This window comes from Pseudomonas sp. TE3911 (genome assembly GCF_054062775.1).
Map to the genome: position 1 here is coordinate 570,496 of NZ_JBSSFP010000001.1, position 56,805 is coordinate 627,300.

A 56,805-nucleotide genomic window follows, 5' to 3' on the forward strand; every position below is an offset into this window, starting at 1 on the left:
GAAAACGTCGCTCCACTGGTTGCAGAGCTGGGCGCTGGCTACAGCCATATCCTGGCTGCCGCTACCTCCAACGGCAAAAACATCCTGCCACGCGTTGCCGCGCAGTTGGACGTTGACCAGATCTCCGAGATCATCTCGGTTGAAAGCGCCGATACCTTCAAGCGCCCGATCTACGCCGGTAACGCCATTGCCACCGTGCAATCGACTGCTGCCGTCAAAGTCATCACCGTGCGTGCCACCGGTTTCGATCCGGTTGCTGCTGATGGTGGTTCGGCTGCCGTTGAAGCCGTCTCCGCTGCCCACGACGCTGGCACTTCCAGCTTTGTTGGCGAAGAGCTGGCCAAGTCGGACCGTCCTGAGCTGACCGCTGCCAAGATCGTCGTATCCGGCGGTCGTGGCATGCAGAACGGTGACAACTTCAAGCACCTGTACGCCCTGGCCGACAAGCTGGGCGCTGCGGTTGGCGCTTCCCGCGCCGCCGTCGACGCAGGTTTCGTACCCAACGACATGCAGGTCGGCCAGACCGGCAAGATCGTGGCGCCACAGCTGTACATCGCCGTCGGTATCTCCGGCGCGATCCAGCATCTGGCCGGTATGAAAGACTCCAAAGTGATCGTTGCGATCAATAAGGACGAAGAAGCACCGATCTTCCAGGTGGCTGATTACGGCCTGGTAGCGGACTTGTTCGAAGCCGTACCTGAGTTGGAGAAGCTGGTCTAATCCAGCCGCTTCACTTATAAAGAGCCCGGTCTTGCGACCGGGTTTTTTTTTGTCCGGCCTTTTTGAATATCGGAGAAACCGCCATGGAACTGCGTCCCTGGGCACTATTGCTGGGCCTGTCGCTGCTGCCGAGCCTGACCTTGGCCGCTGGCAAATGTGAGCGCCTGGTGATCACCGGCAGCCCTGACGCACCGCCCTTGTTATGGCGCGACCCCCAAGACCCCACGCACCTGATCGGCGCCACCGCCGACGTGCTCCAGCAAGTGGCAAAGGACCTAGGGTTGAAAATCGACCTGCTTTACGGCGGCAAGCGTTCCCAGGCCTTGGATGAGGTGCGCAGCGGCCGTATGGATATATTCGCCGATACGCCGCTAAACCTCGGCGAGCTGGAAAATCTTGATTACATCCACCCGGCGTTGGTGCAGACCGATTATCTCGTCTGGACGCGCAAAGACTCGGCACTGGTCTACACCACAGCTGCCGACTTGCACGGGCACAAGGGTGCAGTATCGGAGCGTTCCCGTTTTAGTGCCGGATTCGAAACGTTCGCCGGTGAGCAACTGACCTTACAGCGCCTGCCGACGTTGACTCCGGCATTCCAGAAACTGCTGCTGGGGGAGGTGGAGTACGTGCTGGCGGGACGTTATTCCGCAATGGCCATGGCTCAGACACTGGGCATGAGCAACGACCTGATCGCCCGCGATGTTCCGATCGATCAGCCGGGGCTGTACCTGGCGATTTCCCACAACTCGGCCTGCAATGATCCGTGGTTGCGCGGACAGCTCACCAAAAAGATGACAGAATTGCCCGGGTCTGGTGTGACGGAAGCCGCGCTGCAGCGCAATCTGGAGCGTTGGAAAGCGCAATTGCAACAACCCGTCGGCACCCCAACAAAGTAGGGATTTTCAGTGACTCTTCGACCTTTTTTCGCGGCCCTCGCCGTTGTCGCTCTGGCGGGATGTGCGGCCGATCCTGCGCCGAATGAACAAATTCGCCTCACCCAGCAAGCCCTGGAGCAAGCCAACGCGGTGGGCGCCAGCGCCGATGAATCCCCTGAACTGAAGCTGGCCGAGGACAAATTCGCCCAGGCCAAGGCCGAAATGGCCGACCAATCCTACAAAGACGCGCGCATGCAGGCCGAACAGGCCGAGTTGGACGCGCGTCTGGCCGAAGCCCAGGTGCTGACTCGCAAGAGCCAGGAACAACTGAACGTGCTTAACACCCGCATCACGCGCTTGCGCAAGCAATTGCAGTTAGGGGAAGCCCAATGAGTCGGATGATCCGTGGAGTGGGTTTTACCGTGCTGCTGGGCAGTTCGGTGCTGGGCGGTTGCGCCAGTCACCCGAATGGCGAGCAAGCCTTGCAACAGGCCGGCAGCGACTTCCAGAAGGTCAAGGAAGACGCCAACGTGCTGCGCATCGCGCCTAAAGACGTGATTCGCGCCGGTGAATCCCTGGCGCGGGCTGACCGCTTGTCCAGCTACTGGGGCAGCGGCGCCGACGTGGTGCATTACGCTTACCTGAGCCAGCGCTACAGTGCCATCGCCCGTGAACACACCGAACAGGCACTCAACGAGGAACGCGCCGCCAAGCTCGAACTGGAACGCCAACGCCTGCAACTGGCCCTGCGTGAAAGCAAGCTGATCAGCGTGCAGCAACAGGGCAAATGGCTGGAAGAACAGATAGCCAGCCTGACCACCACCCAGACCGATCGTGGCCTGGTGATGACCTTGGGCGATGTGCTGTTCGATACCGGTGAAGCGGAGTTGAAGAACTCGGCCAACCGCACCGTGCTGAAAATCGTGCAGTTCCTGCAATTGAACCCCAAGCGCGTAGTGCGCATTGAGGGTTACGCCGACAACACCGGCGGCCAGCAGGAAAACCTCAAACTGTCCCGTGACCGCGCGCAATCGGTGGCCGATGTGTTGGTGGATCTGGGAATCGATGAAAAGCGTATCCAGGTTGAAGGCTATGGTGACCAATACCCGGTGGAAGCCAACGCCTCCGAACGAGGTCGCGCGCAGAACCGTCGGGTCGAGATTGTGTTTTCCGACGAGAAAGGCCAACTGGGCGCCGCTCGCTAAAGGCTTGCCCCGATCAAAACTGTGGGAGGGGACTTGCCCCGATGACGGAATATCAGTCACCGAAAAAGCTGACTGAACTACCGCTATCGGGAGCCAGACCCTCCCACAGCTGTTTCGTATACACCTGAAAATTCTATCCGCCACCCTTACAGTTTTTACTGTCACTCCCGCGCGCGCTCGACTATTGTGGCAACTGTCCCCGTACACTTTCAAACTGTGCCGGTATGTTTCACACAAAAATAAAATACCCGTGAAATCGAGTGCTGCGTCATGACCAATCTGTTGCTCTACCAACGTATCGCCCAGCAACTGGCTGAGGACATCCGACGCGGTGTCTATCAACCGGGTGAGCGCGTGCCCTCGGTGCGCAAGATGAGCTCCCAGCTCAATGTGAGCCACGCCACGGTATTGCAGGCTTACGCCAACCTGGAAGACCAGGGGCTGATCCGGGCGCGGCCGCAGTCCGGCTACTACGTGCACCAGACGCCAGCGCTCACGGCGCCGACACCGGACATCGCACGGGTCGAGCGCCCGGGGTTGGTTACGCGCAGCAGCATCATTCAGCAGGTTTTGGGCGAATCGCGCCGCGAAGGCGTGTTCCCGCTGGGCGCCGCCGTGCCGAGTGTCGACTACCTGCCGGTGCGGGCGCTGCACCAGCAGTTGGCCAAGGTCACGCGGTTCCAGAGCCCGCGCGCGTTCAGTTATATGTTCAGCCCTGGTTTCGAGCCGCTGCGCCGCCAAGTGGCGATCCGCATGCGCGATGCGGGCGTTGTGGTGGACCCGTCCGAAGTAGTCATCACCCACGGTTGTGTCGATGCATTGCAGATGTCTTTGCGCGTGCTGACGCGCCCCGGCGACTTGATCGCGGCTGAATCACCGACGTATTACGGCTTGCTGCAACTGGCCGACTTGCTGGGCCTTAAAGTCATTGAGATCCCCAGTGATCCGTCCACCGGCATGAGCCTGGAGGCCCTGCAACTGGCAGCCAACCAATGGTCGATCAAGGCCCTGGTGCTGACCACGCGCCTGAGCAACCCCTTGGGCGGCACCATGCCCGAGGAGCGGCAGAAACAGTTGCTGCGCCTGGCGTCGGATTTCGATATCCAGATTGTCGAGGACGATATCTACGGCGAGTTGATGTTCGAAATCGGTCGCACCAAGGCCCTCAAGGCCTACGACCGCCTGGACCGGGTGATCTATTGCTCAAGCTTCTCCAAGACGTTGTCGCCGGGTGTGCGTATCGGCTGGATGATCGCCGGTAAGTACCAGCAGGAAATTCAGCGCCTGCAAATGTTCAGCACCCACTCGGCGTGCAGCGTCACTCAAATGGGCGTGGCGGCGTACCTGGAGAACGGCGGCTACGACCGGCATCTGCGCTACATCCGCCAGGAGTACCGCAAGAATCTCAGCGCCTTCCAACTGGCAGTGCAGCAGTATTTCCCCGAAGGCACCCAGATGACCCGTCCGACCGGCGGTTTTATCCTGTGGGTCAGTTTGCCCGGACGCGTCAATACCCAGGAACTGCACGTGCGCGCCCTGCAACAGGGCATCAGCATCGCGCCGGGGTTGATCTTCAGTAACACCGAGCAGTTCAACCACTGTATTCGCCTTAACTGCGGCACCCCTTGGAACCGCGAGGCAGAGCGGGCGCTGATGACGTTGGGGATGCTGGCCAGCCAGTTGTGTCAGGAAACCGCGGCAGGATTTTGAGGCGCTGAAAGGGGACAACTCCGATAGCTGGCTAATCACCGCCCTTGTCATGGCGCGCACAACAAGCGAGCATATGGCCCTCTGCCGTTAATGCTGTAGGCGATATGACCTCGATTGTTCGTGCTGTTTTGGTGATTGGCCTGTTAAGCCTGTGCAACGTCAGCACACTGCTGGCGGCGGCACCTGTGACTGAAAATAAGCCTGCTGCCACTACCGAGCAGAACGCTCCGGCAAAGAAACCAAGCCCCGCCAAGCAAGCCTCCGTTACGAAGAAACAAGCCGCCACGGCGAAAAAGCGTGCAGCGAAGGCGAAAAAGTCCAAGTCAGCCCAGGAAGTGGCACAGACCAAGCTGCCACCGGCACAGTTGGATCTTTCGCTGCCGTCGGACATGGTCAGGCACCTGCAGCCCCTCGGCACCATGCCCAAGCCCCAGAGCGTGCCGTTGCTGCCGCCAATGTTTGGCGAAAAGCCCACCGACAACAGTGCCTTCCAGATCAATGGCCGTCTGCTCAGCAATGAGATGAAGCTACAACTGCGGAACGAAGAGCGCCGTGACGTGGAAGGTGCCGCGCTGGAATTCGAGTTCAAGCAATAAACGTTTCCCATCGACGTGACGCAGGCCAATGACCATCTGTCGCAGACTGGTCAGTCATGTTTTTTTTATGCGAAAAACCCCTGTTAGACCATTTTAAAACGGCTGTTTAAGGGCGTACTCTAGCCCGGCCATCCCTATTGAGTCGTCGAGGACCTGCTGGTCATGAATTGCCGTGAAGGCTGTGGCGCTTGCTGCATCGCTCCCTCCATCAGTTCGCCATTACCCGGAATGCCCCATGGCAAACCGGCGGGCGAACGCTGCCTGCACCTGTCGGTCGAACAGCTGTGCCAACTGTTCGGCCAACCGGAGCGCCCGGCGGTGTGCAGTGATTTCAAGGCGGATATCGATGTCTGCGGCACCGACCAAGCCGACGCGATCCGGTTGATCGGCTGGTGGGAGCAGATGACGGCGGCTTGATGGGCTTTACTATCGGAACTTCAACAATAAGGAATACAACAATGGGTTCGCTGAAACGAATGGCTGTGCTGTGCGGGTTTACGGTGTTGTTCGCTGCCACTGCCCAGGCTGAGGATTGGCAAGTCGCGAAGGATGAGGACGGTATCAAGATTTCCCTGAGCGAAATTGCCGGCTCCAAGTACAAGGCGTATCGCGGTGTGACCGTGATCAAGGCCCCCGTGGCCAAGATCCAGGCCCTGCAGGAAGATGTGGCAGGCGCCTGTTCATGGATTCATGAGTGTAAATCCCAGAAGTTGGTGGACAGGAAAGGCGATGAGGCCTGGACCTACACCCAGTTCAAGGCGCCGTTCCCGGTGACCGATCGCGATTCGTATATCCATGTCACCACCACCAAGGACGCCGATGGCAGCGTGACCCGCAAGTTGCAGGGCGTGCCTACCTACAAGCCTGAAGAGAAAGGTTACGTGCGTGTTGCCCAGGTTGAGGGTTTCTGGAAGCTGGTGCCTAAAGGCGCCAATGAAACCGAAGTCACTTATCAGGTTCACACCGAGCCGGGCGGCAGCGTGCCTTCGTGGTTGGCGAACAAGTTTGTGGTGGACGCGCCGTTCAACACTTTGAAAGCCTTGAAAGAACACGCTGAAAAATAAGTGCAGTTGATCAGGTGTCTCCGGACTTGAGCGGAACGTTTTCCGAGCCCTCAAGGTCCAGATAGTTGTAAGCCCAAACACGGGTTTTATCGAGGAGGCACCGATGCAAAAGTGGCAGATTACCTTCGTTGATGATCACGGCGTCCAGTCCGTGGAGCAGTTCACCTGCGACCAAAAGCCCAGCCTCGAAGATGCGGCACACATGATTCGCAACAAGTTGGTCCCCGTCGCAGCAGAACTCGACCTCAATGACCTGGAGGGCCGCAAGCCCGAGCCTACGGTCAAGATCCTGAAAGACCAGAACAGTATCCAGATCCTCGATATCTCGCCCGCCGTCTGAACATTCCCGCTATGCCATCCATGCGCCTCTGGTGGAGGTGATAGCTTCGCGCTACTCTGCAAGTGAGATCAGCGAATGAATCGCTAAGGTCTGGTCTTGTCAGCTACATGCTTGTTTTCCTGCGGTGATGTTATTGCCGTGGTGCCCGCGCCAGCAGCGCGCGGGGCTTTGGGAAGCACGGAAAGTCTATCCATCAGTTTGAGGAGGACGTTTCATGAGCACAGCCTATCAAGAAGACATCAGCACCAACGTTCTGCGCCGCATGAAAGAGGGCGGCTTCGACTTTTCACGCTTCCACCCCATCGAGTTCTACGCCATTTTCCCGGATGAGGAACGGGCGCGCAGGGCTGCGGGTGAGTTTCGTGGAGAATCACTGAATGCCCAGGTCAGCGCGCGCGACGATGGCGCCTGGTACCTGGAACTGAGCAAAATCATGTTCGCCACCTACGACGGCATAGGAGACTTCGAGCAGGACTTTGAGGCGGTGGTCGAGCCGCTGGGCGGGATCATCGAAGGATGGGGCGTCAAGCAGGAGGTGCGTGGGTTACCCATGTAGCGCAATTGTATGAGTAACGCAGCGTATCGGCTGACCTTCGGGTCGGCCGATTTTGTATGGGTTGCGAGAAAATTCCTGGAACTTGCGCTGCCTTTTCGTGCACCAAAAAAAAAGCCATCCTAAAAGGATGGCTGAAAGGGAAGACCTTAGGAGTCAGTCAGTACACGAGCTGTCACGGTACCGAGTGTGCAAGGGGTAAAGCTGTAGGAAAGATCCTGTTCAGCTGATGGAGGCGATTATCCGCACCCTTCGTCGGGCAGTGAAATCAACTCTGGCTATGCTGTTGATAGTCAAAGCCTGCATTGCGATGAAGCGTGCAGCAATACGACGGGCGTTCTGCGCACCAGGACGGTGCGATCAGCGCTTCGATTTTATTTAACTCACTGATTTTTAAGTGTTTATGCCGCTGGCACGGGCCTTGCGATGGTTCTTGCGTCCGGGTGACAAGGAGTACGGCATGATCCGCACTTATTACGACGAAATGTACGATGGAGCGGGGCAGGTCCGCCCCCATTACCGCGAGTTCGCCCGCTGGTTAGCCGAGACCCCTGCAGAACTGCTGGCCCAGCGCCGGCGTGAAGCCGATTTGCTGTTTCATCGCGCCGGTATCACCTTCACGCTTTATGGCGACGAGCAGGGCACCGAACGCCTCATTCCTTTCGACACCATCCCTCGCAGTATCCCCGCCAGTGAGTGGCGAATTGTGGAGCGCGGCTGTATCCAAAGGGTCAAGGCGCTGAACATGTTCCTTGCCGACCTGTACCACGAGCAACGCATCATCAAGGCTGGGATCATCCCCGCCGAACAGGTGCTGGCTAACGAGCAATACCAGTTGGCGATGCAGGGTCTGGACCTGCATCGCGACCTGTATTCCCACGTCTCCGGGGTCGACCTCGTACGCGATGGCGACGGCACTTACTACGTGCTTGAAGACAACCTGCGCACACCGAGCGGCGTGAGCTACATGCTCGAAGACCGCAAGATGATGATGCGCCTGTTCCCCGAACTGTTCGCCGCCCAGCGCATCGCGCCCATCGACCACTATCCCAACCTGTTGCTCGACACCCTTAAAAGCTCCAGTCCTTTGGATAACCCCAGCGTGGTGGTGCTGACGCCGGGGCGCTTCAACAGCGCGTTCTTTGAACATGCGTTCCTTGCCCGGGAAATGGGTGTGGAACTGGTGGAGGGCGCCGATCTGTTCGTACGTGATGACCGCGTCTTCATGCGCACCACTGACGGACCTAAGGCGGTGGACGTGATCTACCGCCGTCTCGATGACGCGTTCCTCGACCCGCTGGCCTTCAACCCGGATTCCATGCTCGGTGTGCCGGGCCTACTGGCGGCCTATCGCTCCGGCAACGTGGTGCTGGCCAACGCCATCGGCACCGGGGTGGCGGATGACAAGTCGGTGTACCCCTTCGTTACCGAGATGATCCGTTTCTATCTGGATGAAGAACCGATCCTAAAGAACGTTCCTACCTTTCAATGCCGCAAGCCTGACGAATTGTCCCACGTACTGGCCAACCTGCCGGACCTGGTGGTCAAGGAAACCCAAGGCTCCGGCGGCTACGGGATGTTGGTGGGGCCGGCGTCCACGGCGGCTGAAATCGAAGCGTTCCGGGCGCGAATCAAAGCCAAGCCTCATGCCTATATCGCACAGCCGACGCTCTGTTTATCCACCTGCCCGACCTTTGTCGAAAACGGTATCGCCCCGCGCCACATTGACCTGCGCCCGTTTGTGCTGTCCGGCAAGGAAACCCGTGTGGTGCCGGGCGGCTTGACCCGCGTGGCGCTGCGCGAAGGTTCGTTGGTGGTCAACTCGTCCCAGGGCGGCGGCACCAAAGACACCTGGGTGGTTGAGGACTGAATGCCATGTTGAGTAGAACTGCCTCGGATTTGTATTGGATGTCGCGCTATCTGGAGCGTGCGGAAAACCTCGCGCGCATGCTCGATGTCAGTTATTCGCTGTCGCTGATGCCTCAGGATGGGCGCGGCGATGGCCTGCATGAATTAGCCATGCCGCTGCTGATCACCGGCACCCTGGATGATTACCGCGAGCGCCACGGTGAATTGCATGCCGAACGCCTGCTGCACTTCTTTGCCCTGGACGCGGCCAACCCGGCGAGCATCTACAGTTGCCTCGGCTCGGCGCGGGCCAGCGCCCATGCGGTGCGTGGGCGAATTACCGCCGACATGTGGGAAAACATCAACGCCACTTGGTTGGATATTCGCGATATCGCTCAGCAAGGTCTCAGCCGCTACGGTATGAGTCGCTTCTGTGAGTGGGTTAAGGAACGCTCCCATCTGTTTCGAGGGGCGACCTACGGCACCATCATGCGCAACGATGCATTCCGTTTCATTCGTTTGGGCACCTTTATCGAACGCGCTGACAACACCCTGCGTTTGCTTGATGCGCGCTATGAAATGGCCGGCGACCGTGCTGAAGCCGTCACCGATGGCACGGCCCACGCCTACTATCAATGGAGTGCCTTGCTGCGGGCGTTGTCGTCGTTCGAGGCCTACACCGAGATCTATCGCGACGCCCCTGGCGCCCGGCAAGTCGCCGAATTATTGCTGTTACGCGCCGATGTGCCGCGCTCGCTGCGCGCCTGCAGTGAAGAAATCGACCAGATCCTTGCCAGCCTGCCCGGCCTCAACGGTCGACCGGCCCAGCGCTTGGCCGCCGAAATGGACGCGCGCCTGCGCTTTACCGCGATCGATGAAATCCTTGAGGAAGGCCTGCACGCCTGGCTGACCGACTTTATCCCCCTGGTCCGCCAATTGGGCGACGCCATCTACAGTTCCTACCTGGAGGCGGCATGAGACTCTCCATCAGCCACGAAACCACCTACCACTACGAGGACCAGGTTCGCGCCAGCATCCAATACCTGCGCCTGACGCCCCATGACAGCGAGCGTCAGCACGTGCTCAGTTGGCAACTGGACCTGCCGCGCCCGGTGCGCGCCCAAGTGGACCCTTTCGGCAATATCCTGCACGTGTTGACTCTGGACGAACCCCATGACGCCATCATCATCGGCGCCCGTGGCCAAGTGGATATCGACGAATTACGCGAAGCCGAGCATGAGAGCCAGTCGGCGTTTCCGTTCCTGCGTTGCACGCGCCTGACTGAACCGGATGACGCCTTGCGTGGCTTTGCCGCACAGCATTGTCGTCAGCGTCGCGATCGCACCGCGCTAATCGATCTGATGCACGCGCTCAACCAAGCGATGGTCTACACGCCAGGCGCTACTGAGGTCGACACCTGCGCCGCCGAGGCCTTCGCTGGGGCTGCGGGCGTGTGTCAGGACCACACCCACGCGTTCCTGGCCTGCGCACGCAGCCTGGGCATTCCTGCGCGGTATGTGTCGGGGTATTTGTACACCGAAGACAGTACGCATCTGGCCAGCCACGCCTGGGCCGAAGCCTGGTTGGATGACGCCTGGTACAGTTTTGACGTGACCAACCAATTGGCGCGCCCGGAGCGGCATCTCAAGCTGGCTGTGGGACTGGATTACCTGGATGCCTGCCCCGTACGCGGCATGCGTCGTGGCGGCGGGCATGAGCAAATGCACGCCAAGGTGTTTGTGGCGCCGACGCCGGTGGTTTCTGTGCAGCAGCAATAAATGATGAGTGGGTCGTGGCTTGTTGGGGGGAGAGAGCTTTCTTTGGTGAGCGGGCTTGCCCCGCGCTGGGCTGCGAAGCAGCCCCAAGACCATCCGCCGCGTAATGCCTGCCCGACAAAATTCTGCTGTATTGGGGCTGCTGCGCAGCCCAGCGCGGGGCAAGCCCGCTCACTACACGAAACTGTCTTTCGAAGGAGGCTGGCTCAGGGCTGCTGCTTACGCCCCGCCATATGCTTCAAATACCCCACCAATAAATCCAGCTCGCTGTCAGGCAATACACTGGCAGCGAACGCCGGCATCTTCGCCTGGGGCCAATGCCTCAAACTCTGCGGATCACGGATATAGCGCTTTAGGAAATCCCCACCGAAATATTCGGTAGGGCTGTAGGGGATATTCAGATCCGGACCCACCTGCGCATCGCCTGCGCCATTGAGGCGATGGCAGGCCAGGCAGTTTTTCTGGAACAGTGCAAAGCCCTGGTTGATGGGATCATTCGCCGCCAGTTCCGGATCGGGTAGCAGCGCGGGGAAGCGCTCGGCTACGGTCTTCAATTGCTTGATTGTCGAGACTTGAAACGGCCACTGCTCGGGGCTGATGTGCCCCGCCTGCGGGTCGGTCCACACCAGATAAAACGGGCCGGCACTGTGTTTGCCATCGGCCAGGGCGGGCCACGGTTTGGCCGGATCTTCCACGGCCAACCACGCGCGCGCGCCGTTTTGTTCCAGCAGCGGTGCGGCGGTCAGTTCTGCAGCGAAGCCATCCAGGGCAACCGCTTGCACATGGCTCTGTGGCGTTAGGCCTGGTAAGAGCACCGCCAGCGGCACCGCGCGATAGGTCATATTGCGCTTGTAGGAAACGTCATCGACGATCTGCACCGTCTGCGCATCCGGATGCTTGAGCAGGTCGGCGGTCTGCCAGGTCTTGCGGGTGTGGTCCAGTTCGATAGTCAATTGCGCCGCGTCTGCGGGCAGAGCAAGCAACAAGGCTAAGAGTGCGAAGATCGGTTTCAAGACAGAGGCCCCGGGTTAAGTGGCGATGGGGCTCACGATACCGGAAAAACGCGCGTAAAAAGGCAGCCCCTGCAACGGGGTCGCTATGCACGAAGTCCCGGCAGGTGCTGCCAAAAAGCTGCAATCCTGATGCACAAAGCGCGGAGGATAGAGGGTCACCCAATGACCTTGGTCAAATTGGGCAGGATCAGAATCAGTGTGGTGGCGAACAGAATAAGTCCCGCCTGACGTACTTTCGAATGCTTGAACATGGCTGACTGCCTTTTGTTGTTATTCCTGAGCGTCAAATACGTGCCGTTTTATTTCAGTATGGCGCTATGACGTGTCACTTTTCTTACAGTTGCTCCAGCAAAACCCGGCAGCAACATCTTACTGATTGAACCTTAGAGCCCTCGTTCTTCGCGGCTTAGATCCATTTCATATCAGCTAATCAGGATTTCAGCTTAAAAAGGCATGAGGCAGAACGCCATCTTGGCGCCAATGCCTTGGCTAGACAGCTAAAACGATTAATCAGCCTATGCGCTTAGGGGCCTACCGTTCGTCCGAGCGTGGGGGTCAAAAGCAATGAGCGCATCCGTCATTGAAACCGTGTCAATCGGGCCTAAGGTAAGGGCACTACTGCGCAATGGTTCGAGGATGTCATGACCCAAGCTTTGATCTTTGATGCGATACGCACGCCCCGGGGCAAAGGCAAGGCAGACGGCGCCTTGCACAGCGTGAAACCGGTAAATCTGGTGGCAGGTCTGCTCACGGCGCTGGCGCAACGCAGCGACCTCGACACCCACCAAGTGGATGACATCGTGCTCGGCTGCGTCACCCCAGTGGGCGACCAAGGCGCCGACATCGCCAAGACCGCCGCCTTGGTAGCGAACTGGGCGATCAGCGTGGCTGGCGTACAGGTCAACCGCTTCTGCGCCTCGGGCCTTGAAGCAGTGAACCTGGGGGCGATGAAAGTGCGCTCCGGCTTTGAAAACCTGGTGGTGGTCGGCGGAGTCGAGTCTATGTCCCGTGTGCCCATGGGCAGCGATGGCGGTGCCTGGGTGCTGGACCCGCAGACCAACCTGCACAGCCACTTCACACCCCAAGGCATCGGCGCGGATCTGATCGCCACCCTGGAGGGTTTCAGTCGCCAGGATGTCGATAGCTTTGCCCTGCAGTCCCAGCAGAAAGCGGCCAGGGCCAGTGCCGATGGTTCCTTCAGCAAGTCGTTGATCGCGGTGCAGGACCAGAACGGTATTGTCCTGCTGGACCATGACGAATTTATCCGTGGCGACTCGACCCTTGAAGGCCTGGGCAATCTCAAACCGAGCTTTGAGATGATGGGGCAAATGGGCTTCGATGCTACGGCTCTGCGGGTCTACAGCCATGTGGAACGCATCAACCACGTACATACCCCGGGTAATAGCTCCGGCATTGTCGACGGCGCCGCACTGATGTTGATCGGCTCTGAAGCGAAGGGTCGCGAACTGGGTTTGCAACCGCGGGCGCGCATCGTCGCCACGGCGGTTACCAGCACTGATCCCACCATCATGCTCACGGGGCCCGCGCCAGCCACACGAAAAGCCTTGGCCAAGGCCGGTTTGCGCGTGGAAGACATCGATCTGTTCGAGGTCAACGAGGCCTTTGCCTCAGTGGTGCTCAAATTCATCAAGGACATGGGCATCGATGCCGCACGCGTCAACGTCAACGGCGGTTCCATCGCAATGGGCCACCCGTTGGGCGCCACTGGTTGCGCGATCCTTGGCACTCTGCTTGACGAGCTTGAAGTGCGCCGGCAGCGCTACGGCCTGGCCACCCTGTGTGTCGGCGGTGGCATGGGCATCGCCACTATTATCGAACGTCTCTGAGCCTAAGGAATTTCTAATGACCGATGCCATTCGTTACGAAAAAGGCCAGGACCAAATTGTGGTGCTGACTCTCGACATGCCCGGCCAGAGCGCCAACACCATGAACGGTGTTTACCGCGATGCCATGGCCGCTGCGGTTCTGCGCCTTGAGTCGGAAAAGGACCACATTGCCGGCGTGATTATCACTTCTGCAAAGAAGACTTTTTTCGCGGGCGGTGACCTCAATGAATTGATCAAGGTCGAGAAGTCCCACGCCAAGGATTTCTATGAGAGCGTGTTGGTGCTTAAAGCGCAGTTGCGTCGCTTGGAAACCCTCGGCAAGCCGGTCGTGGCCGCGATCAACGGCGCGGCGCTGGGCGGCGGCTGGGAGATTTGCCTGGCCTGTCATTACCGTGTCGCGCTGGATGACAAATCGGTGCAGCTTGGATTGCCGGAAGTCACCCTCGGCTTGCTGCCGGGCGGCGGTGGCGTGGTGCGTATGGTGCGCATGCTCGGCTTGGAAAAAGCCCTGCCGTATTTGCTGGAAGGTAAAAAAGTACGGCCGCAACAGGCACTCCAGGCGGGGTTGATCAACGAGTTGGCGGTGGACCGCGATGGGCTGCTGGCCAAGTCCCGCGCTTGGATTCTCAGCAATCCCGAGGCTAAACAACCCTGGGACAGCAAGTCGTACCAGATTCCCGGCGGCACTCCATCGAACCCAAAAGTCGCGCAGATGCTGGCGATTGCACCGTCGATCCTGCGCAGCAAAACCAATGGCTGTTTTCCGGCTCCAGAGAAAATCCTCTGTGCTGCCGTTGAAGGCGCTCAGGTGGACTTCGACACCGCGCACCTGATCGAAACCCGTTACTTCACCGAGCTAGTCACCGGGCAAGTGGCGAAAAACATGATTGGCACCTTCTGGTTCCAACTCAATGAAATCAACGCCGGCAGCTCGCGACCCAAGGGTTTTTCACCTTACGTGACACGCAAAGTGGGTGTGCTTGGTGCCGGGATGATGGGGGCTGGAATTGCGTATGTCAGCGCCTGTGCGGGGATCGAGGTGGTGCTCAAGGACGTCACCCAGGCCGCCGCCGAGAAGGGCAAGGCACATTCGGCCGCGCTGCTGGACAAGAAGGTCAGCCGTGGGCAATTGACCGCCGAGCAGCGGGAAGCCACCTTGGCGCGGATTTACCCTACTACCTCGGATGCTGATTTGGTCGGCTGCGATTTGATCATTGAGGCCGTTTTCGAAGACCGTGAACTTAAGGCCAAGGTTTCGGCCGCCGCGCAACATGTGGTCGGAGCCGACGCGGTGATCGCCTCCAATACCTCAACGTTGCCCATCACCGGCCTTGCTAGAGCTGTGGCGGATCAAGGCAAATTTATCGGCCTGCATTTTTTCAGCCCGGTGGACAAGATGCCTCTGGTTGAAATCATCAAGGGCGCCCAGACCTCGGACGAAACCCTGGCCCGAGGTTTCGATTTCGTCCTGCAAATCAAGAAAACTCCGATTGTGGTCAACGACAGCCGCGGCTTCTTCACCTCGCGGGTGTTCGGCACGTTCACCAATGAAGGCATCGCCATGCTCGGTGAAGGTGTGGCCGCGCCGATGATCGAGACCGAGGCGCGCAAGGCCGGTATGCCGGTGGGGCCGCTGGCGGTGTCCGATGAAGTGTCCCTCAGCCTGATGAGCCATATCCGACAGCAGACGGCCAAGGATTTGCAGGCCGAAGGTAAGACGGTGCCAGGGCATCCGGCAACGGCGGTCATCGATCTGTTGGTGAATGAATACAAACGCGCGGGCAAGGCGGCGGGTGGCGGTTTTTACGAGTATCCCGCTGGAGGGCAGAAGTACCTGTGGCCGGAGTTGAAAGCCCGCTTTGAACGGCCGGGCCAGCAGATTTCGCCACAGGATGTGCGCGACCGTTTGCTGTTTATCCAAGCCATCGAAACTGTGCGCTGTGTGGAGGAGGGCGTGTTGATGTCCACCGCTGATGCCAATGTGGGATCGATCTTCGGCATTGGTTTTGCGGCGTGGAGCGGTGGGGCGTTGCAGTTTATCAATCAGTACGGCTTGAACGACTTCATCGCCCGTGCGCGTTATCTGGCTGAGCAATATGGGGAGCGCTTTGCGCCGCCAGTGTTGTTGCTGGAGAAAGCGGCGAGGAGTGAAGTGTTTCGGTGATTAATGGAGGGGCTTGCCTTGAAGGGGTGTTTCAAGGCAGGCTCTGGGTGTTCAATATTCCCATCGCCGTGTCAGGTATTTTTTATGTCGCTACGCGTCTGCATCCTGGAAACCGATATCCTGCGTCCAGGCTTGATCGATCAGTACCAAGGTTACGGGCAGATGTTCAAGCGCCTGTTCTCCAAGCAGCCGATTGCTGCCGAGTTTGTGGTTTACAACGTGGTGCAGGGCGAATATCCGTCAGACGCTGAAGTGTTTGATGCCTACCTCGTTACCGGCAGCAAGGCCGATTCCTTCGGTACCGACCCTTGGATCCAGACCCTCAAGACCTACTTGCTGCAGCGCTATGAGCGTGGCGACAAATTGCTCGGTATCTGCTTCGGTCACCAGTTGTTGGCATTGCTGCTCGGCGGCAAGACTGAGCGCGCCAGCAAAGGCTGGGGGATGGGCATTCATGACTACAAACTCGATGCCAAGGCCCCGTGGATGAGCCCTGAGGTGCCTGAGTTGACGCTGTTGATCAGTCACCAGGACCAAGTCACTAGCTTGCCGGACAATGCCACGGTCATCGCCTCCAGCGATTTTTGCCCGTTCGCGGCGTATCACATTGGCGACCAGGTGCTGTGCTTCCAAGGCCACCCGGAATTTATCCACGACTATTCGCGCGAGTTGCTGGAGATTCTTCAGACAACCCTCGGGGAAACGGTTTACACGAATGGTGTCGCCAGCCTGGAGCGCGACCACCACGGCGCCACCGTGGCGGAATGGATGATGCGGTTTGTGGCGCACAAAGCTTAAAGCCAGCCCGAGCGTTTGAAACTGGCCCACAGGCTGGTGCATCCCACCGCAATAAACCCGAGCACCGCAAAATAGCCATAGTGCCATTGCAGCTCGGGCATGTTCTGGAAGTTCATCCCATAAATCCCTGCCACCGCGGTGGGGAATGCCAGGATCGCCGCCCACGCGGCAAACTTGCGCTGCACCACGCTCTGGCGTGACGCCTCCAGCAACACACCGATTTCGATCGTCTGGCTGGCGATGTCGCGCAGGGTGGTGAGGTCCTCCATCTGGCGTGTCACGTGGATCTGCACATCACGAAAATACGGGCGCATGTTCTTGTCGATAAACGGGAAGCTCAGCTTCTGCAACTCCTGGCTGATCTCCACCATCGGCGCGACATATCGCTTGAGCCGCAGCACATCGCGGCGCAGACCGTGGATCTTCTGAATATCGCGTTCGCTCAGTGAACTGCACAGTACGTTGCGCTCCAGTTCATCGATCTCGGCGTGGATCGCCTCGCTGACCGGCTGGTAGTTTTCGGTGACGAAATCCAGCAATGCATAGAGTACGAAATCTTCCCCATGCTCCAGCAACAGCGGGCGCGCCTCACAGCGTTGGCGCACAAAGCCGTAGGACGCTGAGTGACCGTTGCGGGCGGTGATGATATAGCCGGTGCCGGCAAAGATGTGGGTCTCGATAAACTCCAGCTTGCCGTTCTCGCGCACTGGCGAATAGGTGACGATAAAAAGCGCATCGCCGAAGGTTTCGAGCTTGGGGCGGCTGTGTTTTTCCAGGGCGTCTTCGATGGCCAGTTCATGCAGGTTGAACTGGCGCTGCAGGTTGGCTAGCTCCTGGGCATCGGGCTCTTCCAGGCCGATCCACACAAAATGCCCGGGCTTGGCGGCCCAGGCGGCGCCTTCATCAAGGGTGATATCAGAGACTTTCTTACCGGCGCTGTAGACGGCTGCCGCAACAACTCTACCCATGGTGCTGATCACTTCTTGTTTGGAGGACAGATGTTGGGCAGCTTAGCTTGAATGGCGTTCCGTTGTAGACGTCGTTGCGGCGAGCTTTGTGTGGTGAGCGAGGTTGCTCGCGATGGGGAAGGAGCGCCCAAATAACGTGTTCAGGCGGACTGCACTTCGCGGTCCAGTTCTGCAATGCATGCATCCATCTGCGCCTGACACGCCTGCATCAATGCAGGGACGTCATTCGCTGTCAGCCCGGCTGTAGGAACGGGTGGCAAAGAACGTATGAGCACATCACCACTGTTCCAGCGATTAAGCTTCATATGAACGACGTAATTGCTGACGCACACCTGCACGATAGGTACACCCGCCGCAATCGCCATATGAAACGCGCCTTTTTTGAACGGCAGCAGGCCCTTGCCCAGATTGCGCGTGCCTTCCGGGAACACCCAGATCGACGTGTCTTTGTGTTGCAGCGTATGGGTGGTGGTCAGCATCGCACGGCGCGCCTTGTGCGCATTGCCGCGGTCGATCAACACATTGCCTGCCAGCCAGAACAACTGGCCGAACAACGGCACCCATTTCAGGCTCTTTTTGGCAATACACACTGTGCGATGGGGCACTACAGTGCCCACCACGAACAGGTCATAGTTGGACTGGTGGTTGGCGATGACCACGCAGGTGCCGGGCTTGTTGCGCAGCGAGTCGACATCGGCCTTCACGTTCAATCGCAAGATGCGCATCGCGGGCAGCGCATACAGGCGCGCGCACAGGCGGCTGTTGTCCGGGTTGAACGGCCGGCAGATACCTAGAAAAACCCCGAGCACACCCGCCACCATAAAGTGCAGGCCCATCAACAACATACGCAGCAGAAAAAGCATCGACACGGCCTATCGGGACAAAAGGTGGCGCAGTGTACGGATGTGCACTGACTTCGGCAATTACCCAGGTAGAGGTCGGAGATAGGCGATGTTTAAGCGTATGTTTCAACATGTGCCGACACTGGCTGGCTAGAGCGGCTAGGGGCGTTTCGGATTTACGTGTAAGAAAAAGCCCGACACAAGGTCGGGCTCTGGCACAGCAGGTGTAGGGACTTAGCTCAGGTTGTGGCCCTGATCCTGGATAATTGCATCGTCCAAGGCTTCCAGGAGCGCTTTACGCACTTTCAACTTGGTGTGCTTGTGGGCATTCATATTGATCTTCTTCAACTGGCGCGCCGCTTCCAGTGCCGCTGCGTGCAGTTCTTCAGGCGCCACCACCTTGTCGAGGAAACCGGCCTGCAACGCGCCCTGCGGGTCAAACATCTCGGCATTGATCACCGAGCGGTGGAACGCCGACTTGCGCAGACGATCCCGCGCCAGCTCGATCCCTGCGTGGTGCATGGTCATGCCGATTGCCACTTCATTCAGGCCGATGCTGAACGGGCCTTCCACCCCAATCCGATAATCGGCCGACAGCAACAGAAACGCGCCCTTGGCCACGGCATGCCCAGGGCACGCCACAATTACCGGGAATGGGTGCGACAACAGACGACGCGCCAACGTCGAGCCCGACGTGACCAGGCCGATGGCCTCTTTAGGGCCTGCCGTCATCACTTTCAAATCATAACCACCCGACAAAATCCCCGGCGTGCCGGTGATCACCACCACCGCCCGATCTTTCTCGGCTTGGTCCAGCGCTGTATTGAACGCACTGACAACATCCGGAGAAATGGCATTCACCTTGCCGTTGCTCAAGGTCAGGGTCGCGATACCGTCTTCGAGGTGGTAGGCAATCAACTCACTCATGACGCGGTTCCTTGTAGGACTTGTTATAGAAGAATGCAGCAGACGTTACCCACCACGCCCGTTCCGGTAAAGCGCAATGACTGACTGGCCAGTCAGCCTTTTCCCGTATCCCTGGTCGAAAATGGCCTGCAGCCGGGCACAGTACCCAGCGAAGACCCTCTGAACCCTCCCCGAGATTGGCATAATCACCGTCCTCCCGCGGACCCATTCCGGTATAACCGTCTAACCGCATGAAAATTCTGAAAAAAACCTTTGCCATCAGAAAGGCTTTCGACTACATTAGCGCGCCTCGACAGACTGAACTGGTTTGACGAGATACGGTGAAGTGTCCGAGTGGCTTAAGGAGCACGCCTGGAAAGTGTGTATACAAGAAATTGTATCGAGAGTTCGAATCTCTCCTTCACCGCCACATTAAGTAAACACAAACCCCTGATTTTCCTAGAGAAAGTCGGGGGTTTGTGGTTTTTGGCATTCAAAAAAAGCCCCATTAGCGGGTTTGCGACAGGGTCATCTCGTATGGGCGCTCACGAAGGTCCTGCGTACGGTTACCATCGCCCCAAAGAAACCCACCCGATCGATAGCTTGCTTTAAATATGTGTGTATCCGTATATTCGGTTATTCACATATAGCAAGTGGCCCACATGATTACGCCTCCAGAAGTGTTTAAGAGCCTTGCTGAGGAAACTCGCGCACGCGCTACTTTGCTGATTGCCTCCCAAGGAGAACTCTGCGTCTGCGAACTGATGTGCGCTCTCGGCGACAGCCAATCGAAGATCAGCCGTCACCTCGCACAGTTACGCAGCATTGGTCTCCTGCTGGATCGTCGGCAGGGACTCTGGGTTTACTACCGCTTAAATCCGGACCTTCCCAGCTGGGTGCACGAGATCCTGCAAGTGACGTTACGAGCCAACGTTCACTGGCTGCAGGGCGACACTTCCCGTCTACAGAATATGGATGGACGCCCTGTCCGCGATGTTGCCTGCTGCTAATCCCAACTGTTAACCCTATCGAAGCTGGCGCTGCGCCTAAGTGTTTAATGCCTGCGAAGAGTGGAAGGAGTAATTAATGCGAGTCTTGTTCATGTGCACGGCCAACAGCTGCCGAAGCATTCTTTCAGAAGCCATGTTCAACCACCTGGCGCCGGAGGGTCTCAAAGCGGTGAGCTCCGGAAGCTTTCCCAGGGGGCAGGTGCTACCTCGCAGTTTGACTACTTTGACCCAGTCGGGCATTTCCATCGAAGGCTTGAGCAGCAAGGGCAACGAAGCGTTCGAAGATAACCCTCCGGATATCGTCATTACCGTATGCGACAAGGCAGCAGGTGAGTCTTGCCCGGTGTATTTCGGCCCAGCCGTGAAAGCTCATTGGGGCCTGGAAGATCCTTCCGATGTGATGGGGGACGAAGAAGAAGTTGATGCCGCTTTCCGAGCCACGCTCGCTTGCATCGAAAAACGCTGTAAAGCGTTCTTTGCGCTTCCCTTCAACAGCCTCAGCCGCGATGAACTCAAACGCGAGCTGGATCAAATCAGCAAACACTGAGAAGGAGGACATATGTCAGAGCAACTGCCCAACCTAGACCTCTCTCTGTTCGACCCCCTGCCAATTGCATCTCGCCCGAAAGATCAAAAGCCTCGAATTCTCTTGCTGTATGGGTCGACCCGCGAGCGCTCTTTCAGCCGTCTCCTCGTCGAAGAAGCTGCGCGTTTACTGGAGCACTTTGGTGCGCAAACCCGTGTGTTCAATCCTAGTGGGTTGCCACTGCCCGACGACGCATCGGTGAATCATCCTAAGGTGCAGGAACTGCGGGATCTGATGTTGTGGTCGGAAGGTCAGGTCTGGTGTTCACCAGAACGGCATGGCGCGATGTCAGCGGTGTTCAAGGCGCAGATCGATTGGGTGCCTCTTGAACTCGGCGCTGTTCGCCCCACCCAGGGAAAGACCCTGGCCGTGATGCAGGTCTGCGGTGGTTCACAGTCCTTCAATGTGGTTAATCAGTTGAGGGTACTGGGTCGCTGGATGCGCATGTTCACGATACCCAATCAATCCTCTGTACCGAAAGCCTATATGGAGTTCGACGAGGCAGGCCGAATGAAGCCTTCTGCTTTTTACGATCGCGTGGTCGATGTGATGGAGGAACTGGTGAAGTTCACCCTGTTGCTGCGTGACCAAAAGGCGTTTTTGGTGGATCGTTACTCGGAACGCAAGGAAAGCGCGGAACAGCTCATGGCGCGCGTGAACCAGCGTTCAATCTGAGTTCAATAATGGCCATTGAAATCAGAGCGGCACGGCTTGGAGATGCTGTTGCTATCTAGGCTATCTATGCCTCGGTAGTGACCGGCTCGGCTATTTCCTTTGAAGAGGTGCCGCCTAGTATTGAAGAGATACAGCAGCGCATTGAGCTAACGCTGCGGATCTATCCATATCTGGTGGCGGTTCGAGAAGGCAAGGTGGTCGGCATATGCTTATGCAAGTCAGCACCGAGCTTCTGGTTCGGCAGGGCTATCGTCCGGCCTATGCTGGCATTTCTCAGCCCAATTCAGGCAGCGTCAAGTTGCATGAGCGGTTTGGCTTCCAACACATCGGTACCTATCCTCAAGTCGGTTATAAGCTCGGTCAGTGGCACGATGTGGGCTATTGGCACCTTGAGTTAGCGGATAAAAGCCAGCCGATCGGGCGTCTGTTGGTCTCAGAGCCATGCCCATCGCCCCTCAATGCCTGTGCCGATGATGCACATCCGGAAAATGCGCATGGCTGTGCCTCAGCGGACTGTGCACATGCACATGGCTATGGGGCTCAGCCGGATCCCACTCAAACCCATGCTCATGTTGGTGATGTTCATCATGCACATGCCGATGTCCGTGCTCCATGGCCTCATGCTGATGATTATGGGCATGCCGTTCCGTCAGGTGCAGCCAAACGCCCATGGCCATCAACGCCGATGCAATCCAGAAAGCCAATGTCACTGACTCACCCAACATCAGCACCGCAATCGCGGCACCCAGAAACGGCGCGGTGGAAAAATAGGCTCCCGTGCGTGCACTGCCCAGTCCGCGCAGCGCCAGCACGAACATCACCAGGCTGATGCCATAGCCCAGAAAACCAAACAGCAAGATAGGCGTCAGCTGCGCCATACCCGGGATTTGCGCTCCGAAATAGAGCGCCAACCCGCCATTCACCAGCCCCGCAATCAACCCCTTGGTCCCGGCGATAAACAGCGCGTCCGACGCAGACACTTTGCGCGTCAGGTTGTTATCAATCCCCCAGCACAGGCACGCCACGGCAACCGCCAGCGGCCCCGTCCAGTCATGGCTCGTGCCACCGCCGTCGGCCCATGACAACACCACGCCGCCCAGCACGATGGCGATCATCCCCAGGACGATGCGACGGTCAGCGTTTTCCTTGAACACGACCCAGGCGATGACGGCGGTCAGCACTGATTCCAGGTTGAGCATCAGGGCGGCGGTTGCGCCGGCCGTGCGGGTCAGGCCGAACATCAGCGCGACAGGCCCGAGGATGCCGCCGAATGCGATGGCGCCGAGCAGCCAGGGCCATTCCGATGAGGTCAGTCCGCTGGGTTTCCAGCCACGATCACGGATCAGGCGCACGCAGGCGAGACCGACGCCGCTGCCGAGGTAGAGCAGGCCGGCGAGCAGCACGGGCGAGAGGCCCAGGCCGAGATTTTTGGCGAGCGGGGTGCTGGCGCCGAACAGGGCGGCGGCGGCGAGTGCGCAGAGGATACTGAGGTTCATGGGGCATCCTCGAAAGGGTGGCCCATGATACGTCGCGGGCTCAGGTGAAAGCCCGAGCGGATTTACTGCGCGGTTTTCAGCTTGATCACATCACCGGAAATCTTGGTGGTGTAACCGCTGAGGACCCAGGCCCAGAACCAGTTTTCCTGCACTTGGGTGTTGATCAGCGCATCGCCGCCTTTTGCTTTGATGGCGGCATCCTGTGCGCGCACGAAACGGCTGTTCTGGCCGATCGGGATCACGCCGAACAGCATAATGCCGGTGGCGCTGGCTTCACTGTGGCCCAGGACGGTGTATTGGCTGCTGTCGTATTGCGGGGATTTGATGGCGGTGCCGGTGCAGCCTGCAAGCGTGAAACCGAGAACGGCTGCTGCAACCACTTTACTGATGTACTTCACTGGGAAACTCCATGGACTAAAGCCCGAGATTCAATTCTCGGGGGGCGTACTTTAATCGCCCCGGCAGGGGATTGAAATCAATCTTCCCGTCGTCAGATGTGCAACCACGCCAGGCTACCTAACACCACCGCCACCCCCGCCGCCGTATACGCCATGCGCTTCAACCACTCCTTCCTTGTGAGCAACGTAATTGCCGCCAGCGAAATCGCGATCTGAATCGCGGTCATCGCCTGGGCCCAGCGGTGGTGCTGGTGCAACGCCTGTTCTGATTTTTCATCCCATTCCCGCGAGGTGGCCTCAAGCTTTTCTGCCTGCTGGCGCACGTCTTCCTTCTGGCTTTTGTAGCGCTCGATCTCGCCCTTGTAATGCGCAGCGTCTACGCCGGGAATATGGGTGGCCAGCTCCGCCAGGTTTTGGCGGCTGGATTTGGCCTGGTAGTAGTTCCACTGGTTGGCGGCTTCGGTCTTGATGATGGCCGCGTTGTTTTTGTCCATCGCCGCTTCGCTTTCGGTGGAACCGGCCTGGTAGCTGAGCATGGCGCCGAGAGTGGCCATCAGCGCGGTCATGACGGCGATTCGGCTGGCGAAACGGTCTCCTCTTGCGTGGGCATGTTCGGTGGTGTGTTCGATGTGTTTTTCGTGGGGGCTGGGGACTTCGAAGGCTTCGGACATGGCGGCGGCTATGAAGGGACTGAGGGAGTCTGATTCTTCACCCGTGCGGCTGTCTCAAGGCTGTACGTAACGCCGAATCAGCCGCGTATACACCGCGATATTGATCACTAACACCAATGCACCCAGCGCCAGTTGAATCTGCGGAGTCAGGCCAGCCGGATAGATGAGCGTAAGAATGTAGTGTTCGATGAATCCGCCGCCGTAGCCGTCTTGACCGGCGAGATGGCGAAGCAAGTTTTCCCAGCGCGTGAGTGGGCACGGCAGGTGAAAGACCTCGACGGCCACGCCCCACGCGGCAGCGGGCAAGTGCAGCCAGATAACCGGCCGCCACTTAAGGGCCAGCAGCCCGCCGAATAATACGAACAGGATAAAACACAGGTGAAACAGCACGAGGCTGTCGGCAGCTAGACGGTAGAGCATTGTGCGCGCTTCAAAAAGGGGAGGGCGTAGTCTAAGGGTTGCCCGCAGGTAAGCGGGACCGTTATTGTGCTGAATCCTTTTAGTCCTTCCTCCCAAGGATCTGTTGTGATGAATTCGCCACGTACCGTTGCCCCGATCAAGGCTGTGATTTTCGATATGGACGGGTTGTTGCTCGATACAGAAGGCATCTACACCGAAGTCACGCAGATCATCGCCGAGCGCTACGGTCGTACTTATGATTGGGGGATCAAGCAGCATATTATTGGCCGTGGCGCCCAGGACCTGGCCGATTACGTGGTCAAGGCACTGGACTTGCCGATCACACCGGCGCAGTTTCTGGAAATTCGCGAACCGTTGATGAGCGAGCGCTTTCCAAAGGCCCTGGGCATGCCCGGTGCCGAGGCGCTGGTTCGGCACTTGAAGGCACACAACATTCCGATTGCCGTGGGCACCAGTTCGTCGCGCAATTCGTTTGGCCACAAAACCACGTTGCACCGCGAGTGGTTTAGCCTGTTTGGGACCATCGTTACCGCAGATGACCCCGAAGTTGGCGCCGCGAAACCCGCGCCGGATATTTTCCTCACCGCTGCACGCCGCCTGGGCGTTGCCCCTGAGGATTGCCTGGTGTTCGAGGATTCGCCCTTTGGTGTAACGGCTGCGAAGGCCGCCCATATGACCGCCATCGCCGTGCCCGACGAAGCCATGGCCGACAGCAAGTACCAGCATGCCGACCAGATCATCCGCAAGCTTGCGGACTTTGACCTGGCGGCCTATGGCTTGCCGCCAATCTCCTGACCTTACTCGGTAAAAAATGTGGGAGGGGGCTTGCTCCCGATGGCGGAGTGTCAGTCACCATTGAGCTGGCTGACACTCCGCCATCGGGAGCAAGCCCCCTCCCACATTTGTTTTTGCTGGGATTCAGAAAATTTGGTTTTGCAGGTATTCAGAAAATCAGGCGCTGAACCCACCATCAATGGTCAGGCTGGCACCGGTGATATACCCCGCTTCCGGTCCGGCCAGATAGGCCACGAAACTGGCAATCTCTTCCACATGTCCGTAACGCCCCACCGCCATTAACCCGATCAGGCTCTCGGCAAAATCACTGTTTGCCGGGTTCATATCGGTGTCCACCGGCCCAGGCTGCACATTATTGATGGTGATGCCCCTCGGCCCCAGATCCCGCGCCAACCCCTTGGTCAGGCCCACCAGCGCCGCTTTGCTCATCGCGTACGGGCCACCTCCGCCAAAGGGCATGCGTTCGGCATTGGTGCTGCCGATGTTGATCACCCGACCACCTTCACCCATATGCTTGGCGGCTTCCTGGGTAGCGATAAACACGCTGCGCACGTTGATCGCCAAGGTCTGGTCGAAGTCTTCCAGCTTGAAGTCTTCCAGCGGTGCGATGGCCAGCACGCCAGCGTTGTTCACCAGGATGTCCAGGCGGCCAAAGGCTTCCACGGTGGCATTGACCGCGTTGCGGATCGCAGTGGCATCGGCGCTGTCGGCGTGAATCGCCAGGGCTTTGCCGCCGGCGCTGATTACGCTGTTCTGCAACTCTTCTGCCTTGGCGGCCGAGCTGACATAGGTAAAGGCGACCGCTGCGCCTTGGGCGGCGAGGCGCTTGACGATGGCGGCGCCGATACCGCGGGAACCGCCTTGAATCAAGGCGACTTTGCCGCTGAGGTTGAGTGTGGTCATGTCGATCTCCTGGCTGTTCAAGGCAGGCTGCCTTGTTGTTGGAGCCGAGTATCGACTTCACCCAGCCCTACCGGTAGACCGTGATTGCTATAGTCTGTGTAAACCAAAAGTTTAGAGTGGGGCGTGATGGAAAGCTTTGGAAGTATCGAATGCTTCGTGCGCAGTGCCGAAGGTGGCAGCTTTGCCGAAGCGGCGCGGCACTTGAGCCTGACCCCGGCGGCGGTCGGTAAAAGCGTCGCCAAGCTGGAAGCGCGCCTCGGTGTGCGGCTCTTCCAGCGCAGCACCCGGCGCCTCACGCTGACTGAAGCCGGCAAGCTGTTTCTAGAAGAGGTCAGCGCCAGCCTTACCACTATCCAGAACGCCGTCGCCAACCTGGCCAGCGCCGAAGGGCGACCGGTGGGTACGCTCAAGGTCAGCATGGGCACGGTATTCGGCAATCGCTATGTGGTCCCGCTGCTGGGGGAGTTTATGCGGCGTTTCCCGGATATCAGCCCGGACTGGCATTTTGATAACCGCCAGGTGGACCTGATCGGCCAAGGCTTTGATGCCGCGATTGGCGGCGGTTTTGAACTGCCCCAAGGCGTGGTGGCGCGCAAGTTGACGCCCGCGCACCGGGTGCTGGTGGCTTCACCGGGTTACCTGGCGCAACGCCCACCGGTGCGCGAGCCCGAAGACCTGTCGCGGTGCAAAGGTATCCTGATCCGCTCACCGCAAACCGGGCGTATCCGTTCCTGGCAGTTGACCAGTGTCGAACGTGAATGCCGCCCGCTGGTGCTCAAACCCGGCATGACCATGAGCGACTCCGAAGCCGCCTGCCGCGCCAGCGCTCAAGGCTTGGGAATTGCGCTGGTGAGCATGCCCATGGCCGTGCCGTTCCTCGACAGCGGCGAGGTGGTAAGGGTATTGCCCGACTGGTACGTCGACGACGGCAATATTTCCATCTACTACGCCGAGCACAAACTGCTGCCCGGCAAGACCCGGGCGTTTGTGGACTTCATCATTGAGCAGTTTGCCGAAAAAAAACTGGGGCAAAGGTTCAGCGCAATCTAAAACCAGACGCAGCTCGAAATGTGGGAGGTGGCTTGCTCCCACATTTGATTTTCAGCGGCCGAACCGGGTCGGCCAGCCAATGACCTTCTTCGGCCGAGGCGTCGCGTAAGTCCGGATCTTCGACGTCGACAACCCCAGCCGCACCAAGGATTCGGCGATGGTCACCGCCGCCGTCACGCCATCCACCACCGGCACCCCGGTGCGCTGGCGAATCTGCTCATCCAGCCCGGCCATGCCGCCGCAACCCAGGCAAATCACTTCGGCCTTGTCCTCGCGGATGGCCAGTTCCGCTTGGCGCACGATGGCTTCCATCGCGGCCAACGGGTCTTCTTCCAGCTCCAAAACCGCCATGCCACTGGCCCGAACTGAAGCGCAGCGCTGGTACAGGCCGGCAAGTTTCAGGCGGTCTTCGATCAGCGGCACGGTGCGGTCCAGGGTGGTCACCACCGAATAGGCATGGCCCAGGAACATCGCCGTGCTGGCCGCCGCTTCGGTGATATCCACCACCGGCACATTCAATAACTCTTGCAAACCTTCCCGGCCGTGTTCGCCGTAGCCGGCCTGGATCACCGCATCGAACGGTTGGTCGTAAGCCATTACCCGGTCCATCACGGCGATGGCGGCCAGGTAGCTCTCAAAATTGCCTTCAACCGATTCCGCGCCGAAGTACGGGGTAAGTCCGACAATCTCAGTGCCCGGCGAGGCCACGGCCCGCGCTTGCTGGGCGATGGTTTCAGTGATGGATTCGGTGGTGTTGACGTTGACCACGAGGATACGCATGGAAGGTCCTTACTCAGTGACTGACGTTATCGACGGCAATGCTTTCGCCGCTGACATCGGCGTAGAACGGCTGGCGCTTGGCGATCAGCAGGTACAGCAACCCTGCAATACCGGCGCCAAACAACCAGGAAAACGGTGAGACGCTGGCAAATCCCGGCAACAGCGCCAGCAGGATGGCGATGATGGCCGCAGGAATAAACGCGGCCACTGCACGCATATTCACCCCACGGCTGTAGTAATAAACGCCATTCGGGTTTTCGCTATACAACTGCGGTACGTCCACCTGGCTTTTACGGATCAGCCAGTAGTCGACCATGATCACCCCGTACAACGGGCCTAGCAGTGCGCCGAGGCCAGAGAGGAAATACACGATCACCAGCGGGCTGTTGTAGAGGTTCCACGGCAGGATCAATACAGCCACGGTGGCGCTGATCAGACCCGCACGGCGGAAGTTCAGGTACTTGGGCGCCAGGTTGCTCAGCACAAAGGCTGGCGCAACGAAGTTGGCCATGATGTTCACCGCCACGGTGACGATCAGGAACGCCAGGCAGCCCAGCACGAGAAAGAAGGTATTGGGGATGGCCGCGATGATTTCAGTCGGGCTTTCGATCACCCGGCCATTGAGTTGGAATTGTCCGCCGCAGAGCAGCACGGTGATTGCGGCAAACACCAGGATGTTCACGGGCAAGCCCCAGAAGTTGCCGACCAGAATGGTCTTGCGGCACGGCGAAGAGCGTGCAAAGTCGCAGAAGTTGAGGATCAGCGTGCCGTAGATCGCCAGCCATAGCGCGCCGCCGGCAAAGATATTGCGCCACATCTCGCCACCGCTCAGCGGTTCGCGGATCGACCAGGCAATGTTGCCGCCGGCCTGGAAGTACATCCAACCGGCCAGCGACGCCACAGTCAGCAAAATCACCGGCCCGGCGAAGCCTTCATAGCGCCGTACCATCTCCATGCCGTAGGCCAGGATCACCAGTTGTACGAACCATATCGCCACAAAACACGCCCAGCCAAGGGATGACAGGCCGAGGATTGAGTTGTGGTCATAGTCGGCAAACCCTGGATGAATTGCCGTCAGCAGCACGCGGAAAACCACTGAGGCCAGGTAGGTTTGGATACCAAACCAGGCAATCGCAATGACCGCACGGATCAACGCGGGAATCTGTGCGCCGTGAATGCCAAAACTGATACGGCTGATGACCGGAAACGGTACGCCGGTCTTTTGCCCCATATACCCCGACAAGTTCATGAAGAAGTACACCAGCGCCGCACCGATCCCCAGGGATAACAGGATCTGCCAGCCGCCGAGGCCCAGTGCATATAAGCCAATGGCGAACGAATAGTTGGCGATGTTGTGCACGTCATTGGTCCACAACGCAAAGATGCTGTAGCGCCCCCATCGACGGCCTTCGATCTTGGTCGGCGCCAGGTCTTTATTGTGCAGGCGTGGGCTGAGCACTAACGGGCCGGGGCATGCGGCGTCCGGGTTCAGGGCGGAGGAGGGCAGATCCAGTGCGATATTGTTCGAGAGGCTTGTACGCATTCCGGCAGGCTCCAGCATATCTGCCGGGAAGAGGCAGATGGCAAAGTGTATGTAGGTTTTGTATTTATTGTATACAAAGCGCAATTCACCTTAAGCCACATGCGTGCCAGTTTTGGATCTATGAAAGTCCTGGGTAATTTCGTTTTTATAGGTTGGTTAAATAAATAGCTGAATTTAAAGAGATATAAATTGACCGACTGAACAGCTATTTATTTTTGGGTTGCCAGTATGCGATTCGCCAGGCCAATCGAGGGGAGGGGAGAGGTGTTACGTTATGGTGCGGCCGAATAAGAATTGCACACATAAATGGCACCGATGGTTACATGTATGTGTACATCTCCAACACTCAACACAAGACAAATGTGGGAGGGGGCTTGCCCCCCGATAGCGGTTTTCCAGTCAAACATAGGTTGACTGACAGGCCGCTATCGGGGGCGAGCCCCCTCCCACATTTTCTAACCGCGTCAGCCCTTAGGCCTTGCTGATGATGTTCCCGGCATGCAGCCCGCATTCTTTCTGCGTGGCTTCTTCCCACCACCAACGACCCTCTCGCTCATGCTGGTTCGGCAGCACAGGCCGGGTGCACGGCTCACACCCGATGCTGATAAAACCGCGCTCATGCAAGCTGTTGTATGGCAGCTCCAGCATGCGGATATAGCCCCAGATCTCTTCGCTGCTCATCTGCGCCAGCGGGTTGAATTTGTATAGGGTGCGTTCCGGGGTAGAGAAGGCGGTGTCGATCTCCAGCGCCGCCACTTGGCTGCGGGTGCCAGGGCTCTGGTCACGGCGTTGGCCGGTGGCCCAGGCACTCACGCCCGAAAGCTTGCGGCGCAGCGGCTCGATCTTGCGCACGCCGCAGCATTCGCCATGACCATCCTTATAGAAGCTGAACAGACCTTTCTCCTTGACGAAGGGCTCCAGCTTGCTCTGGTCCGGCGAAATCAGTTCGATGTCGATCTTGTAGAAGTCGCGCACCTGCTCGATAAACCGGTAGGTCTCCGGGTGCAGACGGCCGGTGTCGAGGCTGAACACCTTGATGTTCTTGTTCAGCTTCCAGGCCATGTCCACCAGCACCACGTCCTCGGCGCCGCTGAAGGAGATCCACAGGTCATCGCCGAACTGGCTGAACGCCAGCTTGAGAATGTCCTGGGCGGATTTGTTGGCGTAAGTCGCGGCGAGTTCAGCGACGTCGAAGGCTTGGTTCATCAGGACGGTTCCTACAGGTCAGTGGCGCTGAGCGCTCTATAGGGGAGCGATGGTATCAAAATCCGCTCCGCGTTGCGGCGGCGAGCTTGAATCGCTAGAGTTCGGCAGTCCTTTTGCTCGCTCAACTAACAACATCCAATAGGAGTGTCTTGTGGAAATTGCCTGTCTCGACCTGGAAGGGGTACTGGTACCGGAAATCTGGATCGCCTTCGCCGAAAAAACCGGTATTGAATCGCTACGGGCCACCACCCGGGACATTCCTGACTACGACGTGCTGATGCAGCAGCGCCTGCGCATTCTCGACGAGCACGGGCTTAAGCTCGCCGATATCCAGGCAGTGATCGCCACGCTCAAGCCTTTGGACGGCGCCATCGAGTTCGTCAACTGGCTGCGCGAGCGTTTTCAGGTGGTGATCCTGTCCGACACCTTCTACGAATTTTCCCAGCCGCTTATGCGCCAACTGGGTTTCCCGACTCTGCTGTGCCACCGCCTCATCACCGATGAATCCGACAGGGTGGTGAGCTACCAACTGCGCCAGAAAGACCCCAAGCGCCAGTCGGTATTAGCGTTCAAGACTCTTTACTACCGCGTGATCGCCGCTGGTGACTCCTACAACGACACCACCATGTTGGGCGAGGCCGACCGTGGGATTCTGTTCCATGCGCCGGAGAATGTGATTCGCGAGTTCCCGCAATTCCCGGCGGTGCATACGTTTGAGGATTTGAAGAAAGAGTTCATCAAGGCGTCGAATCGGTCGCTGAGCCTCTAAAGCGGATTGTGGCGAGCGGGCTTGCCCCCGGAATGGGACTGCTGCGCAGTCCAACGCGAGCAAGCCCGCTCGCCACAAGAGGTCTACCTGCTACAACCCTTCCAGCGTTTGCAGCAAAACCCGCACCTTCGTCAGCGACTCCTGATACTCGGCCTCCCACTGCGAATCCGCGACAATCCCGCCGCCGCCCCAGCAGCACACTTGCCCATCCTTGACCAATAAGCTGCGAATGGCGATGGAGCTGTCCATCTCGCCGCGTACGTCCAGGTACACCAGCGAACCGCAGTACAAGCCGCGTCGGGTGGGTTCCAGTTCGTCGATGATCTGCATGGCGCGAATCTTCGGCGCGCCGGTGATGGAGCCACCAGGGAAGCTGCCGGCGATCAGGTCGAGGGCGTCTTTGTCGTCGGCCAGTGTGCCGATGACGCTGCTCACCAGGTGGTGCACGTTGGGGTAGCTTTCCAGGCTGAACAACTCCGGCACGCTCACCGAGCCGGTGCGGCAACTGCGCCCCAGGTCGTTGCGCAGCAGGTCGACGATCATCAGGTTTTCGGCGCGATCCTTGGGGCTGGCCAGCAGTTCCGTGGCGTGGGCGGCGTCTTCTTCAGGCGTGACACCGCGTGGGCGGGTGCCTTTGATCGGGCGGGTTTCGACCTGGCGCTCGCTGACGCGCACGAAACGCTCCGGTGACAGGCTCAATACCGCGCCGTCATTGGGCAGGCTCTGGAATCCGGAGAAGGGCGTCGGGCAGGCTTCGCGCAAGGCGCAATAGGCGACCCAAGGATCACCGCTGCACGGCGCACGAAAACGTTGGGCGAAGTTGACCTGGTAGCAGTCGCCGGCCTGGATGTAATCCTGGATGCGCTCAATGGCCTGCTGGTAAGCCTCGACGCTGAGATCCGGTGCCATGGGGCCCTGCAATTTGAAGGTTGCAGGGGCGGTGGCGGCGTCACCGCTGAACAGCGTGATCAGTCGCTGCCGTTCGCTATCGGCCAGCGCCGGGTGAAATACCAGTTGGCTGGTCTGTGCCAAGTGGTCGCTGATCAGCGCCCAGGCATACAGTCCAAAACGCGCATCCGGCAGGTGCAAATCATCCACCGCCAAGTGCGGCAGCTGTTCCAAATGCCGGCCAAAGTCGTAGCTCAGGTAGCCGATCAAGCCACCGGCAAACGGCAACTCATAGCCGTCGGGCAATTTCGCTTCACCCAACTGTGAAAGGTTTTTCCGTAATCGCCGCAGGAAGTTGCTGCCGCTTTCGTCAGGATCCACTGCCAGGGTCGCCTCGGGCCAGGCGCTGAGCAGGTCATAACGACCGCGTTCGGCAGCAGGTCGGCCGCTGTCGAGCAGGACCGCGCCGGGTGCATGGCGAATCGCCGCAAAATACTCGGCGGGGTTGGCCCGATAGGGCAGCGGGTGTACTGAACAGGTCGACATGCGAGGGTGGATCAGCCAAGGCGCGGGAGAGGGGATTGTAGTCCCCTGTAGGATTTGCTCCTAGAGGGGATGTCGGCGATAGACAGTTCGAAGACCGGATCAGCCTTCTACGGGGGGAATATGCCCAAACATTTCCTGCACAAACTTCACCCGCTCTTCCGGGGTTTCCGTCACGCCGGCGGCTTTGAGTGCTTCCAGTCGTGCTTCTACCGCGTGGGTGCGCAAGGTCAGGCCGCAATCGTTGGCGATCTGGATGTTCAGCCCTGGCCGCGCATTGAGCTCCAGGATCAGCGGGCCTTTTTCCTGGTCCAGCACCATGTCCACACCGATGTAGCCCAGCCCGCATAGCTCATAGCAGCCGGCGGCCAGCTTCATGAAACCGTCCCAGTTGGGCAGTTGCACGCCATCCACCGCGTTAGTGGTGTCGGGGTGTTTGGTGATGATGTTGTTCAGCCAGGTACCGCGCAGGGTCAGGCCGGTGGCAAGGTCCACACCGACGCCAATCGCGCCCTGGTGCAGGTTGGCCTTGCCGCCGGACTGGCGGGTCGGCAACCGCAGCATGGCCATCACCGGGTAGCCCATCAGCACGATGATGCGGATATCCGGAACGCCTTCGTAGCTGATGCTCTTGAAGATCTGGTCGGGCACCACGCGGTACTCGATCAGCGCGCGGTCACGGTGGCCGCCCAGGGAATACAGGCCGGTGAGGATGCTGGAAATCTGATGCTCGATCTCTTCATGGCTGATGATCTTGCCAGACACCGTGCGGTAACGCCCTTCAAAACGGTCGGCCACCACGAGAATGCCGTCACCGCCGGCGCCCTGGGCCGGCTTGATCACGAAGTCGCTGCGCCCACCGATAATTTCATCGAGCTTGTCGATTTCCTTCTCGGTGGAGATCACTCCATACATTTCCGGCACGTGGATACCCGCCGCGATTGCCCGTTCCTTGGTGATGATCTTGTCATCCACGATCGGGTACAGGCTGCGCTTGTTGTACTTGAGCACGTAATCGGCGTTACGCCGGTTGATGCCCATGATTCCCCGCGCTTCCAGGGCTTTCCAGGTCTTCCAGAAACCGAACATTACTTATCAGCCTTCAAGAACGCCTTGAAACGCACCAGCTCGGTCAGGCGGTAGCCGCGATAACGACCCATGGCCAGCATGAAGCCCACCAGGATCAGGAGGATCGCAGGGAAGGTGAACACGAAGTACACCAACTCCGGCACGCTCATAATCAAGTGCGCCAGGGAGGCAGCGAACAACGTACCAATCGCCACTTTCAACGCATGGTTGACACCGCGCTCTTCCCAGGTGATCGACAGGCGTTCGATGGTCATGGTCAGGATCACCATCGGGAACAGTGCCACCGACAGCCCGCGCTCCAGCCCCAGTTTATGGCTGAACAGACTGATGGCCGCGATCAGCACCACCACGAAGGTCAGCACCACCGACAGCCTCGGCAGCATTTGCAGCTTCAAGTGTTCCAGGTACGACCTGAGTGACAGCCCCAGTGCCGTAATAATGGTGAAAAGCACGATTCCGAAGCCCAATTGCGTCTCGCGGAACGCGAGGGCAATCAGCACTGGCGTGAACGTGCCCAGGGTCTGCAGGCCGATCAGGTTGCGCAGGATCAGAATCACCAGCACGCCAATCGGGATCATCACCATGATCATGAACGTCTGCTGGGTTTGCAGTGGCAGGCCGTACAGCGAGTATTCGAGGAAGTTGGCGTCGGTGTTTTCATCCGTCAGCTTGGCCAGGCGAATCGCGTTCATTTCGCTGTTGTTCAGGCTGAACGTCACCATGGCTTTCTTGCCGCCGTCGACCGTGATCAGGTTTTCATCGCCGGTCCACCACAGCAAGCGGTCGCTGGGCAGGCCCTGTTCGCCGGTTTCCGGGTTGAAGTAGAGCCAGTCATTGCCATTAAAGCTGCGCAGCCAGAGTTCGGGCGTTTGCGGCTGGTCGGCGACCAGGCGGATGGTGTGGACCTTTTCCACCGGCACGTGGGCGATGGACAGCAGCAACTCGACGATCTTGGCCTTGTGCGGCGTGGACGGGTCGCCGGCCAGCAACAACTTCACATTGTCGTCGTTGAGGTTGTTGGTGCGCTTGATGGCTTCGGTAATGAAGGTTTCGACGTCGGCCGAATGCTGGCGGATCGGCGCCAGCAGGGCTTCGGCGGCGATTTTTTCCGGGCCTTCCACCGCGATGCTGTCGCGGAACGTTGGGCCTTTGATCTTGGTTTTTTCACCGCTGTAACGCTTGGTCAGCACCAGGCGGTAATACAGGGTCTGGTTGCCGTTGGCGCGGCGTGCCGACCAGGTGACCTTACGGTTGCCATCAATACGATTGACGCTCACCCCATAGTTGTTCGAGATAAAGCTCTCATTAAGGCTGACGAAGTCGCGGCTCAGGGGCGGCACGAACATCTGGATCTTCACCGGGTCCTTCGGATTGGCGACGAACTCGACCTTGGCGTCGATGTTCCACAAATCGTCGGTCGCGTCCTCGGTGACAGGAATGCCCAGCACGAAGATCTGGTAGGCGGTGACCGAAATACCCAGCACCACCAGGATGGCGATCAGGATTTTCAGGTGCAGGGTAAGAGAGCGCATTCGGTTTACTCGGCGGTATGAGCGTCGGCGGCGCAGGCGGGTTTGCCTGCTGCGTATTTAAGACTGGGGTCGACCAGCGCATCAAAGCGTTTCAACGCTTCGGAGCCGATCAGCAGCGGATATTGGAATGCGCTGCGGTCAGTCAAGTTCACTTCGATGCTGCGTAAAGCGGTGCCCATGCAGATATCCAGGGCTATCACTGGACGGGCGGTGTAGTTCTTGTCCTCATCGGGGTCGTAGTCACCGGCGCGGCGCTTGATCTTGCTGACGCGGGCCAGGGGCCGTTCGATGGGGTGGGAATGGGCGGTGTCGATGGCCAGGTAGAAGCGCACCCAGGATTCGCCGTTGCGCTTGAAGCGCTTGATATCACGGGCGCTGAGGGAGGCGGTCTTGGCGCCGGTGTCCAGCTTGGCGGCCACTTCAAGGTCGATGCCAGCCAATTGGGCATATTCATTGAGGCCATACACGGTCTTCTCGGCGGCAACGCCAAGGCCGGGGATGAACAGTAGGCAAAACAGGGGGAAGGGCTTGAGTCTCATAGATCCTGAGGCGGTGCAGTGCGATGTTCAATTCAAGGCGACTGGCATTGCTGCGCAAACTCCCTCGTGCGCCGTTTCATCAAGCGATGTCAGGCAAATGCGGCGGCATTCTAACATGATGCTTTTTTGGCGCCACCGCTGGCAGGCGGCCATGCTCCGAACGCGTGCAACAAGGGTTATTAGACGATTGTCGACAATGTGTATTTATTCTTTGACTATCCAGGCCTGATTGGCTAGTTTTTGCGGCATTGCTTTTTAAGGTGTCGACAATATGCTGGTTCAGCCTGAAGCTCCGATAGTCGTGTCGGACGAATCCCAAACGATGTCGGAGAACGTTTTCCGGCGCATCCAGGCCGCCATCGTCAAAGGCGAGATCGCCCCCGGCAGCAAGATCTCCGAACCGGAACTGGCCCGCACCTACGGCATCAGCCGTGGCCCGTTGCGTGAGGCGATCCACCGCCTGGAAGGCCAGCGCCTGCTGGTGCGCGTGCCCCATGTGGGCGCGCGGGTCGTGTCCCTGAGCCACGCCGAGCTGATCGAACTCTATGAAATCCGCGAATCTCTGGAAGGCATGGCCTGCCGCCTGGCCGCCGAGCGCATGACCGACGCCGAAATCGAAGAGCTGCGCCAAGTGCTGCACACCCACGAACGGGATGCTGCGTTCCAGGCCGGCGTCGGCTACTACCAGCAAGAAGGCGACTTCGACTTTCATTACCGGATAATTCAAGGCGCCGGTAACCGCACCCTGACCCAAATGCTCTGCGGCGAGCTGTACCAGTTGGTGCGCATGTACCGCATCCAGTTCTCCACCACCCCCAATCGTCCACGCCAGGCTTTTGCCGAGCATCACCGCATTCTTGACGCGATTGCCGATCGCGACGGTGAACTGGCCGAACTGCTGATGCGCCGTCATATCGGCGCGTCCAAACGCAACATTGCCCGTCACTTCCCGGACGGCGCCCCTGATAGAGGTGAGTCATGAGTTCGAACAATAAAAGCACACCCGGCCAGCGTTTCCGTGACGCAGTCGCCAGTGAACAGCCGTTGCAGGTAGTCGGCGCAATCAACGCCAACCACGCGCTGCTGGCCAAGCGCGCTGGCTTCAAGGCGATCTACCTGTCAGGCGGGGGCGTGGCGGCCGGTTCCCTGGGCGTGCCCGACCTGGGCATCACTGGCCTGGATGATGTGCTCACCGACGTGCGCCGTATCACCGACGTCTGCGACCTGCCGCTGTTGGTGGACGTGGACACCGGTTTTGGCTCCTCGGCGTTCAACGTGGCGCGCACCGTCAAATCGATGATCAAGTTCGGCGCCGCCGCGATTCATATCGAAGACCAGGTCGGCGCCAAGCGCTGCGGCCATCGTCCGAATAAAGAAATCGTGTCCCAGCAGGAAATGGTCGACCGCATCAAGGCCGCCGTGGATGCGCGCACCGATGACAGCTTCGTGATCATGGCGCGTACCGATGCCTTGGCCGTCGAAGGGTTGGAGTCCGCCTTGGAGCGTGCCGCCGCCTGCATCGAGGCTGGCGCCGACATGGTGTTCCCGGAAGCCATCACTGAACTGGAGATGTACAAACTGTTCGCCGCCCGTGTGAAAGCGCCGATCCTGGCCAACATCACCGAATTCGGCGCGACGCCGCTGTACACCACCGAACAGTTGAAATCTGCTGATGTTTCCATCGTGCTGTATCCGCTCTCGGCCTTTCGCGCCATGAACAAGGCCGCCGAGAACGTTTACACCGCGATCCGTCGCGACGGCACCCAACAGAACGTGATCGACACCATGCAAACTCGCATGGAGCTTTACGATCGCATCGACTACCACACCTTCGAGCAGAAGCTCGACGCGCTGTTCGCCGCGAAGAAGTGACGAACACGTCTCCCTGAATAACGACAAAATTGGAGAAAAACCATGGCTGAAGCAAAAGTACTGAGTGGCGCCGGCCTGCGTGGCCAGGTCGCCGGGCAAACTGCACTGTCCACCGTGGGCCAGGCCGGTGCCGGCCTGACCTATCGCGGCTACGATGTTCGCGAACTTGCTGCCGATGCGCAGTTTGAGGAAGTCGCCTACCTGCTGCTGTACGGCGAATTGCCGACCAAAGCCGAATTGGCCGCGTACAGCCAGAAGCTGAGCAAGCTGCGCGACCTGCCGCAAGCGCTCAAGGAAGTGCTGGAACGCATCCCCGCCGACGCCCATCCGATGGACGTGATGCGCACCGGTTGTTCGTTCCTGGGCAACATCGAGCCGGAAAAAGACTTCAGCGTGCAGCGCGATGTCACCGACCGCTTGCTCGCCGCCTTCCCGGCAATCATGTGTTACTGGTACCGCTTCAGCCACGACGGTAAGCGCATCGACTGCGTGACCGACGAGCCGAGTATCGGTGGTCATTTCCTGCACCTGCTGCACGGCGAGAAACCGAGCGAGCTGCATGAGAAGGTCATGAACGTCTCGCTGATCCTTTACGCCGAGCACGAATTCAACGCGTCGACCTTCACCGCTCGCGTGTGTGCCTCGACCCTGTCCGATCTCTACTCCTGCGTCACTGCCGCCATTGGCTCCCTGCGCGGTCCGCTGCATGGCGGCGCCAACGAAGCGGCGATGGAAATGATCGAGCGTTTCGGTTCGGCAGAGGAGGCTGTCGAAGGCACCCTCGGCATGCTGGCGCGCAAAGACAAGATCATGGGCTTCGGCCACGCGATCTACAAAGACAACGACCCGCGTAATGAAGTGATCAAGGGCTGGTCGAAAAAACTCGCTGACGAAGTGGGCGACACCGTGCTGTTCCCTGTCTCCGAAGCCATCGACAAGACCATGTGGGAACAGAAAAAACTCTTCCCTAATGCCGACTTCTACCATGCCTCGGCGTATCACTTCATGGGCATTCCGACCAAGCTGTTCACGCCGATTTTCGTCTGCTCGCGCCTTACCGGCTGGGCAGCTCACGTATTCGAGCAACGCGCCAACAACCGCATCATCCGTCCAAGCGCCGAGTACACCGGCGTCGAACAGCGCAAGTTCGTGCCAATCGAACGTCGCTGAAGGCTGACGATCCCAGGATTGGAATGAGGTCAAAGTGTGGGAGGGGGCTTGCTCCCGATGGCGGTATGTCATTCAACACCTATGGCAACTGATAAACCGCTATCGGGGGCAAGTCGAAACGTCGCACCGCCCCTCCCACATTTGAATCGCATTTCAATTCTGGATCGGCCCAGGTCTTCCTTTTGTAATCACCGTGACCGAGTCCTGACGATGAACACAGAATTTCGCAAACCGCTCCCCGGCAGCCGCCTGGATTTCTTCGACGCCCGTGCGGCAGTCGAAGCAATCACCCCTGGCGCCTACGCCACCTTGCCCTACACCTCCCGCGTACTGGCAGAAAACCTGGTGCGCCGCTGCGACCCGGCCACTCTCAATGCTTCCCTGAGCCAGTTGATCGAACGCAAGCGCGATCTCGACTTCCCCTGGTTCCCGGCGCGTGTGGTGTGCCACGACATTCTTGGTCAGACCGCGCTGGTCGACCTCGCCGGCCTGCGCGATGCCATCGCCCTGCAAGGCGGCGACCCGGCCCAGGTCAACCCGGTGGTGCCGACCCAATTGATCGTTGACCACTCCCTGGCCGTCGAAGCCGGGGGTTTTGACCCCGATGCGTTCGAGAAAAACCGCGCCATTGAAGACCGTCGCAACGAAGACCGTTTCCACTTTATCGAGTGGACCAAAAAGGCCTTCAAGAACGTCGACGTGATCCCGCCGGGTAACGGCATCATGCACCAGATCAACCTGGAGAAAATGTCCCCAGTGATCCAGGTGCGTGACGGCGTGGCGTTTCCGGATACCTGCGTCGGCACCGACAGCCACACGCCCCACGTGGATGCTCTGGGCGTGATCGCCATTGGCGTCGGCGGCCTGGAAGCGGAGAGCGTGATGCTCGGTCGCGCCTCGTGGATGCGCCTGCCGGAAAGCGTCGGTGTCGAGCTGACGGGCAAGCTGCTGCCGGGCATCACCGCCACCGATATGGTGCTGGCGCTGACCGAGTTTCTGCGCCAACAGAAAGTCGTCGGCGCATGGCTGGAGTTCTTTGGCGAAGGCGCATCAAACCTGACCTTGGGCGACCGCGCGACCATCTCCAACATGGCCCCGGAATACGGCGCCACGGCAGCGATGTTTTATATCGACCAACAAACCATCGCCTACCTGAAACTCACCGGCCGTGAAGATCAACAGGTCGCGCTGGTCGAGCAATATGCGCGCCACACCGGTCTGTGGGCGGATGATTTGAAAGGCGCGCAGTACGAGCGCGGCCTGACCTTCGACCTGTCCAGCGTCGTGCGCAACATGGCCGGCCCGAGCAATCCCCACGCCCGCGTCGCCACCCGCGACCTGGCGGCCAAAGGTATCTCCGGACAGTGGGATGAAGTGCCAGGGCAAATGCCTGATGGCGCGGTGATCATCGCCGCCATCACCAGTTGCACCAACACTAGCAACCCGCGCAACGTGATCGCCGCCGGGCTGTTGGCGCGCAATGCCAACAAGCTGGGGCTCAAGCGCAAGCCGTGGGTCAAATCCTCCTTGGCACCCGGTTCGAAAACCGTGGCCATGTACCTGGAAGAAGCCGGCCTCGGTCACGAACTGGATAAGCTCGGTTTCGGCGTGGTGGCGTTTGCCTGCACCACCTGCAACGGCATGTCCGGCGCGCTCGACCCGGTGATCCAGCAAGAGATCATCGACCGCGACCTGTACGCCACCGCCGTACTGTCGGGTAATCGCAACTTCGACGGGCGCATTCACCCTTACGCCAAGCAAGCCTTCCTCGCGTCGCCGCCGTTGGTGGTGGCGTATGCGATTGCCGGCACCATCCGTTTCGACATCGAGAAGGACGTGCTCGGCCTCGACGCCGACGGCAAGGAAATCCGCCTGCAGGACATCTGGCCGAGCGACGAAGAAATCGACGCGGTGGTCAAGGCCTCGGTCAAGCCGGAGCAGTTCCGCGCGGTGTATATCCCGATGTTTGCGATCCACGAAGACACCGGCCCCAAAGTCGCGCCGCTGTACGACTGGCGTCCGCAGAGCACGTATATCCGCCGTCCGCCGTATTGGGAAGGTGCGCTGGCCGGAGCGCGTCCGCTGAAGGGCATGCGCCCGCTGGCGGTGCTGCCGGACAACATCACCACCGATCACCTGTCGCCGTCCAACGCGATCATGCTCGACAGCGCTGCCGGCGAATACCTGGCGAAAATGGGCCTGCCGGAAGTCGACTTCAACTCCTACGCAACCCACCGCGGCGACCATTTGACCGCGCAGCGCGCAACGTTCGCCAATCCGAAACTGTTCAACGAAATGGTGGTGGAAAACGGCAAGGTCAAACAGGGTTCCCTGGCGCGCATCGAGCCGGAAGGCCAGGTTACGCGGATGTGGGAAGCCATCGAAACCTACATGGAACGCAAGCAGCCGCTGATCATCATCGCCGGTGCCGATTACGGCCAGGGCTCGTCCCGCGACTGGGCGGCCAAGGGCGTGCGTCTGGCCGGTGTGGAGGCGATTGCCGCCGAAGGTTTCGAGCGCATCCATCGCACCAACCTGGTGGGCATGGGCGTGTTGCCCCTGGAGTTTTTGCCGGGAACCGACCGTCACACCTTGCACATCGACGGCAGTGAAACCTATGACGTGGTCGGCGAGCGCACCCCGCGTGCGCAGTTGACCCTGGTGATCAACCGCAAGAATGGCGAACGTGTCGAAGTGCCGGTGACCTGCCGCCTCGACACCGCCGAAGAAGTGTCGATCTACGAGGCGGGCGGCGTGTTGCAACGTTTTGCCCAGGACTTCCTGGAATCGGCGGCGACCGCTTAAGAGGACGACCATGGCACACGTACCGCAAATCAAGATCCCCGCCACCTATATGCGTGGCGGCACGAGCAAGGGCGTATTTTTCAGCCTCCAGGACCTGCCCGCCTCGGCGCAGGTACCGGGCGCTGCCCGCGATGCCTTGTTGTTGCGGGTGATCGGCAGCCCCGATCCCTACGACAAACAAATCGACGGCATGGGCGGCGCCACATCGAGCACCAGTAAAAGCGTGATCCTGGCCAAAAGCACCCGCGCCGAGCACGACGTGGACTACCTGTTTGGCCAAGTCTCCATCGACAAACCCTTTGTCGACTGGAGCGGCAACTGCGGCAACCTGTCGGCGGCGGTGGGTTCGTTCGCCATCACCGCCGGGTTGGTCGACCCGGCTCGCATTCCGCACAACGGCGTGGCCGTGGTGCGTGTGTGGCAGGCCAATATCGGCAAGACCATCATCGCCCACGTGCCGATTACCGACGGCGCTGTGCAGGAAACCGGCGACTTCGAACTGGACGGCGTGACCTTTCCGGCCGCCGAAGTGCAGCTGGAATTCATGGACCCGGCGGCAGAAGAAGAGGGCGGCGGCGGCTCGATGTTTCCCACCGGCAACCTGGTCGATGACCTGGAAGTGCCCGGTGTCGGCACCTTCAAGGCCACGCTGATCAACGCCGGCATCCCGACGATTTTCATCAACGCCGAAGACCTCGGCTACACCGGCACCGAGCTGCAAGGCGCGATCAACGGCGACCCCAAGGCTTTGGCCATGTTCGAGACCGTGCGGGCCTATGGCGCGTTGCGCATGGGCCTGATCAAACACCTGGACGAAGCCGCCCAGCGCCAGCACACGCCGAAAGTCGCGTTTGTGGCCAAGCCTGCGGATTACGTGGCGTCCAGCGGCAAGGCGATCAAGGCTGGCGATGTGGATCTGCTGGTGCGCGCCCTGTCCATGGGCAAGCTGCACCACGCCATGATGGGCACGGCTGCCGTGGCGATTGGTACGGCAGCGGCGATTTCCGGGACATTGGTCAACCTCGCCGCAGGCGGCATTGAACGTAATGCGGTGCGCTTCGGGCATCCGTCCGGCACGTTGCGCGTGGGGGCTGAAGCCACCCAGGTGAACGGTGAGTGGGTGGTGAAGAAAGCCATCATGAGCCGCAGTGCACGGGTGTTGATGGAAGGTTTCGTCCGCGTACCCGGCGACTCTTTCTAAAGTCCAACACCAATCCCTTGTGGGAGGGGAGGTGCGACAATTCGACTTGTCCTTGATAGCGGTGTGTCAGTCGACACATTCATCACTGACCCATCGCCATCGGGGGCAAGTCGAATTGTCGCACCGCCCCCCCCACAGTCATAAGCAGGCATTCAGACCTGCGAAACGATCAACCCTGACCCTGAGGATGCAACAACCCTAACTCACTTTGGAGATCTGCCATGAGCACCAACGTCGACCAGAACAACCGCCCCGACTACGACCAGGTTCTGCAGGACATCGCCGACTACGTCCTCACCTACCGGATCGACTCCCCAGCCGCCCTCGACACTGCCCGCAACTGCCTGATGGACACCCTCGGTTGCGGCCTCCTGGCGCTGCGTTTTCCCGAGTGCACCAAGCACCTGGGGCCGATCGTCGAGGGCACGGTGGTGCCGTTCGGTGCGCGAGTGCCGGGCACGTCGTTGCGCCTGGATCCGGTCAAGGCCGCCTGGGACATCGGCTGCATCGTGCGTTGGCTCGACTACAACGACACCTGGCTCGCCGCTGAATGGGGCCACCCTTCGGATAACCTCGGTGGCATTCTGGCCGTGGCCGATCACCTGTCGCAAAAACGTGTGGCCAATGGTGATGCGCCGCTGACCGTGCGTGCGGTGTTGGAAGCGATGATCATGGCCCACGAAATTCAGGGCGTTATTGCGCTGGAAAACTCGTTCAACCGTGTCGGCCTCGACCATGTGCTGCTGGTCAAAGTCGCCTCGACGGCGGTCACTGCCAAGCTGATGGGCGCCACCCGTGAGCAACTGCTGGCGGCCTTGTCCCACGCGTTTGTGGATGGGCAAGCGCTGCGCACTTACCGCCATGCGCCGAATGCCGGCTCGCGCAAATCCTGGGCGGCGGGTGATGCATCAAGCCGTGGCGTGCGCCTGGCGGATATCGCGCTGCGTGGCGAGATGGGCATTCCCGGTGTCTTGAGCGCGCCGCAGTGGGGCTTTTACGACGTGTTGTTCAGCCACACCAACAAGGACCTGGCGCTCAAGCCCGAGGACAAGCGCGCGTTCAGTCTTTCCCAGGCGTACGGCACCTATGTGATGGAAAACGTGCTGTTCAAGATCAGCTTCCCCGCCGAGTTCCATGCGCAAACAGCCTGCGAAGCGGCGGTGACTTTGCATCCGCAGGTCAAACATCGACTGCATGAGATCGAGCGCATTGTGATCACTACCCATGAGTCGGCGATCCGCATCATTTCCAAGGTGGGCCAGTTGGCCAACGCCGCTGATCGCGACCACTGCCTGCAATACATGACCGCCGTGCCTCTGGCGTTCGGCAATCTGGTGGCCGAGCAGTACGAAGATGAATTCCATGCAGCCCACCCGATCATTGATGAGCTGCGCGACAAGATGGTCATTGTCGAAGACCCACGCTACAGCCGCGAATACCTGGAGGCCGACAAACGTTCCATCGCCAATGCAGTGCAGGTGTTCTTCAAGGATGGCTCCAGCACCCAGCAGATGGCGGTGGAATATCCCATCGGCCATCGTCGCCGTCGCGTGGATGGCATTCCGTTGCTGGAAGACAAGTTCAAGGCCAACCTGGCGACGCGGTTTACCGCGCAACGCAGCGCCGAGATCTTTGCGTTGTGCAAGGACCAGGCGAAGCTTGAGGCCACAGCTGTAAACCGCTTCATGGACCTGTTCGTGATCTAGCAGGCGACGCAAAACTAAAAATGTGGGAGGGCGGCGCGACGATTCGACTTGCCCCCTCCCACATTTGAATTGCGTTCATTCGAACCGCAGGATCACCCGGCGATTGTGCTTACTCTTCTTCTCGATCTTTTCGCAGAACACCCGGCCGATTTCCTCAGTGTTGATCACGTGGGTGCCGCCGCACGGCTGGATGTCGATCCCGGCAATTTCAATCACCCGTACCGAACCTTGGATCACCGGGGGGGCGACCGCTTGGGTGCGGGTGATCTGCAACAGGGTGGAGTATTCCGTGGCAGCCATCGACAGGGTTTTCACCGGGTGAGCCTGTTCGATCAGCGCGTTGAGGTCGCGGGTGATGCTGTCTTTGTCGAGGGTCATTTCCGGCAGGTCGAAATCCAGGCGACCTTTGTCGGCACTGATGCTGCAGCCCGTTACCGGTGCATCGATGAGCGAGCACAACAAATGCAGGCAGGTGTGCATTTTCATGTGCTGGTAGCGCCGTGCCCAATCCAGCCCGGCATCCACCTGTACTCCGGCAACCAGTTGCTCGGGGCAGTGTTCAACCTGGTGCCAGATGATCGAGCGCAGTACTTGGTCGCGTACGGTGCCGATCACTTCGACCCGCGTACCATCGGGTAAGGTCAAGTGGCCTGTATCGCCCGGCTGTCCGCCGCCGGTGGGGTAGAACAGTGTGTGCTCCAGGGCAATGCCGTGTTCGCTTACGGCAATCACCCGGGCGCTGAATGCGTTCTGGTAGGGCGCGCTGTCATACAGCGCCAGGGTTTCCATGGAGTGCACGGACATGTTCAACCTCCGACGATCAGTGGGCTGGCTTGCAACAGGTGGCGCACCATTGCACTCAAGCCAGGGGGGGAAAGCAGGGTTATTTCAAATTCCGGGCCGCAGATTTTCAGGTTCAGCGGCAGGCGCGGCAGTTGATTGCCGGCTTCCACCCGGTGCAGACGAAATTGGAGGTGATGACGCTCCTTCACTGTCGGCTCCAGCATCAGCCCAGGCAAAGGGTGGAAGTCGGCGTCCAGCACCGTCACCTTGTGGCTGGCGTTGACCTCGCCGACCACGTGCAAGCGCTCCTCCAGGGCGAAGGCGCCAAGGTAGCTGCTGTGGTCCGATTCATCGTTTTTCTGCAGTTGGATCTGGTTGACCACCTTGACCTTGGTCCCGGCGGGCACGTCCTGGGTGATCACGCAGGACGGGCTGATAAACACGTTATCGCCAATTAACACATACCCCAGCACCCGGGCACCGGAGCCGACTTCGACGTTGTTGCCCAGGCGTGGATGGCGCTTGCCGTCAGGGTTGTTGGCAATGCCTCGAGCGCCGAGGGTCACGCCGCAGAGGATGTAGCAGTCGTTGCCGATCTCGCAGGTTTCACCGATGACCGTGCCGTAGCCGTGGTCCAGTACAAAGCGCCGGCCGATGCGCGCCGCCGGGTGTATCTCGGCGCCGGACAGCACTTTGCCCTGGTTGCTGAGCTTGAGGGCGATGCGCGAGAACACGCCGTTGGTCTGGTCGGGGAAATTCCACACCAGGTGCGCAAGCCGGTAATACAGCACCGCCTTGAACGAGGCATAGGATTCCAGAATCAGCTCGCCGCGACCGCGTGAAGCCGGGTCGCGGTAGGCATAGGCGATCAGGTCTTCGGCCACTGATCGGGCGGCGCTCTGGATCAGCGGCGCCAGGTGCGGTTCCAACTGTTTCATTTGCGCAGGCGTCAGGGTCTTGATGAGTTGGGTGAGCAACTCATCATGCAGGTGTTGCATGTCGATAAAGCCGCCCATGGAGGAACCCCCGCATTCTGGCTGGTTGGAAAACCGGTTATTCGAAACTGGGCAGGTAGCTGTCGGCATTGTCGTAGACCATGGTCAACACCACCGTTTCGGGCGGCAGTTCGGGGGCAAGCCTGGCGACGGCCACCATGTTGGCGGCGGAGGAGAGGCCCAGGCTGATGGCGTCGGTGCGCATGATGCGTTTCATCATGTCGATGCAGTCTTGGCGCGAAACCTTGAGCATGCCGTCAATCACATCGAGGTTGAGGATGCTCGGGATCAGCCCAATCGACAGGCCCTGGATATGGTGCGGCGCGTGTTGGTTTTTCAGCAGGTCACATTCTTCCGGTTCCACGCCCATTACGCGTAGTGCCGGCCAGGCGGCTTTGAGGGTTTCGCCGATACCGGTGATATGGCCACCGGTGCCGATGCCGCTGACGAAGTAGTCCACGCGGCGATCACCAAAGGCGCGGAGGATTTCCGGCGCGGTGGTGTCGCGGTGAGTCTGCGGGTTGGCGCCGTTACGTTGCTGGTTGAGCATCACGTAGTTGGGGTTTTCCAGCTGCAACTCCATGCATTTTTCACCGTGGGAATTGTTGCCCAGGCGGCTGTCCGACAGCACCACCTTGGCGCCGTACAGGCGCAGCAGCTTCTGTTTTTCAGGGCTGTAGTTGTCGGGAATCACCAGCACCACCTTGTAGCCCAGCACGTTACCGGCCATCACCAGGCCGATGCCGGTGTTGCCGCCACTGGGCTCGATGATGGTTTGCCCGGAATCGCGCATCAGCACGCCCCGGCGCTCGGCGTCGAGGATCATGCCGAGGGCGATGCGCGCCTTGTGGCTGCCGCCGGGGTTGAGGGATTCGAGCTTGGCGTAGACCTCGATGCCGAGGTCTTCGGAAAACTGCGCCAGACGCACGATGGGCGTGTGGCCGATGGCATCGAGGATCGAGTTATGCAACATCAGTCAGTCCTCAACTCAGTACAAGGGCATGTCGGGTTCGACGTCGCGAACCCAGTGCTTCATGCCGCCTTGCAGGACTTTGGTGTTGGCAAAACCTGCCGCGAGCAGCGTACTGGCCGCTTGCTCGGCGCGGGTGCCGGCGTAGCAGATCAGGTAATGAGTGTTGTCGCGGCTGAGGCGGTCGAGTTGACCGTCCAGCTCGGCGAGGGGGATGTGCACCACCCCCGGTAACTTGCACACCTCCAGTTCGCTGGCGTCGCGCACGTCCAGCAGCACGTCGGCGCTGCGCGGGTGTTCGAGCAATTGCTTGAGAACGCGCGGCTTGATGTAGCGCTCTTCGGCGAGTGACGGTGCGCTGGGCATGGTGTCGGCGCATACGGCTGGCGCGACCGTTTCACTGTGGCGCAGTTCGGAGCAGCACGGGCAGTCGGCGCGGCGTTTGAAGCGGATTTCACTGAATTTCATCGCCAGCGCATCGAAGCGCATCAAGCGCCCGGACAGCGGCTCGCCAATGCCGATCAGTAACTTGATTGCCTCGGTGGCCTGGATCATCCCCACCACGCCGGGCAGTACGCCTATCACGCCACCGGCGCTGCAATTGGGTGCCAGCTCTGCGGGCGGTGCGCTGGGGAACAGGCAGCGGTAGCACGGCCCGCCCTTGTAGTTGAGGACGCTGATCTGCCCGTCGAAACGGTAAATGGCGCCATACACCAAGGGTTTTCCAAGCTGCACGCAGGCGTCATTGACCAGGTAGCGGGTGTCGAAGTTGTCGGTGCCGTCGATCACCAGGTCATAGGCACCCACCAACTCCAGGGCATTGTCGGCATTCAGGGCGGTGTCGTGGGCGTTGATCTGGATATGACTGTTGAGGTCTTGCAGGCGTTGCTTGGCGGATTCGACCTTGGGCATGCCGAGGGTGCTGTTGCCGTGGACGATTTGGCGTTGCAGGTTGCTGCTTTCTACTACATCGAAATCCACCAGGCCCAGAGTGCCGACACCGGCCGCCGCCAGGTACAGGCTGATGGGTGAGCCCAGGCCACCGGTGCCGATGATCAATACCTTGGCTTTTTTCAGGTTCAACTGGCCTTCGCGGCCGACGCCCGGCAGGGTGATGTGGCGCACGTAACGCTGTACTTCCTCGTTGCTCAGAGTGTCGAGGTCTATGCCGCCGGACGTGGCGAGCAGCACTTCGATTTTGGCTTGTTCCGGCAAGGGTTCGTCGGCACCGATCAGCTCTTCTTCGGCGGTAAACAGGAAGTGTTCCTTGAGCTGGTTGTTCTTCTCGTGAAACAGGTGCGCACGCAACTGCGGGTGGCTGCAGCAGAGGTTTTCAATGACTTCGCGCAATGTCGATCCGGTGCTCTCAAGGGTCGATTCCGGCAGCTTAGCCACGCGAACCAGGATATCGGGGAAAGAGACAGCGTTCATGGACAACTCCGTGTGCAGGTCGTTGAAGGGTTGAAGGGCGAAATGTTTGCCATCCCAGGCAAATAGCTTGGAACCGAGGGCCTGGCCCTGGCGAACATCCACCACCAGATAGCTCACGGGGTAGATCGGCTCGCCCAGGAACAGCGCCTTGTCCTGGTCCTCGTCGCTGAAATACGCGCCGACGTCCGGGTGGGAGTGGTAGATCACCACCACGGGGTTGTCGCCGCGAAATGCCTTGTTCAGCAGCAGGGTGTCGGCCACCGAGAAGGTGTAGCCGCTGGCCGCGCTGCGCGGGTACATCTCGGGGTTCTTGTGGTGCAATTCATTTTGGATATTGCTGCCCAGGTACACGCTGCCGTCGGCAAAGACGTAGCCACAGCATTCCTCGGGATAGCTGCGGCTGGCGTGGGCGTAGATCTGTTCCAGGGCGGTGGGGCGGAGGACTTCCATGTTTCTCTCGCGTTGGTTGTGGGTCAATTTTTCTTGGCCATGAGTTTTTCAATCGGCAACTTGGTGATCGCAAAGCCAGCCAGCAGGATGGCCGAATACAGCATCAGGTCGCGTGAAATCGCCACGCCTTCGTACCAGGCGCCGATGATCACCGCGAACACCGGGAAGATGATGAACACGAACGACAGGATGATCGGGCTCAAGCGCTTGAGCAGCATGAAGTACACGATGAACCCGCCCACCGACGCCACCAGTCCGAGGTAGAACAGGGCACTCCAGGAGCGCAGGGTGATGTCTTCAAAGGTGGGTGTTTCAAACCACAGCCCGGCGACGAACAGCATCAGCCCGGCGATGCCGATGGGCAGGGTGTTGTAGGTGATCACGCTGATGGCGCTGCCTTTCTGCTTGGTAATCACGTAGCACAAGGCATGCATGATCGCGGCGGTCAGAATCGCCAGCACGCCGAAGAACTCGGCGTGGTCCAGGTGCAATCCCTGGCTCCTGATGATCATGTAGAGGCTGCCGAAGCCGATGCCGATGCCGACCACTTGGGAAAAGTAGATGCGCTCGCGCAGAAATAGCGCGGAGAAAATCAGGATAAATACCGGCATGCAACTGAAGAGCAGGGCGGTCAGGCCGGACGAGACATGCATCTCGCCATAGTTGAGCAAGTAGTAGGGAACGCTGAAGTAGGAAAGGGTCACGAACACGAAGAACCAGCGGCTTTCGCGGGGAAACAGGATCGGCTCGCGCCGCACCATGGCAAAACACAGGAACAGCGGGAACGCGATCAGGAAACGCAGGCCGGCAGAGGTCAGTGGCGGCACGCTTTCCACGGCAATTTTGATGCCCAGCCAGGTCGTGCCCCAACTCAGGCACACGATCAGGAACATCACACTGGTGATCAGCCCGGCCAACCACTGTTTTTGGGTGTTGGTTTTGGCGGTGTTTTCTATAGCGGCGGACATTGGCATCGTTTATTGCTTCCCTGAGCCGGAATTGAACTCTATATTGAACTTGTAATGAGTTATTAAATTCGGCGATTGAACCCGTAAAAGCACACTATTAGGGCGAAAGATGGCTGTCAAAACAAATATTGACATGGTGTCAATTATGCGTGAGGGCTTGTCCAACGGTCAGGGCGTGAAGTACAAGCGCCTGTCCGATGTCATGGAACGGGGCATCCTCGAAGGCTTGATTGAGCCGGGACGAAAACTGCCGCCCCATCGGGTGCTTTCCGACAATCTGGGTGTGACCATCGGCACCATCAGCCGGGCCTACGGTGAGTTGGAGCGCCTTGGCTTGGTGGTTGCGCGAGTCGGTGACGGAACATTCGTGCGCAAGCGTGGGATGGAGCGCCAGCGCGATGAAGGCTTTCGCAACGTCAGCGAGGAGCCGCGCCAGTACTTCGATATGAGCCGCAACATGCATATCCCCGGGCAGGAGACGGCGTTCTTGGCCCAGAGCTTCCAAACCTTATCGACCAACGCCAAGTTCCTTCAGGACATCAGCGCCTATACCCCGGACGCTGGCCTGCCGCGCTACCGCGAAGCGGGTGCGCAATGGCTGGTGCAGAGGGATTTTCATCCGATTCCCGAGCAGGTCATCTGCGTCAATGGCGGCCAGCACGGCCTGCTCTGCGCGATGATGGCGCTGCTGCGTGCCGGCGATACGGTGGTGACCGAGCAACTGACGTATCCAGGCCTGATCACCGCGGCGCGCATGCTTGGCATCCGCCTGATCGGCCTGGAGATGGATGACGAGGGCGTGTTGCCGAATGCGCTGGACGAAGTCTGTCGAAACCACCGGATTTCGGCGCTGTACTGCACGCCGACGATCCAGAACCCCACCACCGCCGTGTTATCGGTGGCGCGCCGCGAAGCGCTGGTCAAGGTGTGCCGCGAGCACAATCTGCTGATCCTTGAAGACGAAGCTCATGGTGTATTAGTCGAAGACCGGCCGCCGCCCCTCAGCCATTTCGCACCCGAGCGCACGATTTTGATCAGCAGCCTGAGCAAAGCCGTTTCCGCCGGGCTGCGCGTGGGCTATGTGCATGCGCCGCCGGCGTTGGTCAGCCGTATTTCGGCGGCCTTACGTTCTACGTGCTGGATGGCTACGCCGGTGACCTTAGAACTGGCCACGCAATGGATCGAAAATGGCACGGCCGAGTATCTGCTGCGCCAACAGATAAACGAGATCAGCCGGCGTAAAGCCTTGGTGAGTGACCTGCTGGAAGGCCTGGCATACCGCACCCACCTCAACAGCCCGCACTTCTGGATTGAAGTGCCGGAGCCGTGGCGTGCGTCGGAAATCGAGGCGGAGCTCAAGCAGAACAATTACCTGATCGCCACCGCCGAAGCATTTGCCGTAGGGCAGACGGCGGTCCCGCAGTTTATTCGGGCGAGTATCTGCAATACCTCGGGAGATGATCAGTTGTTGCGAGCGGGGTTTGATGCGTTGGCGACGGCGTTGGGGCAGGGTGGGGGCAGGTTCCATCTGTAGAGTTGAATGTACGCCGACCCAAATGTGGAAGGGGGCTTGCGCCCGATGGCGGTGGATCAGTCAATTAATCTGTCAACTGACACGTCGCCATCGGGAGCAAGCCCCCTCCCACAGGTTATTTGAACCTGCGCTCCACACCTTTCTCCACCAGAATCTTCGCGGAAATCTCTTCCACCGAAAAATGCGTGGAATTGATGTGCGCAATATTCTCGCGACGGAACAGATTTTCCACTTCGCGCACTTCGAACTCGCACTGGGCATAGCTTGAATAGCGGCTGTTGGGCTTGCGCTCGTTGCGGATGGCGGTGAGTCGGTCCGGGTCGATGGTCAGGCCGAACAGCTTGTGGGAATGAGCGCGCAGGGCGGCCGGAAGTGTCAGGTGCTCCATGTCGTCTTCGGTCAGCGGGTAGTTGGCCGCGCGGATGCCGAATTGCATGGCCATGTACAGACAGGTGGGCGTTTTGCCGCAGCGCGACACGCCCACCAGGATCAGGTCGGCTTTGTCGTAGTAATGCGTGCGGGCGCCATCGTCGTTGTCGAGGGCGAAGTTCACCGCCTCGATACGCTCCATATAGTTGGAGTTATGCCCAATGGAATGGGACTTTCCTACGGAGTAGGAGGAGTGTTCGCTCAGCTCCTGCTCCAACGGCGCCAGGAAGGTCGAGAAGATGTCGATCATGAAACCATTCGACGTTGCGAGAATCTCACGGATGTCTTGATTGACGATGGTGTCGAAAATGATCGGCCGAAAGCCGTCTTTTTCAGCCGCAAGATTGATTTGTTGTACCATGGCCCGCGCTTTATCCACGCTGTCGATATAGGGCCGCGTGAATTTTGCGAAGGTATTGTTTTCGAACTGCGCGAGCAGGCTCTGACCCAATGTTTCGGCTGTAATGCCGGTGCCGTCGGAGATAAAGAAAGCAGATCGTTTCATTTGAGCCCTGGGCCTTAAGCTGATGGCGAATCTTGGATATGATAGGCGCGATTTTGCCGTCCCGCAGTGGGCCGCATTCTCACTTATTTTCCAGGTCCAGGCCACAAGCGCGGGCGTTAGCTCCTACTGAGCCGCCGGCGTCCTGAGCTTTTCCAACACAGAAAGTGGAGAGATCACCTTGGTAGAGTACGTAGTTTCCCTCGATAAGCTCGGCGTCCATGATGTAGAGCACGTGGGGGGCAAGAACGCATCCCTCGGCGAGATGATCAGTAATCTTGCAGGCGCTGGTGTCTCGGTGCCCGGTGGTTTCGCCACCACGGCCCAGGCTTACCGCGATTTCCTCGAACTGAGCGGCCTGAATGCTCAGATCCACGCCGCGCTGGACGCCCTGGACGTCGATGACGTCAATGCCCTGGCCAAGACCGGCAGCCAGATCCGCCAATGGATCATGGACGCCGAGTTCCCCGAGAAGCTCAACGAAGAAATCCGCACCGCCTTCGCCACATTGTCGGCCGGCAACCCGGACATGGCTGTCGCCGTGCGCTCCTCGGCCACCGCCGAAGACTTGCCCGACGCCTCCTTCGCCGGTCAGCAAGAAACCTTCCTTAATATTCGTGGCGTGGAAAACGTGATCCGCGCCGCCAAGGAAGTGTTTGCCTCTCTCTTTAACGATCGCGCCATTTCCTACCGCGTACACCAAGGTTTCGACCACAAGCTGGTGGCTTTGTCTGCCGGTGTGCAGCGCATGGTGCGTTCGGAAACCGGCACCGCCGGCGTGATGTTCACCCTGGATACCGAGTCGGGCTTCCGTGACGTGGTGTTTATCACCGGCGCCTACGGCCTGGGAGAAACCGTCGTACAGGGCGCGGTCAACCCGGATGAATTCTACGTACACAAGCACACCCTTGAAGCTGGCCGTCCCGCCATCCTGCGCCGCAACCTGGGCAGCAAAGCCATCAAGATGATCTACGGCGACGAGGCCAAGGCCGGTCGTTCGGTGAAAACCGTTGATGTGGACAAGGCCGAGCGTGCACGTTTCTGCCTGTCCGACGCGGAAGTCAGCGAATTGGCCAAGCAAGCGATGATCATCGAAAAGCACTATAAGTGCCCGATGGACATCGAATGGGCCAAAGACGGCGACGACGGCAAGCTGTACATCGTGCAGGCCCGTCCGGAAACCGTGAAGAGCCGCACTTCGGCCAACGTCATGGAGCGCTACCTGCTCAAGGAAACCGGCACCGTGCTGGTGGAAGGCCGTGCCATCGGCCAGCGCATCGGCGCCGGCAAGGTGCGGATCATCAAGGACGTGTCCGAGATGGACAAGGTCCAGCCAGGCGACGTACTGGTCTCCGACATGACCGACCCGGACTGGGAACCAGTGATGAAGCGTGCCAGCGCTATCGTCACTAACCGTGGCGGGCGTACCTGCCACGCGGCGATCATCGCTCGTGAGCTGGGCATTCCGGCAGTTGTAGGTTGCGGCAACGCCACCCAACTGTTGAAGGATGGTCAAGGCGTGACCGTGTCCTGTGCCGAAGGCGACACCGGTTTCATCTTCGAAGGCGAACTGGGCTTTGACATCAAGCAAAACTCCATCGACGCCATGCCGGACCTGCCGTTCAAGATCATGATGAACGTCGGCAACCCGGACCGTGCCTTCGACTTCGCGCAGTTGCCGAACGCCGGTGTGGGCTTGGCCCGCCTGGAGTTCATCATCAACCGTATGATTGGCGTGCACCCCAAGGCGCTGTTGAACTACGACGGCCTGCCGCTGGATATCAAGGAAAGCGTCGACAAGCGCATCGCCGGTTACAACGACCCGGTGGGCTTCTACGTCGAGAAGCTGGTGGAAGGTATCAGCACCCTGGCGGCGGCGTTCTACCCGAAAAAGGTCATCGTGCGCCTGTCGGACTTCAAGTCCAACGAATACGCGAACCTGATCGGCGGCAAGCTTTACGAGCCGGAAGAAGAAAACCCAATGCTGGGTTTCCGTGGCGCCTCGCGTTACATCAGCGAAGCTTTCCGTGATTGCTTCGAGCTGGAATGCCGCGCGCTGAAACGTGTACGTAATGAGATGGGGCTGACCAACGTCGAGATCATGGTGCCGTTCGTCCGAACCCTGGGCGAAGCGAGCCAAGTGGTGGACCTGCTGGCTGAAAACGGTTTGTCCCGTGGTGAAAACGGTCTGCGCGTCATCATGATGTGCGAGCTGCCGTCCAACGCCATCCTGGCCGAAGAGTTCCTGGAGTTCTTCGACGGTTTCTCCATCGGTTCCAACGACCTGACCCAACTGACCCTGGGCCTGGACCGCGATTCCGGGATCATCGCTCACCTGTTCGACGAGCGTAACCCTGCGGTTAAGAAGCTGCTGTCCAATGCTATCCAGGCCTGTAACAAGGCCGGCAAGTACATCGGCATCTGCGGCCAAGGCCCTTCCGACCACCCTGACCTGGCCCGTTGGCTGATGGAACAGGGCATCGAAAGTGTCTCGCTGAACCCCGACTCCGTGCTGGAAACCTGGTTCTTCCTGGCGGAAGGCCAAGCGTCCGCCTAAAGTCGCTACGTCAAAAGTGCCGGTCACTCGTTGTGGGTGACCGGCATTCTTATCTGTGCAGGGCGGATCTCCTTCCGGACGCCGCCCTTTTTTGTGCAAGAGCATTATGCAAAGCAGCAGCAATCTGTTTCCCGTCGCCCTGATCAGCGCTGAACGTCGTGGCGACCTGAGTGAAGATGTATATCGCCTCAAACCCGGTAATAGCCCCGACGGCACCGTTGAGCTGGCAGTTACCCGTTTGGGCCTTGCCGATGTCCCGGAAAACCGGGGCATCCCGGTTATTTTGTTGCACGGCAGTTTTTCTAATCGGCGTTTCTGGTATTCGCCTAAAGGCATCGGCTTGGGTGCTTTCCTGGCGCGCCAGGGCTTCGATGTGTGGATACCGGAAATGCGCGGCCATGGTTTGTCCAAGCGCAATCATGACTACGCCAAAAATCGAGTCGCCGACTACGCGCGCTATGATTTGCCGGCTATCGGCGCGTTTGTGAGAGAGCAAAGTGCGCAGATCCCCCACTGGATCGGGCACTCCCTGGGCGGCACAGCGTTGGCGGCGGCGCTGGGTGGTGAGCACCTTGGCGCGCCGGCAGTGGCTTCCGTGGCCTTGTTTGGTTGCCAGGTCAGTCGCACCCACTGGCCATTGAAGCTTCCTCCGGTGGAGTGGACCGGTCGATTGCTTCTGAAACGCTTCGGGGAATTGTCCGGCTCGCGCCTCAAGCGCGGTCCGGAGGATGAGCCCGCAGGCGTGCTGATCGAAGCCATGCGTTGGAATGGCCTGTTTGGACGCTTTGGCGAGGGTAAGCAGGACTGGTGGAAAGGCCTGGCAACCGTCGATGTGCCGCTGTTGGCCGTCAGTGCTGCCGGTGATCAACAGGACCCTGATTGGGCATGTCGCAAGTTGTTCGAGCAAATCGGTTCTGAGCATCGGCAATACCTTTGCCTGGGCCGCCAGCAAGGTTTTACCGAGGATTTCGGGCACGTGGAAATGCTGGTGAGCAAGGCCGCCCAGGCCGAAGTGTGGCCGCTGGTGGCGCAATGGTTAAAAGATCCGCTCACACCGTTGCTTGGCGCCCCGGTCGATACAGTGGCGACGGTTTGACGCAGCCCTCTGCCAAGGGCGTTTCGCTTGTGCGAGGTTGCGGCTAAGATATGACGCGCTGAACGCTTCTGGTCATATTCAGTCGCGCAGTGGCTCTTGCGTTGCGGCGAGGCGAAAGGGATGTTCCCCGTCCGCTTCGGCCGGTACTTCTTTGAAAGACACTTCTCTGGCAGAAAGGAATTTTTCGATGAACCATTACGTGACCCCCGACCTCTG

At 59.4% G+C, this 56,805-nt stretch carries 54 protein-coding genes, 1 tRNA gene and 1 pseudogene (2 of these 56 cut by a window edge); 34 read left to right on the top strand and 22 right to left on the bottom strand.

Features of this window, described 5'->3' with window-relative positions; genetic code table 11:
• The 13 genes from ACVWXD_RS02695 to ACVWXD_RS02755 form a co-directional block, all read left to right on the top strand.
• Positions 1-720 carry the 3' portion of an electron transfer flavoprotein subunit alpha/FixB family protein gene (locus tag ACVWXD_RS02695; RefSeq protein ID WP_099602920.1) on the top strand. Its footprint begins 210 nt before the window's first position, so only the last 720 of its 930 coding nucleotides appear in the window; its start codon lies beyond the left edge, outside the window; its stop codon occupies positions 718-720.
• Positions 721-803: 83 nt separating this feature from the next.
• Positions 804-1,619, top strand: a complete 816-nt coding sequence (locus tag ACVWXD_RS02700; RefSeq protein ID WP_032887431.1) for a substrate-binding periplasmic protein — start codon at positions 804-806, stop codon at positions 1,617-1,619.
• 9 nt (positions 1,620-1,628) lie between these two features.
• Positions 1,629-1,991: a DUF4398 domain-containing protein gene (locus tag ACVWXD_RS02705; RefSeq protein WP_095185327.1), complete on the top strand. Its 363-nt coding sequence runs from the start codon at positions 1,629-1,631 to the stop codon at positions 1,989-1,991.
• The gene (locus tag ACVWXD_RS02710; protein WP_260368196.1) at positions 1,988-2,803 is read left to right on the top strand and encodes an OmpA family protein; all 816 of its coding nucleotides are present in this window, start codon (positions 1,988-1,990) and stop codon (positions 2,801-2,803) included. The genes ACVWXD_RS02705 and ACVWXD_RS02710 overlap by 4 nt, the downstream gene beginning before the upstream one ends.
• Before the next feature lie 270 nt (positions 2,804-3,073).
• Positions 3,074-4,513, top strand: a complete 1,440-nt coding sequence (locus ACVWXD_RS02715; protein ID WP_032887437.1) for an aminotransferase-like domain-containing protein — start codon at positions 3,074-3,076, stop codon at positions 4,511-4,513.
• Between the two features lie 104 nt (positions 4,514-4,617).
• Positions 4,618-5,109: a translation initiation factor 2 gene (locus tag ACVWXD_RS02720; protein WP_260368195.1), complete on the top strand. Its 492-nt coding sequence runs from the start codon at positions 4,618-4,620 to the stop codon at positions 5,107-5,109.
• 162 nt (positions 5,110-5,271) lie between these two features.
• Positions 5,272-5,526: a YkgJ family cysteine cluster protein gene (locus ACVWXD_RS02725; RefSeq protein WP_032887441.1), complete on the top strand. Its 255-nt coding sequence runs from the start codon at positions 5,272-5,274 to the stop codon at positions 5,524-5,526.
• Between the two features lie 41 nt (positions 5,527-5,567).
• On the top strand, positions 5,568-6,173 hold the full coding sequence (locus tag ACVWXD_RS02730; protein ID WP_099602922.1) for an START domain-containing protein: 606 nt from the start codon (positions 5,568-5,570) through the stop codon (positions 6,171-6,173).
• 103 nt (positions 6,174-6,276) lie between these two features.
• Entirely contained in the window at positions 6,277-6,513 is a 237-nt protein-coding gene (locus ACVWXD_RS02735; protein WP_032887444.1) for a hypothetical protein, read from the top strand.
• Positions 6,514-6,727: 214 nt separating this feature from the next.
• Positions 6,728-7,069: a ribonuclease E inhibitor RraB gene (locus tag ACVWXD_RS02740; RefSeq protein ID WP_015885395.1), complete on the top strand. Its 342-nt coding sequence runs from the start codon at positions 6,728-6,730 to the stop codon at positions 7,067-7,069.
• 457 nt (positions 7,070-7,526) lie between these two features.
• Positions 7,527-8,936: a circularly permuted type 2 ATP-grasp protein gene (locus ACVWXD_RS02745; protein WP_032887446.1), complete on the top strand. Its 1,410-nt coding sequence runs from the start codon at positions 7,527-7,529 to the stop codon at positions 8,934-8,936.
• A 5-nt stretch (positions 8,937-8,941) separates the two neighbouring features.
• The gene (locus tag ACVWXD_RS02750; protein ID WP_032887448.1) at positions 8,942-9,892 is read left to right on the top strand and encodes an alpha-E domain-containing protein; all 951 of its coding nucleotides are present in this window, start codon (positions 8,942-8,944) and stop codon (positions 9,890-9,892) included.
• The gene (locus ACVWXD_RS02755) at positions 9,889-10,692 is read left to right on the top strand and encodes a transglutaminase family protein (RefSeq protein ID WP_099602923.1); all 804 of its coding nucleotides are present in this window, start codon (positions 9,889-9,891) and stop codon (positions 10,690-10,692) included. Before ACVWXD_RS02750 ends, ACVWXD_RS02755 begins: the two co-directional genes overlap by 4 nt.
• A 203-nt stretch (positions 10,693-10,895) precedes the next feature.
• Here ACVWXD_RS02755 and ACVWXD_RS02760 read toward each other — a convergent pair whose 3' ends face one another.
• Positions 10,896-11,702: a c-type cytochrome gene (locus ACVWXD_RS02760; RefSeq protein ID WP_442117964.1), complete on the bottom strand. Its 807-nt coding sequence runs from the start codon at positions 11,700-11,702 to the stop codon at positions 10,896-10,898.
• Positions 11,703-12,343: 641 nt separating this feature from the next.
• Here ACVWXD_RS02760 and ACVWXD_RS02765 point away from each other — a divergent pair.
• From ACVWXD_RS02765 to ACVWXD_RS02775, 3 genes are all read left to right on the top strand, one after another.
• Positions 12,344-13,549 carry an acetyl-CoA C-acetyltransferase gene (locus tag ACVWXD_RS02765; RefSeq protein WP_260368193.1) on the top strand — a complete coding sequence of 402 codons (1,206 nt, stop codon included), beginning with the start codon at positions 12,344-12,346 and terminating at the stop codon, positions 13,547-13,549.
• A gap of 16 nt (positions 13,550-13,565) precedes the next feature.
• Positions 13,566-15,713 (top strand): 3-hydroxyacyl-CoA dehydrogenase NAD-binding domain-containing protein, encoded by a 2,148-nt coding sequence (locus ACVWXD_RS02770; protein WP_457370651.1) that lies wholly within the window; start codon positions 13,566-13,568, stop codon positions 15,711-15,713.
• An 84-nt stretch (positions 15,714-15,797) separates the two neighbouring features.
• Positions 15,798-16,511, top strand: a complete 714-nt coding sequence (locus tag ACVWXD_RS02775; protein WP_457370652.1) for an amidotransferase — start codon at positions 15,798-15,800, stop codon at positions 16,509-16,511.
• Here ACVWXD_RS02775 and ACVWXD_RS02780 read toward each other — a convergent pair.
• From ACVWXD_RS02780 to ACVWXD_RS02790, 3 genes are all read right to left on the bottom strand, one after another.
• On the bottom strand, positions 16,508-17,479 hold the full coding sequence (locus ACVWXD_RS02780; RefSeq protein WP_032887457.1) for a magnesium and cobalt transport protein CorA: 972 nt from the start codon (positions 17,477-17,479) through the stop codon (positions 16,508-16,510). The genes ACVWXD_RS02775 and ACVWXD_RS02780 overlap by 4 nt on opposite strands.
• A gap of 140 nt (positions 17,480-17,619) precedes the next feature.
• Positions 17,620-18,342, bottom strand: a complete 723-nt coding sequence (locus ACVWXD_RS02785) for a lysophospholipid acyltransferase family protein (RefSeq protein ID WP_095185333.1) — start codon at positions 18,340-18,342, stop codon at positions 17,620-17,622.
• A gap of 213 nt (positions 18,343-18,555) precedes the next feature.
• Complete coding sequence (locus tag ACVWXD_RS02790; protein ID WP_032887461.1) at positions 18,556-19,248, bottom strand: crotonase/enoyl-CoA hydratase family protein; 693 nt, start codon at positions 19,246-19,248, stop codon at positions 18,556-18,558.
• 319 nt (positions 19,249-19,567) lie between these two features.
• On the opposite strand from ACVWXD_RS02790, the gene ACVWXD_RS02795 reads away from it, so the two are divergent.
• The 5 genes and pseudogenes from ACVWXD_RS02795 to ACVWXD_RS02815 form a co-directional block, all read left to right on the top strand.
• Positions 19,568-19,657 (top strand) — tRNA-Ser (locus ACVWXD_RS02795).
• Positions 19,658-19,889: 232 nt separating this feature from the next.
• Positions 19,890-20,237, top strand: coding sequence for a metalloregulator ArsR/SmtB family transcription factor (locus ACVWXD_RS02800; RefSeq protein ID WP_457370653.1), 348 nt, complete (start codon positions 19,890-19,892; stop codon positions 20,235-20,237).
• 76 nt (positions 20,238-20,313) lie between these two features.
• The gene (locus ACVWXD_RS02805) at positions 20,314-20,784 is read left to right on the top strand and encodes an arsenate reductase ArsC (protein ID WP_457370654.1); all 471 of its coding nucleotides are present in this window, start codon (positions 20,314-20,316) and stop codon (positions 20,782-20,784) included.
• Between the two features lie 12 nt (positions 20,785-20,796).
• Positions 20,797-21,498 carry an arsenical resistance protein ArsH gene (gene arsH, locus ACVWXD_RS02810; RefSeq protein WP_032887537.1) on the top strand — a complete coding sequence of 234 codons (702 nt, stop codon included), beginning with the start codon at positions 20,797-20,799 and terminating at the stop codon, positions 21,496-21,498.
• 62 nt (positions 21,499-21,560) lie between these two features.
• A pseudogene (locus tag ACVWXD_RS02815) lies at positions 21,561-21,928 on the top strand (N-acetyltransferase family protein); the annotation flags it as partial.
• Between the two features lie 25 nt (positions 21,929-21,953).
• Here ACVWXD_RS02815 and ACVWXD_RS02820 read toward each other — a convergent pair.
• From ACVWXD_RS02820 to ACVWXD_RS02835, 4 genes are all read right to left on the bottom strand, one after another.
• A complete protein-coding gene (locus tag ACVWXD_RS02820; protein WP_457370655.1) occupies positions 21,954-22,994 on the bottom strand; it encodes an EamA family transporter in 1,041 nt (346 codons plus the stop codon).
• 62 nt (positions 22,995-23,056) lie between these two features.
• The gene (locus tag ACVWXD_RS02825; RefSeq protein WP_032887540.1) at positions 23,057-23,392 is read right to left on the bottom strand and encodes a hypothetical protein; all 336 of its coding nucleotides are present in this window, start codon (positions 23,390-23,392) and stop codon (positions 23,057-23,059) included.
• Positions 23,393-23,484: 92 nt separating this feature from the next.
• Positions 23,485-24,063 carry a DUF4337 family protein gene (locus ACVWXD_RS02830; RefSeq protein ID WP_122754503.1) on the bottom strand — a complete coding sequence of 193 codons (579 nt, stop codon included), beginning with the start codon at positions 24,061-24,063 and terminating at the stop codon, positions 23,485-23,487.
• A gap of 54 nt (positions 24,064-24,117) precedes the next feature.
• Positions 24,118-24,483: a DUF2784 domain-containing protein gene (locus ACVWXD_RS02835; protein WP_032887544.1), complete on the bottom strand. Its 366-nt coding sequence runs from the start codon at positions 24,481-24,483 to the stop codon at positions 24,118-24,120.
• Positions 24,484-24,591: 108 nt separating this feature from the next.
• On the opposite strand from ACVWXD_RS02835, the gene ACVWXD_RS02840 reads away from it, so the two are divergent.
• A complete protein-coding gene (locus ACVWXD_RS02840) occupies positions 24,592-25,278 on the top strand; it encodes an HAD-IA family hydrolase (RefSeq protein ID WP_095185335.1) in 687 nt (228 codons plus the stop codon).
• Between the two features lie 156 nt (positions 25,279-25,434).
• Here the strand turns inward: ACVWXD_RS02840 and ACVWXD_RS02845 are convergent, their stop codons facing one another.
• Entirely contained in the window at positions 25,435-26,181 is a 747-nt protein-coding gene (locus ACVWXD_RS02845) for a 3-oxoacyl-ACP reductase family protein (RefSeq protein ID WP_099602933.1), read from the bottom strand.
• Between the two features lie 126 nt (positions 26,182-26,307).
• Here ACVWXD_RS02845 and ACVWXD_RS02850 point away from each other — a divergent pair, with 126 nt between their 5' ends.
• A complete protein-coding gene (locus ACVWXD_RS02850; protein ID WP_099602934.1) occupies positions 26,308-27,231 on the top strand; it encodes a LysR family transcriptional regulator in 924 nt (307 codons plus the stop codon).
• A gap of 51 nt (positions 27,232-27,282) precedes the next feature.
• Here ACVWXD_RS02850 and ACVWXD_RS02855 read toward each other — a convergent pair whose 3' ends face one another.
• From ACVWXD_RS02855 to ACVWXD_RS02865, 3 genes are all read right to left on the bottom strand, one after another.
• Positions 27,283-28,011 carry an aspartate/glutamate racemase family protein gene (locus ACVWXD_RS02855; protein ID WP_032887552.1) on the bottom strand — a complete coding sequence of 243 codons (729 nt, stop codon included), beginning with the start codon at positions 28,009-28,011 and terminating at the stop codon, positions 27,283-27,285.
• Between the two features lie 13 nt (positions 28,012-28,024).
• Positions 28,025-29,554, bottom strand: a complete 1,530-nt coding sequence (locus tag ACVWXD_RS02860; RefSeq protein ID WP_095185337.1) for an NCS1 family nucleobase:cation symporter-1 — start codon at positions 29,552-29,554, stop codon at positions 28,025-28,027.
• A 471-nt stretch (positions 29,555-30,025) separates the two neighbouring features.
• Entirely contained in the window at positions 30,026-30,760 is a 735-nt protein-coding gene (locus ACVWXD_RS02865) for a phosphoadenylyl-sulfate reductase (protein ID WP_457370656.1), read from the bottom strand.
• A 151-nt stretch (positions 30,761-30,911) separates the two neighbouring features.
• Here ACVWXD_RS02865 and thrH point away from each other — a divergent pair, with 151 nt between their 5' ends.
• Entirely contained in the window at positions 30,912-31,529 is a 618-nt protein-coding gene (thrH, locus tag ACVWXD_RS02870) for a bifunctional phosphoserine phosphatase/homoserine phosphotransferase ThrH (RefSeq protein WP_032887558.1), read from the top strand.
• A gap of 90 nt (positions 31,530-31,619) precedes the next feature.
• On the opposite strand, the gene pabB is transcribed toward thrH, so the two are convergent.
• The 4 genes from pabB to rloA form a co-directional block, all read right to left on the bottom strand.
• A complete protein-coding gene (gene pabB, locus ACVWXD_RS02875; protein WP_457370657.1) occupies positions 31,620-32,963 on the bottom strand; it encodes an aminodeoxychorismate synthase component I in 1,344 nt (447 codons plus the stop codon).
• Positions 32,964-33,062: 99 nt separating this feature from the next.
• On the bottom strand, positions 33,063-34,049 hold the full coding sequence (locus ACVWXD_RS02880; protein WP_032887562.1) for an alpha-L-glutamate ligase-like protein: 987 nt from the start codon (positions 34,047-34,049) through the stop codon (positions 33,063-33,065).
• The gene (gene rloB, locus ACVWXD_RS02885) at positions 34,049-35,581 is read right to left on the bottom strand and encodes an osmotic stress tolerance membrane protein RloB (RefSeq protein ID WP_457370658.1); all 1,533 of its coding nucleotides are present in this window, start codon (positions 35,579-35,581) and stop codon (positions 34,049-34,051) included. Before rloB ends, ACVWXD_RS02880 begins: the two co-directional genes overlap by 1 nt.
• Before the next feature lie 5 nt (positions 35,582-35,586).
• Complete coding sequence (gene rloA, locus ACVWXD_RS02890; protein ID WP_032887566.1) at positions 35,587-36,120, bottom strand: retropepsin-like aspartic peptidase RloA; 534 nt, start codon at positions 36,118-36,120, stop codon at positions 35,587-35,589.
• A 271-nt stretch (positions 36,121-36,391) separates the two neighbouring features.
• Here rloA and ACVWXD_RS02895 point away from each other — a divergent pair, with 271 nt between their 5' ends.
• The 6 genes from ACVWXD_RS02895 to prpD all read left to right on the top strand — a co-directional run bounded on the left by ACVWXD_RS02895 (position 36,392) and on the right by prpD (position 44,874).
• Complete coding sequence (locus tag ACVWXD_RS02895; RefSeq protein ID WP_032887568.1) at positions 36,392-37,102, top strand: GntR family transcriptional regulator; 711 nt, start codon at positions 36,392-36,394, stop codon at positions 37,100-37,102.
• On the top strand, positions 37,099-37,992 hold the full coding sequence (gene prpB / locus ACVWXD_RS02900; RefSeq protein ID WP_015885362.1) for a methylisocitrate lyase: 894 nt from the start codon (positions 37,099-37,101) through the stop codon (positions 37,990-37,992). Before ACVWXD_RS02895 ends, prpB begins: the two co-directional genes overlap by 4 nt.
• 42 nt (positions 37,993-38,034) lie before the next feature.
• Positions 38,035-39,162 carry a bifunctional 2-methylcitrate synthase/citrate synthase gene (gene prpC, locus ACVWXD_RS02905; RefSeq protein WP_032887571.1) on the top strand — a complete coding sequence of 376 codons (1,128 nt, stop codon included), beginning with the start codon at positions 38,035-38,037 and terminating at the stop codon, positions 39,160-39,162.
• Between the two features lie 210 nt (positions 39,163-39,372).
• A complete protein-coding gene (acnD, locus tag ACVWXD_RS02910; RefSeq protein ID WP_032887573.1) occupies positions 39,373-41,967 on the top strand; it encodes a Fe/S-dependent 2-methylisocitrate dehydratase AcnD in 2,595 nt (864 codons plus the stop codon).
• Between the two features lie 10 nt (positions 41,968-41,977).
• Entirely contained in the window at positions 41,978-43,168 is a 1,191-nt protein-coding gene (gene prpF, locus ACVWXD_RS02915) for a 2-methylaconitate cis-trans isomerase PrpF (protein WP_095185342.1), read from the top strand.
• A 221-nt stretch (positions 43,169-43,389) separates the two neighbouring features.
• Positions 43,390-44,874 carry a 2-methylcitrate dehydratase gene (gene prpD / locus ACVWXD_RS02920; RefSeq protein WP_095185343.1) on the top strand — a complete coding sequence of 495 codons (1,485 nt, stop codon included), beginning with the start codon at positions 43,390-43,392 and terminating at the stop codon, positions 44,872-44,874.
• Between the two features lie 75 nt (positions 44,875-44,949).
• Here the strand turns inward: prpD and ACVWXD_RS02925 are convergent, their stop codons facing one another.
• From ACVWXD_RS02925 to ACVWXD_RS02945, 5 genes are read right to left on the bottom strand one after another with little or no spacing between them, the layout of a single operon-like run.
• Positions 44,950-45,678 carry an alanyl-tRNA editing protein gene (locus tag ACVWXD_RS02925; RefSeq protein WP_032887578.1) on the bottom strand — a complete coding sequence of 243 codons (729 nt, stop codon included), beginning with the start codon at positions 45,676-45,678 and terminating at the stop codon, positions 44,950-44,952.
• 2 nt (positions 45,679-45,680) lie between these two features.
• The gene (locus tag ACVWXD_RS02930) at positions 45,681-46,673 is read right to left on the bottom strand and encodes a serine O-acetyltransferase (RefSeq protein ID WP_457370659.1); all 993 of its coding nucleotides are present in this window, start codon (positions 46,671-46,673) and stop codon (positions 45,681-45,683) included.
• 37 nt (positions 46,674-46,710) lie between these two features.
• Entirely contained in the window at positions 46,711-47,625 is a 915-nt protein-coding gene (locus tag ACVWXD_RS02935; protein ID WP_032887582.1) for a PLP-dependent cysteine synthase family protein, read from the bottom strand.
• 15 nt (positions 47,626-47,640) lie between these two features.
• On the bottom strand, positions 47,641-49,503 hold the full coding sequence (gene moeB, locus ACVWXD_RS02940) for a molybdopterin-synthase adenylyltransferase MoeB (protein WP_457370660.1): 1,863 nt from the start codon (positions 49,501-49,503) through the stop codon (positions 47,641-47,643).
• A gap of 23 nt (positions 49,504-49,526) precedes the next feature.
• Entirely contained in the window at positions 49,527-50,420 is an 894-nt protein-coding gene (locus tag ACVWXD_RS02945) for a DMT family transporter (protein WP_160385034.1), read from the bottom strand.
• A 160-nt stretch (positions 50,421-50,580) separates the two neighbouring features.
• Between ACVWXD_RS02945 and ACVWXD_RS02950 the strand changes: the two genes are divergently transcribed.
• Positions 50,581-52,005, top strand: coding sequence for an aminotransferase-like domain-containing protein (locus ACVWXD_RS02950; RefSeq protein ID WP_032887586.1), 1,425 nt, complete (start codon positions 50,581-50,583; stop codon positions 52,003-52,005).
• A gap of 115 nt (positions 52,006-52,120) precedes the next feature.
• On the opposite strand, the gene ppsR is transcribed toward ACVWXD_RS02950, so the two are convergent.
• Positions 52,121-52,939, bottom strand: a complete 819-nt coding sequence (gene ppsR / locus ACVWXD_RS02955; RefSeq protein ID WP_027603681.1) for a posphoenolpyruvate synthetase regulatory kinase/phosphorylase PpsR — start codon at positions 52,937-52,939, stop codon at positions 52,121-52,123.
• 178 nt (positions 52,940-53,117) lie between these two features.
• Between ppsR and ppsA the strand changes: the two genes are divergently transcribed.
• The 3 genes from ppsA to rraA form a co-directional block, all read left to right on the top strand.
• Positions 53,118-55,493: a phosphoenolpyruvate synthase gene (gene ppsA, locus ACVWXD_RS02960; RefSeq protein WP_032887588.1), complete on the top strand. Its 2,376-nt coding sequence runs from the start codon at positions 53,118-53,120 to the stop codon at positions 55,491-55,493.
• Between the two features lie 106 nt (positions 55,494-55,599).
• The gene (locus tag ACVWXD_RS02965; RefSeq protein ID WP_032887590.1) at positions 55,600-56,589 is read left to right on the top strand and encodes an alpha/beta fold hydrolase; all 990 of its coding nucleotides are present in this window, start codon (positions 55,600-55,602) and stop codon (positions 56,587-56,589) included.
• A 187-nt stretch (positions 56,590-56,776) separates the two neighbouring features.
• A protein-coding gene (gene rraA, locus ACVWXD_RS02970; RefSeq protein WP_032887592.1) for a ribonuclease E activity regulator RraA crosses the window boundary here: on the top strand, positions 56,777-56,805 show its beginning. It continues 463 nt past the right edge of the window; the window shows 29 of its 492 coding nt (coding positions 1-29); its start codon is at positions 56,777-56,779; its stop codon lies off the right edge, out of view.

Bases quoted from the DNA above. Each gene is read 5' to 3' on its own strand.
- ACVWXD_RS02700 (WP_032887431.1), top strand. From the start codon at position 804: ATGGAACTGCGTCCCTGGGCACTATTGCTGGGCCTGTCGCTGCTGCCG.
- ACVWXD_RS02710 (WP_260368196.1), top strand. From the start codon at position 1,988: ATGAGTCGGATGATCCGTGGAGTGGGTTTTACCGTGCTGCTGGGCAGT.
- ACVWXD_RS02715 (WP_032887437.1), top strand. From the start codon at position 3,074: ATGACCAATCTGTTGCTCTACCAACGTATCGCCCAGCAACTGGCTGAG.
- ACVWXD_RS02720 (WP_260368195.1), top strand. From the start codon at position 4,618: ATGACCTCGATTGTTCGTGCTGTTTTGGTGATTGGCCTGTTAAGCCTG.
- ACVWXD_RS02725 (WP_032887441.1), top strand. From the start codon at position 5,272: ATGAATTGCCGTGAAGGCTGTGGCGCTTGCTGCATCGCTCCCTCCATC.
- ACVWXD_RS02730 (WP_099602922.1), top strand. From the start codon at position 5,568: ATGGGTTCGCTGAAACGAATGGCTGTGCTGTGCGGGTTTACGGTGTTG.
- ACVWXD_RS02735 (WP_032887444.1), top strand. From the start codon at position 6,277: ATGCAAAAGTGGCAGATTACCTTCGTTGATGATCACGGCGTCCAGTCC.
- ACVWXD_RS02740 (WP_015885395.1), top strand. From the start codon at position 6,728: ATGAGCACAGCCTATCAAGAAGACATCAGCACCAACGTTCTGCGCCGC.
- ACVWXD_RS02745 (WP_032887446.1), top strand. From the start codon at position 7,527: ATGATCCGCACTTATTACGACGAAATGTACGATGGAGCGGGGCAGGTC.
- ACVWXD_RS02750 (WP_032887448.1), top strand. From the start codon at position 8,942: ATGTTGAGTAGAACTGCCTCGGATTTGTATTGGATGTCGCGCTATCTG.
- ACVWXD_RS02755 (WP_099602923.1), top strand. From the start codon at position 9,889: ATGAGACTCTCCATCAGCCACGAAACCACCTACCACTACGAGGACCAG.
- ACVWXD_RS02765 (WP_260368193.1), top strand. From the start codon at position 12,344: ATGACCCAAGCTTTGATCTTTGATGCGATACGCACGCCCCGGGGCAAA.
- ACVWXD_RS02770 (WP_457370651.1), top strand. From the start codon at position 13,566: ATGACCGATGCCATTCGTTACGAAAAAGGCCAGGACCAAATTGTGGTG.
- ACVWXD_RS02775 (WP_457370652.1), top strand. From the start codon at position 15,798: ATGTCGCTACGCGTCTGCATCCTGGAAACCGATATCCTGCGTCCAGGC.
- ACVWXD_RS02780 (WP_032887457.1), bottom strand. From the start codon at position 17,479: ATGGGTAGAGTTGTTGCGGCAGCCGTCTACAGCGCCGGTAAGAAAGTC.
- ACVWXD_RS02785 (WP_095185333.1), bottom strand. From the start codon at position 18,342: ATGCTTTTTCTGCTGCGTATGTTGTTGATGGGCCTGCACTTTATGGTG.
- ACVWXD_RS02790 (WP_032887461.1), bottom strand. From the start codon at position 19,248: ATGAGTGAGTTGATTGCCTACCACCTCGAAGACGGTATCGCGACCCTG.
- ACVWXD_RS02800 (WP_457370653.1), top strand. From the start codon at position 19,890: ATGATTACGCCTCCAGAAGTGTTTAAGAGCCTTGCTGAGGAAACTCGC.
- ACVWXD_RS02805 (WP_457370654.1), top strand. From the start codon at position 20,314: ATGCGAGTCTTGTTCATGTGCACGGCCAACAGCTGCCGAAGCATTCTT.
- arsH (WP_032887537.1), top strand. From the start codon at position 20,797: ATGTCAGAGCAACTGCCCAACCTAGACCTCTCTCTGTTCGACCCCCTG.
- ACVWXD_RS02820 (WP_457370655.1), bottom strand. From the start codon at position 22,994: ATGAACCTCAGTATCCTCTGCGCACTCGCCGCCGCCGCCCTGTTCGGC.
- ACVWXD_RS02830 (WP_122754503.1), bottom strand. From the start codon at position 24,063: ATGTCCGAAGCCTTCGAAGTCCCCAGCCCCCACGAAAAACACATCGAA.
- ACVWXD_RS02835 (WP_032887544.1), bottom strand. From the start codon at position 24,483: ATGCTCTACCGTCTAGCTGCCGACAGCCTCGTGCTGTTTCACCTGTGT.
- ACVWXD_RS02840 (WP_095185335.1), top strand. From the start codon at position 24,592: ATGAATTCGCCACGTACCGTTGCCCCGATCAAGGCTGTGATTTTCGAT.
- ACVWXD_RS02845 (WP_099602933.1), bottom strand. From the start codon at position 26,181: ATGACCACACTCAACCTCAGCGGCAAAGTCGCCTTGATTCAAGGCGGT.
- ACVWXD_RS02850 (WP_099602934.1), top strand. From the start codon at position 26,308: ATGGAAAGCTTTGGAAGTATCGAATGCTTCGTGCGCAGTGCCGAAGGT.
- ACVWXD_RS02855 (WP_032887552.1), bottom strand. From the start codon at position 28,011: ATGCGTATCCTCGTGGTCAACGTCAACACCACCGAATCCATCACTGAA.
- ACVWXD_RS02860 (WP_095185337.1), bottom strand. From the start codon at position 29,554: ATGCGTACAAGCCTCTCGAACAATATCGCACTGGATCTGCCCTCCTCC.
- ACVWXD_RS02865 (WP_457370656.1), bottom strand. From the start codon at position 30,760: ATGAACCAAGCCTTCGACGTCGCTGAACTCGCCGCGACTTACGCCAAC.
- pabB (WP_457370657.1), bottom strand. From the start codon at position 32,963: ATGTCGACCTGTTCAGTACACCCGCTGCCCTATCGGGCCAACCCCGCC.
- ACVWXD_RS02880 (WP_032887562.1), bottom strand. From the start codon at position 34,049: ATGTTCGGTTTCTGGAAGACCTGGAAAGCCCTGGAAGCGCGGGGAATC.
- rloB (WP_457370658.1), bottom strand. From the start codon at position 35,581: ATGCGCTCTCTTACCCTGCACCTGAAAATCCTGATCGCCATCCTGGTG.
- rloA (WP_032887566.1), bottom strand. From the start codon at position 36,120: ATGAGACTCAAGCCCTTCCCCCTGTTTTGCCTACTGTTCATCCCCGGC.
- ACVWXD_RS02895 (WP_032887568.1), top strand. From the start codon at position 36,392: ATGCTGGTTCAGCCTGAAGCTCCGATAGTCGTGTCGGACGAATCCCAA.
- prpB (WP_015885362.1), top strand. From the start codon at position 37,099: ATGAGTTCGAACAATAAAAGCACACCCGGCCAGCGTTTCCGTGACGCA.
- prpC (WP_032887571.1), top strand. From the start codon at position 38,035: ATGGCTGAAGCAAAAGTACTGAGTGGCGCCGGCCTGCGTGGCCAGGTC.
- acnD (WP_032887573.1), top strand. From the start codon at position 39,373: ATGAACACAGAATTTCGCAAACCGCTCCCCGGCAGCCGCCTGGATTTC.
- prpF (WP_095185342.1), top strand. From the start codon at position 41,978: ATGGCACACGTACCGCAAATCAAGATCCCCGCCACCTATATGCGTGGC.
- prpD (WP_095185343.1), top strand. From the start codon at position 43,390: ATGAGCACCAACGTCGACCAGAACAACCGCCCCGACTACGACCAGGTT.
- ACVWXD_RS02925 (WP_032887578.1), bottom strand. From the start codon at position 45,678: ATGTCCGTGCACTCCATGGAAACCCTGGCGCTGTATGACAGCGCGCCC.
- ACVWXD_RS02930 (WP_457370659.1), bottom strand. From the start codon at position 46,673: ATGGGCGGCTTTATCGACATGCAACACCTGCATGATGAGTTGCTCACC.
- ACVWXD_RS02935 (WP_032887582.1), bottom strand. From the start codon at position 47,625: ATGTTGCATAACTCGATCCTCGATGCCATCGGCCACACGCCCATCGTG.
- moeB (WP_457370660.1), bottom strand. From the start codon at position 49,503: ATGGAAGTCCTCCGCCCCACCGCCCTGGAACAGATCTACGCCCACGCC.
- ACVWXD_RS02950 (WP_032887586.1), top strand. From the start codon at position 50,581: ATGGCTGTCAAAACAAATATTGACATGGTGTCAATTATGCGTGAGGGC.
- ppsR (WP_027603681.1), bottom strand. From the start codon at position 52,939: ATGAAACGATCTGCTTTCTTTATCTCCGACGGCACCGGCATTACAGCC.
- ACVWXD_RS02965 (WP_032887590.1), top strand. From the start codon at position 55,600: ATGCAAAGCAGCAGCAATCTGTTTCCCGTCGCCCTGATCAGCGCTGAA.